This is a genomic window from Croceicoccus gelatinilyticus (genome assembly GCF_018398395.1).
Classification (GTDB): Bacteria; Pseudomonadota; Alphaproteobacteria; order Sphingomonadales; family Sphingomonadaceae; genus Croceicoccus; species Croceicoccus gelatinilyticus.
On record NZ_JAHCBF010000006.1, the window covers coordinates 1 to 54,841 of the forward strand.

A 54,841-nucleotide genomic window follows, 5' to 3' on the forward strand; every position below is an offset into this window, starting at 1 on the left:
CCCAACCGTCTTCTTTTCCGCACTCACTCTGGCCGCAACAGTGCTCTTCTGGCTGTGATCAACGAGTCCTGAGCCTACGACAGTCTCCGCGGGCGTTTCTGCCGGTTCGGAGCAGGCGGCAAGTGCGAGTGTGCCGGCAGCGGCAGTAAGAACAACTGTAAATTTCATTGAATATTCCCCCTTGGTATTCAAACCGCGGGGAAGGTTGCACCACGCTGAAGGGCGGTCAAGCGATCATCGGGGTTAGTCTTTGCCCCTGTCCTTGCTGTTGTCTTCCAGTCGTTGCGCAATGGCGGAGATAAGCTGTTCGAACTGTTCATTGCTGCGCAGGTTTATATCGCGTTGCGGGAACGGGATTTCGATGTCGTTTTCCTGGAACAGGTCCCAAAGTTTCTTCAGGACTTCGGACCGGACATTGCCGACACCTTCTTCCGGATCGCGTATCCAGCAATGAATGACGAAGTTGACCGAACTGTCGCCATATTCAGACAGCCAGATGCTGGGCGGTGGCAGTTCAAGCACGCGCTTGCAGCTTTTCGCAGCCTCCAGCATCAGCTTTTCAGCAAGCTTTATGTCGCAGTTATAAGAAACGCCGACCGCGACCTGCATGCGCACGTTCCTGCTGGAATAAGACCAGTTTTCGACCTGGTTCACCATCAGGTTTTCGTTCGGGATCAGGTATTCACGTTCGTCACGCGTGGTGACCGAAATCGCGCGTATGCCGATCTTGCGGATCTGGCCGAACGTCTCGTTCCCTGCCATGTCCGACACCGCGATCACGTCGCCCGGCTTGATCGAACGGTCCATCAGCAGGATCATGCCGGCGATCAGGTTGCCGAAGGTTTTCTGCAGACCAAAACCGATGGCAAGGCCGAACGCGCCGGAGAAAACGGCAAATGCGGTCAGGTCGATGTCGAGCAGGTCGATGCCGATCAGGATCGCAAAGGCCCAGACGGCCAGTGTCGTCAGCTTTTCGGCCAGCAGGCTTTGCGTAGGCGAAAGGCGCGTCATGCGTTTCAGGGCCGCATGCGCCATCTTGCTGCCAACGCGGGCAAGGATCAGCACGAAAGCGATGACGAGGACGACGACCAGCACGGTCCAGAGCGAGAAACGCGTGTCCCCGACCGTCACGCCGAAACTGTCGAGTTGCTCGATGATCTGGGCGATCGTCATCGACTGTTCGGCGACCGCTTCCTTGATCTGGTCCGCGCCTTTCAGCGGGTCCGTCGCCTCGACCGTGTCGGCCGCCTGCGTCGCCGTCGCCGCGACCTGATCGGTGACAGAGGCTGCGGTCTCTGTCGTTTCAGGTGCCGGTGTTTCGGCGGTTACGGTCATGCGCGGTCCATCCTCTCGAATGCCTGTTCCAGATCCGCGATGAGGTCGGCGGGATCTTCAAGGCCGATGGACAGGCGTACCCCCAAGGTGCAGCCCTGGTCTACCCCCGCGGGCGGCCAGCTTGCGACCGACCGGTCCTTGGCGGGATTGGTGGGGAGGGTAAGGCTTTCGAACCCGCCCCACGAATAGCCGATGCCGAAGAGGTCCAGCGCATCGATGAAACGGGCACGCGCATCGGGATCGGCGGTCTTGAGGACGAAGCCGAACAGCCCGCACCCGCCGACGAAATCGCGCTTCCAGAGCTCGTGCCCCGGCGCGCCTTCGAGCATGGGGCAAAGCACCGCCTCGACCTCGGGCCGATGGGACAGCCACTGCGCGATGGCGAGCGCGCTTTCGCTTTCGCGCTGCAGCCGGACTTCCAGCGTGCGCAGGCCGCGCAAGGCGAGCGCAGCGTCGTCTGGCGAGACGACTTGCCCCAGCTGCTGCGCAGTGCGGCGCAGGCGGCGGTAAAGCCGTTCGGTCCCGGTCGCCGCGCCCATCATCAGGTCGGAATGGCCACCGACATGCTTGGTCAGCGCATTGACCGTCCCGTCGCAGCCAAGCTCGATCGCGTGCAGCCCTGTCGGCCCCGGCCAGGTATTGTCGATCAGCACCCACGCGCCTGCCTCCTTGGCGATGGCGACAAGCGTGGGAATGTCGCAGACCTCGAACGAGAGGCTGCCCGGTGCTTCGAGGAACAACGCTTGCGCGCCGTCGGCGATCAGCGCGCGGAAAGTATCGATATCGAGCGGGTCGAAGAACTTCGTCGTGACGCCGAAGGTCTTGAGCAAGCCCATACCCATGTTGCGCGTCGGGTCATAGGCGTTGTCGGTGACGAGCAGCGTGTCGCCCGGCCTCACGACCGACAGCAGCGCGCCTGCAATCGCGGCAACGCCGGACGGATAAAGCACCGTCCCATGCGCGCCGGGTTCGAGCGCGGTGAGTGCTTCACACAGCGACCACTGCGTCGGCGATCCGCGACGGCCATAGAAGAACTTGCCGTCCTCGTTCGTCTTCGGACCTTCGGCCAGCGCGGCGCTGTCTTCGTAAAGATGCGTGCTGGCGCGCCAGACGGCGGGATTGACCACGCTCGCCGGTTGGCCGGGAATGCCGGTCCACTCCGCGCGCCGACCGGCGGTGACGACCTTCGTGCCGGTCTTCAGGTCCTTGCCATCGCCTTTCGCCATCAGGCCGCGCCCGTGGCCTTGGGGGTGGCGGGGTCGGACGCCCACTCGCTCCAGCTGCCGTCATAAAGTGCGCTGGCTTTGTCGAGCCGCGCAAGCCCCAGCGACAGCACCGCCGCGGTTACGCCAGACCCGCACGAAGTGACGATGGGTTGCGACAGGTCCAGCCCCGCGCCGATAAACTCGCCCTCGATCGCGGCGGCGTCCTTCATCGTGCCGTCCTCTTCGTAGAGCATCCCGATAGGCAGGTTGCGCGCACCGGGAATGTGGCCCGTCGGTTGGCCTGCGCGGATTTCCTCTGCCTCGCCCGTAAAGCGCGCTGCGCCGCGTGCGTCGACGACCTGTTCGGCCCGGCTTTCGACGTTGGCGAGCATGGCCGCCTTGTCGCGCAGCAGGCTGTCATCGGCGCTGGGCGTGAATGTCGCTGGCGCGGGGGAGGGCACGTCCTGCGTCTCGGCGCGCCCTTCCGCCTTCCACTTCGCCAGCCCCCCGTCGAGCACGTGGACATCCTTACCGAACATGCGGAACAGGAACCACAACCGCGCCGCGGAATGCAGCGCACTGTCATCGTAGATTACGACCGTGCTGTTATCGCCAACGCCCAGTTCGCCCATACGCGCGGCGAACGCATCCGCCTTGGGCACCGTGTTGTCGAGCGGGCTGTCGGGATCGGCAATCGTGCCGAAGCCCACGAAGCGCGCACCGGGGATGTGCCCCGCGGCATATTCCGCCTTCGCATCGCGGCCCGTGTCGGACAGGTGATAGCTCGCGTCGAGCAGCACGACTTCGTCGAGGTGATCGGCAAGCCACTGGGTCGAAACGAGCATGTTCATCGCGGGCAATCTCCAGGTCTGCATCGGGGTTAGCCTTCGCCCCCGCCCCTTGCCAAGGCGCTTGAGCGAATTGCCCCCGCGTGCGAAAGGCGCATCCCATGTCAGACGAACAGCTTTCCCCGCTCCATCTGGGGCAGACCAGCGCACTTCCCGCCTCGCCGGATGAGGCCGTGCTGGATTACGTGCCGAACCCGCGTGTCGGCTCGCTCTATCTCACGCGCTTTGCTGCGCCTGAATTCACTTCGCTGTGCCCCGTGACCGGCCAGCCCGATTTCGCGCATATCGTGATCGACTATGCGCCGGGCGAAACGATCGTGGAATCGAAGTCGCTGAAACTGTTCCTCGGCTCGTTCCGCAACCACTGCGGTTTCCACGAGGACGTGACCGTGGGTATCGGCCAGCGGCTGGCTGACGAGATGAAGCCCGTCTGGCTGCGCATCGGCGGATACTGGTATCCGCGCGGCGGCATTCCCATCGACGTCTTCTGGCAGACCGGCACACCGCCCGAAGGGTTGTGGGTGCCCGATCAGGGCGTCGCGTCCTATCGCGGACGGGGCTGATCATTCGGGGGAAGGGCTAGCCGCCTGAGCTTTCCTCGCCGCCCATCATCGAAAACCCTATGCCGAACGCGGCAAGGCTGAGCCCGATTGCGACCAGCATCAGCAGGCCGTCGCGCACCATGAGGGCAAGGCCAAACGCGGCTATGGCCAGCATCGGACCTGCCGCCGCGAATGGCAGTAATTCAAGCGGCGGGGTCAGGACGCACAGCCCGATGATCAGCAGGGCGGCGATCTTCACCGGGATACCCTTGGTCAGCACTTCCAGCCGGCCATGGAACCACTTGTCGAGGAAGCCTGCGATCTTGCGCAATTTCTCGCTCGACTTCTCGACCTTTTCGGCGCTGACGGAACGGCGCTTCACGAAGCCGGGCAACCAGATGTGATCGCGCCCGAACAGGATCTGCACCGCGATCAATGCGATGACGGCTGAAAAGAATGTCGGGACGCCGGGTATTCCGCCGATGGGTGTCACAACGATCAGGGCGGGCACCAGGATGAAGGGGCCGTAGCTACGGCTCCCAATCGCATCGAGCACGTCGCCGATCGAGACCTCGTCGTTCTGTTCCGCCACCTCGTCGAGGCAATCCAGAATCTCGCACACGCTGTGCGGGTTCTTCGCCATCGTAATCCCCTGCCGCCAAGGGCACCGATCGCCCCGTCTTCGCCTGATAACGCGCAACTGGCGATCTGGTGCCGGGCATCGGCGGTCACACCCGCTTTGCATCGCGGCAAACTTGTGTCTAAAGGTTTCGCCCGCGACCAATTACTTCGCGGGAACACTCTCCTTCACATGCCCAGTCAGCTCATCAGCCTTGCCGGCATTGCCGTCATCCTTGGCATTGCCTTTGCCCTTTCCACGGCCCGCCGCCGTATCCGCCTGCGCGTCGTTGGGGCCGCCTTTGCGCTTCAGGCGCTGATGGCGCTGCTCGTCCTGCGCACGCCGTGGGGTGTTGCCACGATCGGCGCGATGAGCCGGGGCGTGTCGAACCTGCTGGGCTATGCCGGAGAGGGCACGAAGTTCATCTTCGGCCCGCTGGCCAGCCCGGAAATCGGCGGCAACAGCTTTGCCATTGCGGCGCTGACGGTCATCATTTTCTTCGCCAGCCTTGTCTCCGTGCTCTATTACCTCGGCATAATGCAGTTCGTGATCCGCTGGGTCGGCGGTGCGATTGCGTGGATTACGGGCATCAGCCGCGTCGAATCGCTGGCAGCGGCGGCCAACATCTTCGTTGGCCAGTCGGAAAGCCCGCTGGTCGTGCGTCCCTATCTCGCAGGGCTCGCTCCCAGCCGCCTGTTCACGATGATGTGCGTGGGCATGGCCGGTGTCGCGGGTACGATTCTTGCCGCCTATGCCTCGCTGCTGGGGGAGGAATACCTGCCGTTTTTGCTGGCCGCTGCCTTCATGAGCGCGCCGGGCGGCATCCTGATGGCCAAGATCATCATGCCCGACACGGACGAACCGGGTGCCGCCGCCGAAGGCGAGCTGGACCTTCCCGAAGGCCGGCGTAGTGGTGAGGGTCCTGCTGCCCTGATGCCCGAAGGCGGGAAGCAGAGCGACGACGTTCCCGACGCGCATGACGACGAGGAAAAACCCGCGAACATCCTGATGGCAGCAGCCCAAGGCGCGCAAACGGGCGTGAAGATCGCCGTTGCCGTCGGCGCGATGGTGCTGTCCTTCGTCGCGCTCGTGGCGCTGGCCAATGGCCTGCTTTCGGGTGCGGGCGAACTCGTCGGTCTCGAAGGGCTGACGTTCCAGGCGATCCTCGGCTGGATATTCTCGCCGGTCATGTTCCTGCTGGGTATTCCGTGGCAGGAGGCGCAGATCGCGGGCGGGCTGTTCGGCACCAAGATCGTGCTCAACGAATTCGTCGCTTTCATCGACCTCGGCGCGCTCGACGCATCGGCGCTCAGCCCGCGGGCGCGCGCCATCGCGACCTTCTCGCTTTGCGGCTTCTCCAACTTTTCCTCGATCGCCATCCAGATCGCGGTGATCGGCGGGCTGGCACCAAACCAGCGCCCGGTCGTTGCAAAGCTGGGCCTTCGCGCGCTTGCCGCCGGTTCGCTCGCCAACCTGATGAGCGCGGCTCTTGCGGGGCTTTTCCTCGCCTGAGGCGCTGGCTAAGGGCGGGCAATAGTTTCAACTGATACGAATCGACAGGTAATACCCATGACCAGCCCGATTGCCGCCGTCTCGCTGACCGACCCGATCGAGGATCTTGCCGACAAGCTAGGCGCAAGCTTCGGCGAATATGGCTTTGCCGTGGTGCAGGATCACGGCATCGATCAGGACCTGATCGCCAAGGCGGAAGAGCTTTCGCGCGCCTTCTTCGCGCTTCCCGAAGACGTGAAGCGGTCCTACTTCATCGCCGGCGGCGGCGGTGCGCGCGGTTATACGCCGTTCAAGACCGAAGTGGCCAAGGGCTACGACAAGAAGGACCTCAAGGAATTCTGGCACATCGGGCGCACCCTGCCCGAAGGCGATCCGCTGGCCGATTACATGGCACCGAACGTCTGGCCCAAGGAAGTCGAGGATTTCCGCGAGACGTTCGAGACGCTCTTCGCCGAGTTCGAGAAGGCCGGCGCCAAGATCCTGTCCGCGCTTGCCGTCCACCTTGGGCTCGATCCCAACTGGTTCGATGCCACGGTAGAGAAGGGCAATTCGGTCATGCGCCTGCTGCACTACCCGCCGATCGAGAATGCGGACGGCGCGGTGCGTGCAGCGCCCCACGGCGACATCAACACGATCACGCTGCTGCTGGGCGCAGAGGAAGCGGGCCTTGAGCTGCTGTCGAAGCAGGGCGAATGGATCCCGGTCCAGCCGCCCAAGGGTGCGCTGGCGGTCAACATCGGCGACATGCTCAGCCGCCTGACGAATGACAAGCTGCGCTCCACCATCCACCAGGTCCGCAACCCCGAGGGCGAGCGTGCGCAGCACTCCCGCTATTCGATGCCGTTCTTCCTGCACTTCCGTCCCGACTTCCTGATCGAGACGCTGCCTTCGTGCATCGATGAAGAGCATCCGGACCAGTATCCGGACTCGCTGACGGCACACGATTTCCTGGCAATCCGCCTCAAGGAAATCGGCTTGATGTGACAGGTGATTCGGCTTGCAGCTTGCCAAGCACGGTCTGTCGCACCTTAGGTTTCTGTTGAAATCAAAATAGCTGGTTTATGTGGCATTGCAGCAACACCGGCTGCAAACCGTAGGAAAACGGCGGTTTTCGGCCTCTAAACAGGCATTTCGTGCTGCGTTGCGGCGACGGGGCGAGGGCCTTTTCGCGTGATGTCACATTGCAGTCGCGAAACGGAAAAAATAACGACGCATCGCGCTTCTAAGCGGCCCTCGTCCGAGGGAAATTACCGTCGGGATCGAATCACAATTCAGGGACTCTCTCCAATGAAGACCATGCTGCTTCGCAGTGCTGCGCTGATCGCTGTTGCGATCCCGGCCACTGCCCATGCCCAGTCGACCGGCTCTGTCGACTTCGAGGACGAAATCATCGTCACCGGCTTCCGCGTCGACAACGTCGGCGGCGTCGAAATTCCGGATACCCCGAAGGCCAAGCAGGTCCTCGAGCAGGAAGTCATCCGTCGCCAGCGCCCCGGCCAGACTGTCAACGACATCGTCAACCTCGTCCCGGGCGTCAGCTTCCAGAACAACGACCCCTGGGGTTCGTCGGGCGGTGGCTTTACCGTTCGCGGCTTCGGCGCCGACCGCGTTTCGCAGACCCTCGACGGCCTGCCGCTGAACGATTCGGGCAACTACGCGCTCTACACCAACCAGCAGGTCGACTCCGAAGTGCTGGAATCGGTCAACGTCAACCTCGGCACGACCGACGTCGACAGCCCGACCGCATCGGCTTCAGGCGGCACGATCAACATCCGTACCCGCGAACCGGGTGACGACATGGCGATCATGGCGACGATGACCTTCGGTGACGTGCTGGCCAAGAACGACTTCTCGGACAGCCTCTACACCCGCGGCTTCTTCATGTTCGACACCGGCGACATCACCGGTTCGGGCCTGAAGGCTTTCGGTTCGGCCAGCTACACCACCTATGGCGTGCCCTACAATCCGTATGGCCGCGTCAACAAGACGCAGCTCAACGGCCGCATCTTCCAGGACCTGGGCGACAACGGCGACTTCGTGTCGGTTGCCGGTCACTGGAACCAGAACCGCAACAACTTCGCCGGTTCGGAAAGCCTGAGCGATCTGCTCGGCTACTACGACGGCACCTTCACCAAGGCTGACCGTTTCAACGTTTACGAAGGTTCGGGTGTCTATCCGTGCTCGGTCGGGACCGACGTTCTTGCCGTCGAAAGCGGCGATGCAACCGGTTCGCCGGGCGACAGCGTCGACTATGACGACCGCAACGGTTGCGGCGCTGCATTCTACCGCCGTTACAACCCGTCGGACACGGGCAACATCCGCGGTTCGTCGCGCTTTACGCTGGCCGACGGCCTCGTGTTCACGTTCGACCCGAGCTACCAGTATGTTAAGGCAAACGGTGGCGGCCCCGACGATCTTCGTGAATCGTTCTTCACCCCCTGGGGCGGCACGACCGGCCTGACCGGTGCGTTCAACGGCGGTTACTACTTCGGCCGTGACCTCAACGGCGACGGCGACATGGACGACGAAATCGCCGGTAACGACCCCAGCCAGACCCGCACGAACCGTTACGGCGTCGTCGCGAACCTGATCTACGACCTGGCGCCCGAACACCGCGTGCGTCTGGCCTACACCTGGGACCGTGCACGTCACCGCCAGACCGGTCAGATCACCTACATGAAGGGCAACGGCGAGATCAGCGACGTGTTCGCGATCGACAACCCGCTGCTCGACGTGAACGGCCTGGAAGTGAACAAGCGTGACCGTCTGTCGTACGCGATCCTTCACCAGGTTTCGGGTGAATATCGTGGCCGCTTCCTCGAAGATCGTCTGACCACGGTCCTCGGTCTGCGTGCGCCGTTCTTCAAGCGCGAGCTGAACCAGAATTGCTACACGACCTCGATCAACGGCTTCGTCGACTGTCCGAACCCGGGTCAGGACCTCAGCGAATACGAAGCGCTGAACCCGGACTACGCCCTCCCGCAGTCGCGTACCTACAAGTACGACAAGCTGCTCCCGAACCTCGGCTTCACGTTCGAGTTCGTCGACAGCGCGTCGGTCTTCGGTAACTACGCCAAGGGCCTCTCGGTCCCCGGCACGGACCCGCTGTACGACTCGCTCTACCTGGCCGACGACGACTTCGCGCGTCCGGTTCCGGAAACGACCGACAGCTTCGATCTCGGCTTCCGCTTCCAGCAGGGCAAGATCACCGCGCAGGTTGCTGGCTGGTACACCCGCTACAACAACCGTCTCGCCACCGCGTTCGACCCGAATGCGAACAACGGCGAAGGTGCGTACGTCTATCGTAACCTCGGCCGTGTCGATAAGTACGGCGTCGACGCCTCGATCGCTTTCCGTCCGACCAGCAACACGCTGCTCTATGTCTTCGGCTCGCTCAACGAATCGGAGATCAAGGACGACATCGTCACTGACGACGGTGTGCTGGCAACCGGTGGCAACACCGAATCGGGCGCTCCGAACTACTCGTTCGGTGCACGCGGCCAGATCGCGTTCGGCGACTTCGAACTGGGTGCCCAGGCGAAGCGTACCGGCAAGCGCTGGGTCAACGACCTCAACGAAGCCCGCACCCCGGCATACACGCTGGTCGACCTCGACGCTCGTTACACGATCGCCGAATTCCCGACCGGTGGTGACGTTGCGGTTCAGCTGAACATCACCAACCTGTTCGATGAATACTACATCGGCTACTTCGGTGGTTCGCTGGATGACTTCGGCTTTGCCCAGATCGGCGCACCGCGCGCCGGCAGCATCTCGCTGATCATCGGCTACTAATCGAAGAGGGGCGGGCCTCGACGCATCGGGGCCCGGTCTGCAAGAAGTAATGGGGCGGCGGCATTCCACCGGGATGTCGCCGCCTTCGTGTTTGCGCACGGCGCGTGCGAAAGTTAGGAGCATCATCCATGCGCAAGCCCATGATTCTCGCCGCAATCGGCCTCGCCCTTTCCCTGCCCACGACCGCCCATGCATGGGGCCAGCTTGGCCACCGCATCGTCGGCCAGATCGCGGCAGACAATATCGACGGGCGGACTGCGGCGCACATCGCGCTCATCCTTGGCCATGGCGAAACGCTGGCCGAAGGCGCGACTTACCCGGACGAGCAGAAGTCCGATCCGTCCGAGTACTGGCAGAAGACGTCCTATCCCTGGCACTGGGTAACGGTGCCTGCTGGCGAGCACTATCACGACGTCGGTGCGCCGGAGGAAGGCGATGCCTACACCGCGCTCCGGAAATTCACCGCGACGCTGCGCGATCCCAAAGCTTCGCGTGAGGACAAGGCGCTGGCCCTGCGCTTTATCGTCCACATCGTCGGCGATCTTCACCAACCGCTGCACAACGGCAACGGCACCGATCGCGGCGGCAACCAGTTCAAGCTGAAGTGGTTTGGGGACGATACCAACCTGCACTCGGTCTGGGATACGGCGCTGCTGGAAGGCAACGGCCTCTCCTTCACCGAATATTCGGACCGGCTGGAAGCGCACATGACCGATCAGGACAGGATCGTGTGGTGGGATGCCCGCCCCGAGACGTGGATGGCCGAAAGCATCGAACTGCGCGACCAGATCTATCCCGAAGGCGAAACGCCCTCGATCGGCTATTTCTACCAGTGGAAGTGGCGTCCGGTTGCCGAACACCGCCTCTCGCAGGGCGGGATCCGCCTTGCCGCCTATCTCGACTGGGTCTTCGCGGGCGAAGCTGCCGAATAACTACCAGCGCATGTATCGGGCGAGGACGAAGCGCCCGACCAGCGCCGCGACGATCACTGGCGCGGCGTGCCATAGGCCCAGGTGGATGACCGAGTTGAACGGGCACGACAGGCCATAGGCCACCGTGCCCAGCGCGCCCGCGCCCGTGCCAAGCATCAGTCCGGCGCGTTCCGGCGATACCGGCGCGCCGCGCTTCAGCCAACGGAACTGCACCGAACCCGCGATCATCGCGGCGATCAGCCCGAACAACACGCAAAGCGGCTCGTCCCAGTGATAGGGCACTGGCCCCGCGTGCCCGGCCACTGCGGCGACGCCTGCCACGGGAATGACGGCGGCCATCACCATCGCCCAGCGCGGCCCGTCATGCTCTGCCCCCACGCGCGGCGAGGCCATCGCGACGACGGCGAGCGTGCAGGCGATGCCGAGCAGCAGGAGCAGCAGGTTCGTGACGACGAAAAAGGCCGAAAACTCGCCCTCCATCAGTCCCGACCGCGCGCCCAGCAGGACAAGCACGACGGCGACGGTAACGACGAAGGCCGCCAGCGCCTGAGCGAGCCCGCGGCCCTTTCGCATCGGTTGGACAGGCGCGCTGTCTTCGGCAAGTTCGTCGATCAGCGATCGCATGTCGGGGGTATTCATCTCAATTTGCCTTCTCGACGAGCGCGGACAGCTTTTTCAGCCCGCGATGTATGTTCACTTTGACCAGCGACTGGCTCTGTCCGGTCCTTTCGGATGCCTCGGCGATCGAGCACCCTTCGATCCGCACCAGTTCGATCACTTCGGCCTGCGCGGGGGCAAGCTGTTCGAACAGGCGGTCGAGGCTGACGCGCGCGATCACCACATCCTCGTCGCTTTCTTCGGCTGCGCTGTCCTCGTGCAGTTCGGACGTGCGGCCGCGATAGTCGGCGCGCAAGTGGTCCAGCCAGCGATAGCGCGCGATCGCCGCCAGCCACGGAAAGAACGCGCGCGCAGGATCATATGTCGCGCGCTTGGTGTGGAGCGAGACGAGCACGTCCTGCACGAGATCGTCGATGCGTTCGGGCGCGATGCGCCTGCGAAAATAGCGGCGCAGCCAGCGCGCGACTTCCTCCAGCAAGGCCGCATAGGCCCGCTTGTCGCCCGTCTGGGCCGCACGCATCAACCGCGCCAGAGTGGCCTCGTCCCCCGTCACGGGCGCGACCATAGCGCGAGCGGCGCGTCGAGGGAAAACAGTCCTGCCCCGCGCGAGACAAGCACCAGCGCGAGCGCGGCCCAGATCACGTGCACCGTCCACCACGCTTCGGGATAGACGAAGATCTGGATCACCAGCGTCATGCCCAAGAGCGCCAGCGCCGACAGCCGCGTGGCAAGGCCCAGAACGATCAGGACCGGCAGGAAGAACTCGGCCAGCGTCGCCATCTGCGCGGCAAAGGCGGGGGGCAGGGGGACGGACGAATATTCGTATTCGAACAAGTAGCGGGTCGCGTCGCTGACTTGCAGCCACGTGCCTTCCACCACCTTGCTTCGCCCCGATCGCCAGAACACGCCGGCGAGCGCGACGCGCGCGAACAGCAGCGCAACGCCTTCCACCCAGCGCGAGCCGAGCAGGCGGGTCGCATCATGCCAGTGGCTTGCAATCATCCGCATCGCCTTTGCCCCCTTCGCCGGTTCAGCGCTTCACGGGCGTCAGCGAGCCCATGCCCTTGGGCGTCTTGATTGCGGTGCAGGTGCCTTTCTCGACCAGCTTCCACGCATTGCCCTGCCAGTCGCGGGTCGACGTTCCGGCACAGCTCGTGCCCGGCCCTGCGGCGCAGTCGTTCTGGCCTGCCTTGGCGACACCATAGCACTTTTCCATTTTCGGTTCGGCGGCAGTGGCGGGGGCGGCAAGGCTGGCGGCGATGGCGCCGGTCAGCGCGGCACCGGCAAGCGCGGCAAGCGGGCGATTGGTCATGGGACGATGTTTCCTTCAGCTAGGGCCATCCGCGACATGCGGGACCTCGTGAGGGCCATTCGTCCCGCCTCCCGCTGCGGTTACAGCGGCCCGAATAGCCTGCGAAATTTCAGGTGCGTGTAACCGGCCCAGCCGGCTCCCCGAATGGACCCATGCCTGCCCGTTGCAGGCCACATCCAATTCGGGAGCTATCCAGATGTCTCTATCCAACAAGACCGCCATCGCCGCAGCCGCAGCCAGCCTCGCCCTGTCGGTAACCGCCGCCTTTGCCGCCACGCCGCCCGAAGGCAGCACCGGCAAGGCACTGGGCAGCGAGGACACCGTGCATTGCTACGGCGTCAATTCGTGCAAGGGCACGGCCGACTGCAAGACCACCGCGCACGAATGCAAGGGCATGAACGCCTGCAAGGGCCACGGCTTCAAGGCGATGAGCGCGGGCCAGTGCCTCACCAAGGGCGGCACGATCGGCGATCTGGGCTGATCCCCAACCGCTGATCAAATGCCCCGAAGCGGCCCGGTCTCCCGTCCCCCATCCGCCGGGCCGCTTCGTTTTTCTTCAGGAGGCGCACCACCCATGACCACCATCGAACCTTTCGGCGGCTATGGCCTCGGCCTGCGCCAACCGCACTACCGCGATTTTCTCGACAACGACGTGCCGGTCGATTTCGTCGAAGTGATCTCGGAAAATTTCATGGTCGACGGTGGCCGCCCGCTCGACGTTCTAGACGCGGTGCGGGAGAGACACGAAGTCGTGATGCACGGCGTCTCGCTCTCGCCCGGTTCGGCCCACGGGCTGGACATGGCCTATCTCGACCGCCTTTCAGCGCTGGTCGACAGGGTCGAGCCGCTGTGGGTTTCCGACCATTTGTGCTGGACCCGGTCGAGCGCGCACAACAGCCACGATCTCCTGCCCCTGCCGATGACGGCGGAGGCGCTGGATGTCGTCTGCGCCAATGTCCAGCGAACGCAGGACAAGTTGCGCCGCCGGATCCTGCTCGAAAACCCGTCGAGCTACATGACTTTCCCCGAGGACGAATTTGCCGAGTGGGATTTCCTGGCCGAAGTCGTGCGCCGCACCGGCTGCTATCTCCTCCTCGACCTGAACAACGTCTTCGTCAGCGCGCACAACCACGGCTTTGCGCCCGCACGATATCTCGATGCCTTGCCGCTGGAGCGGGTGCGGCAGGTCCACCTCGCCGGGCATATGCCGGGCGAGATCCTGATCGACACGCATGACCGGGAAGTTTGCGACGGCGTCTGGTCCCTGCTTTCGGACGTCGCGCCAAGGCTGGGGCCCATTGCGCTAATGATCGAGCGTGACGACGCCATTCCGCCGCTGCCCGAACTGCTCGCGGAACTCGACATCGCGCGCGAGGTGGTGGAGCGCCGCCGCAGGGCGATAGCAGCATGACGCTCGCCGCATTTCAGGACCGTTTCCTCGACGCGCTCCGCTGCGACGAGGCCGCTTTGCCCGTGGCATGGTCCGAACGCGAGGAGCGCGGTTTTGCGATCTATCGCAACGCCTATCGCACGCGGCTGGTCGAAGTGCTCGAAAATGCCTTTCCCCGCACGCGCCGCCTCGTCGGCGAGGATGCGTTCACGACCGCGGCGATCCATCACCTGATAGAGGAGCCGCCATCGAGCTGGACCATCGACGATGCGGGCCGAGGGTTCGACGTCACGCTCGCCGCCCTGTTCTCCGCCGACCCCGACGTTGCCGAATGCGCGTGGATCGAATGGGCGATGGGGCAGGCGCTCGTGGCGGCTGAGGGCACACCTCTCGACGCCGCCGGTTTCGCGCAGGCCACCGCCCGGTTCGCAGACGAGGACTGGCACGCGATGCGCCTGTCCTTCGTGCCCGGTTTCGCCGTGCGCACCGTAACGCGAGAGTGGTCCGCGCTCTGGCCGATGCTGGGCGAGGGCGGTGACCTGGCTGCGGCACGAAGCGCACCCACCGTCGAGCCCGCGATGGGCGCCGTCGTCTGTCGCGAAGACCGCACGCCCGCGTTTCTGACGGTCGGACAACTGGAACTCGCTGCCCTGACGCAGATGACCGATGGCGCGACGTACGGCGCGATGTGCGAGGCACTCGTCCACGTGGCCGGCGAAGAAGCCGCGATCGCAGGGGCTGGCGGCTTGCTGGCCCGCTGGCTCAAAGAGGGCTGGATCGCAGCGGTATCCTAGCCCGCCCCAGCTTCGCCATATTCGGGGCGGATAATGCCCGACAGGGTCGCGTTATCCGAACGTGGGGAGTTCGAGATGCGTAAGGCAATAACAGCGCTGGCAGCAGCAGTCCTCATCATGGCGACACCAGCCATGGCGGGCGAGATCAACGGCAATGGCGGTCCGGCACAAGGGGCAAGCCATGCTTCCTCCGAATGCGCCTATTCAGGCCTCAACGACACGCCGTGGGACCCGATGGGCCTTGTCCAGACCTTCAAGACATTCTGGAACATCTTTGGCTTTATCATGCCGGGCGATGACTTCCATCCCGGACAGGCCTGCCGCGGATAGCAACGCGCCAAAACTTGAAAACCATGACCCGACCGCTGCGCTTTTCGCCAGCGGGCGGGAAGTGGCGCGCCCTGCAGGAGTCGAACCTGCGGCCTCAGGATTAGAAGTCCCGTGCTCTATCCAGCTGAGCTAAGGGCGCGTGGGGGTTGCAAATAGCGTGCTTTTCGCGGGGCGCAAATCGCGATAGGCCCTGATGCGTGGATAGCGAACATACGACAGGGCCCGCGCGGGTCGAGGGCAAGGCGGCCGGGCACCGGCTGTTCCGGTATTTCGATTTCGTGATGGCGGCTTTCGTCACCGTCCTGCTGCTCTCGAATATCATCGGCGCCTCGAAACGCTCGGTCGTCGAATTGCCGGTGCTGGGCGAATGGTATTTCGGCGCGGGCGTGCTGTTCTTTCCGATTTCCTACGTTATCGGCGACGTGCTGACCGAGGTTTACGGCTATGCCCATGCCCGCCGCTGTATCTGGGCAGGATTCGGTGCGCTGATCTTCATGGTGGTGATGGCCGAAGTCGTCGTGGCACTGCCGCCAGCGGACGGCTGGCCGTTCCAGTCGGACTACGAAAACGTGTTCGGACAGGCCTGGCGCATTGCCGGTGCCTCGATCATCGCGTTCTGGGCGGGTGAGTTCGTCAATTCCTACGTCCTTGCCCGGATGAAGATCTGGACCAAGGGCAAGGCGCTGTGGAGCAGGACGATCGGGTCGACCGTCGTGGGCCAGGGCGTCGACAGCGCAATTTTCTATCCGCTGGCGTTCCTTGGCACGATGGGCTGGACCGGAGAGCAGGTCTTCTGGGTCGCGGTGACCCAGTGGGTGCTGAAAGTGAGCTGGGAGGCTTTGCTGACCCCTGTCACTTATGTCGTCGTGGGATGGCTGAAACGGCGGGAAGGGGTCGATGTCTACGATACAGACACAGACTTCTCGCCCTTTGCGAAAGTCGATTGAGGGAGCGTGATCGCGGAGGGTTAGTCCGCGATCAGCCCGATAAGCAGGTAGACGAGGATCAGCGAGCCGAAGCCGGCCAGCGTGCCCACGACCACCAGGATGCGGACGAGCGTGACGTCGATGCCGAAGTATTCGGCGATGCCGGCGCACACGCCCATCAACTTGCCGCGCCTCTTGTCGAGGTGAAACTTGCGCGGCGAACCTCCGTTGGGATTGGTCAGGTTGCTCATGCGCGCATGTCCGAAGCAACAGCGGTGGGAGCGGCGAAATCGACCGGCGAAACCGTTGCGGAAATCGCGAAGAGCGAAACGGCGAGAGCGGCGAGACCGGCGGTCACGTTCGAAGAGATCTGCGAGAAGTTCATCATTTTAATTCCCCTTGTCTGGTTGTTGAAGCGGCGTCGTGCCGTTCATGCCAGATACATTGCAGCAACCGTGCCAGTTTTGAAAATGTATAAAAATCATACATTTAATCGCATTGCAGAAAATGAACGGCTGTTCACAAAACCGCGAATTGGGAAATTCCACCAATGTTTGGTTTCGCTATTTCCCGCTTTTCCTGCAAGCGGCCCGACCCTAAGCGCATAGGCGATGGCGCTGGACCGTATCCGCCTTGCAGACTTCAGGAATCACGCCGCCACCCGGCTTGAGGGGGCGGGGCGTTTCAACCTGCTCATCGGACCGAATGGCGCAGGCAAGACCAACGTGCTCGAGGCGCTGTCGCTGCTGGCGCCGGGGCGGGGCCTCAGGCGCGCGCAGCTTTCCGACATCCCGCGAGAGGGCGCGCATGGCGGCTTTGCGGTCGGGGCCGATCTCGTCAGCGGGGTGACGCCGGTACGCATCGGCACGGCCCTTCGCGCGGACAATCCGGGGCGGCGTATTGTCCAGGCCAGCGGTGCGCCGCTTCCGGCGACGCGGCTGGCCGAATGGCTCTCGGTCGGTTGGCTGACGCCCGCGATGGACCGGCTGTTTACTGATAGCGCCAGCGCGCGGCGGCGGTTCCTCGATCGCATGGTACTGGCGCTTCGCCCCGACCACGCGACCCATTCGAGCCGCTATGACAAGGCGCTGCGCGAACGGAACCGGCTGATGAGCGGTGACGCGCGGCCCGATGCGGGTTGGCTCGACGCGCTGGAAAAGGAAATGGCCGAGGCTGGCGCGATGATCGCGCAAGGCCGCGCCGAAACCGTGGCGCGGCTGGCAGAAGCGATTGCCGCTGTGCCCGATGGCCCCTTCGCGCGGCCCGATCTGAGCGTTGATCCGGCGGCACCCGTTGATGCGGGCGAACTGGCGGAGCTTTGGCGCAATGGTCGCGGCGCGGATCGCGGGGCGGGGCGCACGTTGGCAGGGCCGCACCGCGATGACCTGTCGGTCACGATGGCGGGCACCGGACGTCCTGCGGCGGAATGTTCGACCGGTGAGCAGAAGGCGATGCTGATCGCGATCACGCTGGCCCATGCCGAACTGGCCGCAGGGTCGCGCCCGCTGATCCTGCTGCTGGACGAAGTTGCAGCGCACCTCGATCCGGTGCGCCGCGCAGTGCTTTACGAGCGGCTCGCCGCGACCGGAGCGCAAGTCTGGATGACTGGGACGGAGACCGAACCTTTCGCCAGTCTGCCCGAACGCCCCGCGGCGTGGCGGGTCACGGCGGGCTTTGCCGAACCGCTTTAGTCCAGCGCGTCCTCGATCGTATCGACGGACTCCTCGACCATCGCCTTCACCCCGTCCGCTGTCGGGTGGATCTGGTCGGATTGCACCAGCGATCGGTTGAAGATCAGCGGCTCGATGAAGAAGGGCACGATCTCGGCATCGTATTTGTCGGCAAGGTCGGGGAAGATAGCGTTGAACTCGCCAGCGTAGTCGCCGCCAAGGTTCGGCGCGGCCTTCATGCCCATGACGACGATGTCGATGTCGCGCCGGTCCAGTTCTGCCATGATCGCGTCGAGGTTCTGTCGCGCCTGAGCAGGCGGAAGCCCCCGCAGCATGTCGTTCGCGCCCAGTTCGACAAGCGCCACGTCCGGCTTCACTGTCATGGAATCCAGCACGAAAGACAGCCGCTGCCGACCGGCCGACGTCGTGTCCCCTGAAACACCCGCGTTCTGCACCCGCACGTTCATCCCGCGTTGGCGCAAGGCCTGTTCCAGCTGTGCCGGATAGGCCGCCGAACGGGGGAGGTTGTAGCCGGCGAAAAGGCTGTCCCCGAAGGCAAGGACCATCGTCGGCTGGCCGACCGGCGCATCGACTTCTGCCGTGCCGCCATCGGCCTTGTTACCCTCTGCCTGTCCGCAGGCCGAGAGGGCGAGTGCGGCGATTGCCGCGATCAACTTACGCATTTCGATCAAATTCCTTGCAGCTTGCCCCATCCATGCCAATCTTGGGCGTTCCATGCAAAGCCCCCCTGACGTTGCCGCCCGCCCTGCAATCCACGCCGAAAGCCTGACCCTCGAACTGGGGAACACGGGCAGCCCTGTGCCGATCCTGAAAGGCATCGATTTGATCGTGCCGGAAGGGCAGACCGTGGCGCTGCTCGGCCCGTCGGGTTCGGGCAAGTCCTCGCTGATGGCAGTGCTCTCGGGTCTGGAACGCGCCAGCAGCGGCAGGCTGGACGTGGCGGGAGAGGATTTCTCCGGCCTTTCGGAAGACGCGCTGGCCCGCGCGCGGCGGGGGCGGATTGGCATCGTGCTTCAGGCCTTTCACCTGCTGCCGACAATGACGGCGACCGAGAACGTGGCGACACCGCTGGAACTGGCGGGCGAGGGCGATGCTTTTGCGCGCGCACGGGCAGAGCTTGAGGCGGTCGGCCTTGGGCACCGGCTCGATCACTATCCCATGCAGCTTTCGGGCGGTGAGCAGCAGCGCGTGGCGATTGCCCGTGCGCTGGCTCCGCGCCCGCCGCTGCTGTTTGCCGACGAACCCACCGGCAATCTCGACAGCGCAACCGGCGCACAGGTCATCGACCTGCTGTTCGGCAGACGTGCAGAGACGGGGGCGACGCTGTTCCTCATCACGCACGACCCGTCGCTTGCCGAAAAGTGTGAGCGGGTGCTCGAGCTCGCCGACGGACGCATCGTTTCGGACAGCCTGAACGGATGAGCGGCGAGGGACGCTGGGCGCTCGCCTTCCGGCTGGCGAAGCGCGATTTCTCGTGGCGTTTCCGCGGGCTGCGCCTGCTCGTCATCTGCCTGTTTCTGGGCGCAGGCGCGCTGGCCGCGATCGGCACACTGGAATCGGCGATCCGGGGCGAACTATCCGACCGCGGGCGCGAGATCCTTGGCGGCGACGTCGAGTTCGCGATCTACGCCCGCGAGGCGAGCGAGGATGAACGCGCGGCGTTGGAAGCCATCGGGCCGGTGTCGGGCGGCATCCGCCTGCAGGCTATGGCGAGCGCGGCGAACGGCAACGTCTCACCGATACAGTTGAAGTCTGTCGACGATGCCTGGCCGCTTTACGGCGCGCTGGAGATCGAAGGCAGCGAGGATGCTGCGGCTCCTCCCGATGGCGCGGCCTGGGTCGATGGCGGCGTGCTTGACCGGCTCGACGTCGAGGTTGGCGATACGATCAAGCTGGGTGAGGAGAACGTGCGGATCGCGGGAGTTATCGCGCGCGAACCGGACAGATTGTCCGAAGGCTTCGCGCTCGGCGCGCCGGTGCTGATCTCGCAAGCCACGATGGAGAAGAGCGGGCTGGTCCAGTTCGGCTCGATGATGCGCGCGAAATACCGCGTGGCCTTACCCGCCGGAGCCGACCCGCAGGAAGCGGCTGACGCATTCGAAGCGCAGTTCCCCGACGCGGGCTGGGCGACGCGGACGCGGGACAGGGCTTCGCCGGGGGCCGACCGGCTGATGGCGAACATGGGCCAGTTTCTCGGGCTAGTCGGGCTGGCGGCGCTGGTCATCGCAGGCATCGGGATTGCAGGCGCGGTGTCGTCGTGGCTGGAAACGCGGCGGGGCACTGTCGCAACTTTGAAAGTGCTGGGCGCGACGTCGGATGACGTGCTGCGCATCCATGCCTTGCAGGTCCTTGCCGCCGCGCTGATCGGTATCGGCGCGGGGCTGGTGGTTGGTGTTCTGGCCGTGCCGGCTCTGTCGGCGTTGCTGGAAGGGCTGCTGCCCGTGGAGACCGGTTTCGTGCTGGATCCTCTGGCGCTTTTGCGAGCGGCGCTTTTCGGGTTGCTGGTCGCGTTTGTATTCGCCGCGCCGCCGCTGCTTGCCTCGCGCTCTATTACCGCGATGGCGCTGCTGCGGTCGCGGGTGACGCTGCCTGCGGGGCTTTGGCGCAAGGCTGCAAAGCCGGTCGCGGCAGGGCTGGTTGCCATCGTCGCGCTTGCGCTGCTGACGGCGCATGAGCCGTTCCTGACGGCAGGCTTTCTTGGCGGGGCGGCGGTCGTTCTGGCGCTTCTGGCACTGCTGGGCCTCGTTATTCGCAAGCTTGTCTCGCGCGTGCCGCGCTCTCGCGGGTCGTTGGCTGTCCGCATGGGGCTTGCAGCGCTGGACCGGCCCGGTTCGCCGACCATCGCGCTCGTCACCGCGCTTGGTTTCGGGCTGTCGGCCTTTGCCGCGATTGCCGCGATCCAGACCAGCCTCGATGCCTATATCGCGGGCACCGTACCCGACAAGGCGCCGGACTATTTCGTGCTCGACCTGCCGCGCGATGCCGAAGGTTCGTTCCGCCAGATCGTCGAGAGCGAGGCTCCGGGCTCGCAAGTGCGCACCGTGCCTGCCTTGCGCGGAGCGATCCTCGCTTACGGCCCCGAAGGCGCGATGACGCGTGTGTCCGACCTTGAGGAGATACCCGAAGGGGCGTGGGCGCTACGCGGAGAGCGCGGGCTGACCTATTCGGGTGAACTTCCCGCAGGCAATGTCGTCAGTGAGGGCGAGTGGTGGCCTGCCGACTACGACGGCGAGCCGCTTGTTTCGGTGGATGAGGAATTCGCCAATGCGCTCGACCTTGAGATCGGTGACAAGCTTGCCATCGGGTTGCTGGGTGTGGAGCGCGAGGCGACCATCGCCTCGTTCCGCCGGATCGAGTGGGACGACATGGGCTTCAACTACGTCCTCGTCTTTGCGCCCGGTGCGATCGACGATGCGCCGCACAACCTCTCGGCCTCGGTCATTCTGACCGAAGGCACCGACGGAGGCCCTCTGCTGGGCGCGCTTGTCCGCGCATTCCCGACGACTTCGGTGATCGAGATCGGCGGCGTATTGGCCGAGGCTCGGGAGATCCTGTCCAGCCTTGCCGTTGCCATTCTTGCTGCTGCCAGTGTCGCGGTTTTGGCAGGGCTTGCCGTCCTGTTGGGCGCGATCGCCGCGGCGCGGGCGCGGGAGACTTACGACACGGTTGTCCTGCGCGTACTCGGGGCGAGCCAGGGGCAACTGCTGGGCGCGCTGCTGACGCGATACCTGATCCTTGCCGCCGTGCTTGGTGCGATTGGCCTCGGTATCGGACTTGGGACCGGCTGGCTCGTCATGACCAAGCTGTTCGAGTTCCCTTACGAACCCGATCTGCCGATTGTCCTTGCCGTACTGGGTGGAGGCGTCCTGCTGGTCGTGCTGGCCGCAGTGGCGGCGTCGCTGCCGGTCCTGAGCGCGCGGCCTGCCCGCGCGCTCAGGAGCCTTTAGCGATCAGAACGAGACGCGCGGATCGGGGCCATAGGCATTGGAGCCGAGGTCGCCGGTCTTCAGCATCATGTAGAGCATGAATAGCGCGCCGATCAGCGGGATGAAGTACATCAGCAGCCAGAAGCCGGAATGACCGGCATCGTGCAGGCGCCTGACGGAAACCGTGAATGACGGGATAAACGACCCTATGACGAAGAGCGTGTAGGCCATGTTCACGACATCGACCATCGCGCTGCCGCCGACGAGTGCGCCGTCCTCCAGCCTTCCGCCGAAGGCATAACCCAGCAGGACGGTTATGGCCCAGAGCACGAGTATCAGGGCCATGAAGCCCCAGTACTCGGTACGGCTGGACCGTCCCGCAATCTCGAAATAGCGCCGATATGGCGCAAGGATCAGATTCATCGACAATCCCCCCGGTTGTCGTTTTCGTGATGCGCCTTAGACGCCGCGGGCTTCGCCTTCCTTCGGATCGGGGCCGAAGCGGTTCGGGCCGCGTGTTCCCTCGATCAGGTAGAAGTAGAGCAAGACCAGTCCGCCAATGATGGGCACGAAACCGATCAGGATCCACCATGCCGAGTGATCGGTGTCGTGAAGCCTGCGAAACGTGACGGCGAGAGACGGAATGATCGTGGCGATCGCCCAGACGAACATCGCGATCATCGCGACCGATGCAAGCGGGCCCATTTCAGGTTGCTCGCCGTATTCCATCGTGCCGCCGACCGCCATGATCAGGAACATGAAGGCGAGATAGACGAGGAAGTTGAACAGCGCGAACATCCAGTATTCCTTGCGCCGCGAACGGCCCGAAAACTCGAAGTAGCGCCGATACGGCATCAGCATCCATTCCATGAAAAAACCCCCTGTCTGTAAGTCCCTTGAACGACTTATTGCCTGAACTTTACCGAAAAGCAAAAGGGGCCGCACCTTGCGGTGCAGCCCCTTTCCCTCCCTGAGCTTTCAAGCGGCTCAGAACTTGTAACGTGCCGTCACGCCGTAAGTGCGCGGCTGGTTCGGATAACCCGAAATGCTCAACGGCTGGATCGGCGTGTCGAAGATCGACAGCAGGTAGCGGTCGTTCGTGAGGTTGCGGCCCCAGACCGACAGCTGCAGGCCGTTCTGCATCGCGTAAGTGAGCGAGGCGTTCACTTCGTTCACTTCGCGCTGGAACTGCGCAGCCGCACCAATTGCGGCGTCCTGGCCGAATTCGATGAACCCGGGCAGGCCTTCGACGATCTGCACCGACGATTCGTGGTGGTAATCGCCGCGCGCGATAATCGCATCGCCGTTGCCGAATTCATGCGTGTACTGCGCCGACCACGTCGCCGAGATCGCCGGAACACCGGCCACGGCCGTACCCGAAAGATCGCCCACGCCCGAGAGCGGGAAGTCCTTGTACTCGCTGTCGAGGTAGGTCACCGCCATGCGCAGCAGCAGGGCGTCGACCGGGCGGACCGAGCCGTCGAATTCGAAACCGATGGCTTCCTGCTTGCCTGCGTTGGCAAGGAAGAAGCCGGTGCCGGTGAAGATGTTCGACTGGAAGCCGGTGATCGACTGCTTGAACGCAGCGAACGTGAAGTTCGCCGGACCGAAGTCGCCCTTCAGGCCGAGTTCGAGGACTTTGGAATCCTCTGCATCGGCAAAGCGGCTGCCGTAGGTCTGCGTCGGGAAGTCGAGACCCGCTGCCTCGATCGCGGCCTGGTCGGCAAACGCCGGGCGGCTGTCGCGCGACAGGTTGACCGAAGGTGCCTTGTAGCCCGTCGCGTACGAGATGTAGGCGTTGAGGCTGTCGGTCACGTCATAGGCCAGACGTAGCGTGTACGAGATGTCGTCGTCGCTCAGCTTCCCGCTCTCGACCGAGTTCGGAACGTTGAGGAACGGCGGCAGGTACTGAAGCGCAGCCAGGTTGCCGATCGGCGCGGCCGCAGCAGCGGCGCCCGTGGCGATCTGCTGGTACAGCGCAGGCTGGCTACCTGCGAAGGCCGCGATCTGGTCGGCCGTGGCGAAACCGCCCGGAACGCCCAGGATGCCGCCGATGGTCTGGCTGATGCCGGCCTGCGTCGCGCCCGTCACGAACGCGTCGAGATCGAGCGAGGAGAAGACGTCCGAGCTGACCACGTTGGTCGAGAACTTCTTCTTGTCCTTCGTGTAGTTGATGCCAGCCGTCAGCGTCAGGCGATCGGTGACGTAGAAGTCCATCTGCCCGAACAGGCTCAGCGCCTCGTTGTCGAGCGTGTAGGCTTCGTCGAGGCCGCGGCCGCCGATGAAGAACTGGTTGTCGAACGCGCCCGGTGCACCGGCCAACTGGCCGAAGAACTGTTCCAGGCTCGGAACGTTGAAGGCACCGCCGCTAAGACCGGAAATGCCGATGTTCGCAAACTGGCGCAGGTCGTCGCCGTAGTAGAGCTGGTTCACCTGGTCGATGGATTCATCGAAGTAGAACGCGCCCAGCAGCAGGTCGACCGGACCGATCGAGGCGTTCGCGCGGAATTCCTGCGTGAACGTGCGGATCGAAAGGTCCTGGAAGTTGCGGCTGATCAGGTCTGCGCCGGTGAAGTCGGAGTCCTGGTTGGTGATCGCATCGACACCGCGATAGGCAGTGATCGAGGTCAGCTTGAACGGGCCGAAGCCGAAGTCCATCTGGCCCGAGAAGCCCCAGTTCTCGATGTCGTTCGAGCTCGGGAAGTTCGAGTAGATGACGTCCGCGAACGGATCGTTCGGGTCCGAATTGCCGGCACCAAGGCCGAACGGGGCAGGCGCGGTGATGGCAGCGCCGATCGGACCTTCCTGCAGCAGCACGTTGGCGCAGCAGTTCTCGTCCGTCTTTTCATAGTCGCCGATCAGGCGGACCTTGAAGATGCCGCCCGGTTCGTAAAGCAGCTGGCCGCGGGTGAACCAGCGATCACGCTCGTTCGTCTTGCCGCCGGTGCCGAGGTCGGTGACGTAACCGTCACGCTTGTTGATGCCGCCGCCGATGGAGGCAGCGATCGTGTCGGTCAGCGGGCCGTAGATGTTGGCCTTGGCGACGATCGCGTCGTAATTGCCGTAGCTTACTTCGGCTTCACCGCCGAAAGTAAAGCGCGGCTCTGCCGTCACGACCGAGATGACGCCGGCGCTGGCGTTCTTTCCGAACAGCGTCGACTGCGGACCGCGCAGTACTTCGATGCGCTGCAGGTCGGGCAGGTCGTTGATGCGCGCGGCCGAGCGCGAGCGATACACGCCGTCGACGAAGACGCCGACCGACGGTTCGATACCGGCGTTGTTCGCGCCGTTGCCGAAGCCGCGGATGATGAAGTTGGTGTTCGCGCTCGACTGAAGCTGCGTCACCTTCAGCGAAGGCGCGATGCTGGTAAGGTCCTTGAGATCGCGGATTTCGGCGCGCTCAATATCCTCTTCGGTCGTCACGGTGACGGCGACCGGCACGTCCTGAAGCGTCTGTTCGCGCTTCGTGGCGGTCACGATAATGGTGTTGCTGTCGCTCGTCGGTTCCGCATAGTCGGTGGCCGGCTCGGCGTACTCGACCTCGTCCGTGGCATCTTGTGCCAGGGCGGGGGCGGCGACGAATGCGACCAGGGCGGAAGTGGACGACAAAGCGGTACGAACGGCGAAACGGCCGTTCCGAATCGGTTTCATCGGCAATTATCCTCTTCTCTCAACCAGCCGGATTCATTTGGTTTTGAATAACAAGACCGGCGGCTCCTGATCATGCCTTAAGCGACAATTTGCGCATGGGCAACGCTTGCCTTACGTATTCGTTAGCGAAATCGGGGAATGCGTTGCTTCGCTGCCACGCCCTTATTTGCTTGCTGCATCGCATCATTTTCGGTAGGGCGCGCGGCGCCTCGCCGGTGGATATTCGGCCCGCGTTGCACATACCCGATAAAACACACGAATTTTCGAGGCTTTCGACCATGTCCGCCGAGCTGCGCAATATTGCTATCATCGCCCACGTCGACCACGGCAAGACCACGCTGGTTGACCAGCTGTTCCGCCAGTCCGGCACTTTCCGCGACAACCAGCGTGTCGAGGAACGCGCGATGGATTCCAACGATCTGGAAAAGGAACGCGGGATTACCATCCTTGCGAAGCCTACCTCGATCGAGTGGGAAGGCCTGCGTATCAACATCGTCGACACCCCGGGCCACGCCGACTTCGGTGCAGAGGTGGAACGCATCCTCTCGATGGTCGACGGCGTTATCCTGCTGGTCGACAGCGCAGAAGGCGCGATGCCGCAGACCAAGTTCGTGACGGGCAAGGCGCTGGCGCTGGGCCTCAAGCCCATCGTCGTCGTCAACAAGATCGACCGTCCCGACGGCCGCCCCGAAGAAGTGCTCGACGAAGTGTTCGACCTCTTCGTGAACCTTGGCGCCAATGACGAACAGCTCGACTTCCCCACGCTCTACGCATCGGGCCGTAATGGCTATGCGAGCGAGGACATCGAGGCGCGCGAGGGTAACCTGACGCCGATGTTCGAACTGATCCGCGATCACGTCCCGGCCCCGGGCCTCGACGTCGACGCGCCTTTCTCGTTCCTTGCCACGCTGCTCGACCGCGACAACTTCATGGGCCGCGTTCTGACGGGCCGTGTCCAGTCGGGCACGATCAAGGTCAACGACCCGATCCGCGCCATCGACATGGACGGCAAGGTTATCGAAACGGGCCGTGCATCGAAGCTCCTCTCGTTCCGAGGCCTCGACCGCGTGCCGGTGGAAGAAGCACGCGCCGGCGACATCATCGCGCTGGCCGGTCTTGAAAAGGCCACCGTTGCCAACACTATCGCCGACCCGTCGGTCAGCGAGCCGATCGCCGCACAGCCGATCGATCCGCCGACTCTGGCCATGCGCTTTGCCGTCAACGACAGCCCCTTCGCAGGCCGTGAAGGCGACAAGGTGACCAGCCGCCTGATCCGCGATCGCCTGCTGCGCGAGGCGGAAACCAACGTCGCCATCCGCGTCACCGAATCGGCCGACAAGGACAGCTTCGAGGTTGCCGGTCGCGGCGAACTTCAGCTGGGCGTCGTGATCGAAACGATGCGCCGCGAAGGTTTCGAGCTTGGCATCTCGCGTCCGCGCGTGCTGCTGCGCGAAGAGAACGGCCAGCGCACCGAACCTTACGAAGCCGTCGTGATCGACGTTGATGATGAATTCTCCGGCACGGTCGTCGAGAAGATGCAGCGCCGCAAGGCAGAGCTGACCGAGATGCGCCCCTCGGGCCCGGGCAAGACCCGCCTCGGCTTCCTCGCCCCGTCGCGCGGCCTCATCGGCTACCACGGCGAATTCCTGTCCGACACGCGCGGCACGGGCATCATGAACCGCCTGTTCGACAGCTACGGCCCCTACAAGGGCCCGATCGAAGGTCGCCAGAACGGCGTCCTGATCTCGAACTGCACGGGCGAGGCCGTCGGCTATGCGCTCAACGCACTCGAAGATCGCGGCATCCTTTTCGTGAGCCCGCAGGAAAAGGTCTACGAAGGCATGGTGATCGGCGAGAACGCGAAGCCCGACGACCTTGAAGTGAACCCGCTCAAGTCGAAGCAGCTCACCAACTTCCGTTCGACCGGCAAGGATGACGCAATCCGCCTGACGCCGCCGAAGAAGATGACGCTGGAACAGGCCATCGCCTATATCGACGACGACGAAATGGTCGAAGTCACGCCGGCGACGATCCGCCTGCGCAAGGCCCTGCTCGACCCGCACGAGCGCAAGAAGGCCAAGCGCAAGGCCGACGCGGCATAATTCAGCCCGACAGGGGCCCGTCCAGCCATTCGGCGTGATGGGCCTCGTCGAAGATGTTCCAGTCCCCGGCGGCGAAAGCTTCGTCGCCGGTGGACTTCAGCACCCAGTAGAGAAACTGCGCCACCCGTTCGGGGCGGATCAGCAGTCCCTCGTCGCGAAAGCCGCGGAACACGCTGGCCGAGGGATGATCGCCCTCGCGCGCGGAATCCTGCATGGGGCCGATGACGACACCCGGCATCGCAGAGCCCACGGTAACGCCGCTGCCCGCAAGGTCCGCGTTCCACGCGTCCTTGGCCATCAACAGCGCGGCCTTCGAAATACAGTAGAGCCCGTTCCCGGCCAGGGTCCGGTGCGCCGATCCCGATGACAGGTGCAAGACGCGCCCGCCCTGCGCCATGCGCGGCAGCAGGTCGCGGGTCAGGAACAGCGGCGCCTCCAGATTGATCGCCATCATCGCGTGATACGATGCGCCCGTCATGTCGCGCATGTCCTCGAGCGAGGCGATGGCGGCACTGTGCGTGAGCGTGCCGACCTCGTCGTCCCTGCCAAGCGCCGCTGCCGCCGCGACCCGGCCGTCGGGGCTGGCGAGATCGCAGGCGACGACCTCGATCAGGTCTGGGTATTCGGCTTTGACATCGGCCAGTTCACCGGCGCGGCGGGCCAGGCCAAGCACGCGCTCACCTTGCCCCGCAAAGTGCAGGCAAAGCGCACGCCCGACCCCGCTGCTCGCGCCCGTGACTACGTTGACCATTGCCATTGTTCTGCCTCTCCCTGTCTCAGCCTATGGTTCGCTCGCCCAGCATGATCAGCGAATAGATCAGCGCACCGCCCAGGAAAGGCCAGAACCGGCTCGACCGGTCTTCGGGCAATTCCTCTTTCAGGGTGTTGAGGATGATGCCGCCGGCAAGGAAAGCGAAGAGAAATCCGATCCCGACTGGCGGCAGGTCGACCACTAGACCAAGCACCCAGCCGATGAGGACACTGGCCGCCAGCACCCATCGTCCGCGTTTCTCGTAGGCTTCGGGGTGGTCGATCCGCATGCCGTAGTCGCTGGTCAGGAAATGCAGCGCCATCGCCACGAAATAGAGCCCGAGCGACCACGGCCCGGTCTCCTCCCGGTGCAGCAGGAGGTAGCCCACCAGGAGGTTCAACACCGCGTAGGACCCGGCATGGACCCATTCGAGATGATCCTCGATCCGGTCGCCATGCCCCTTGGCGCGCGAACGGCTGCGAGAGATCTTCACCATCCGCTCCAGCCCGTAAAAACAGACCAGCCCGATCAGCGTCAGGGAATAGACAAGGCTCTCGGCCAAGGTGCTGGAGAGCTTCAGTTCAGCGGCAAAGGTCTTCTGGTGCGCGCCAAGGTCCGGAAGGACGTGAAGGAAGATATAAGCCACCGCCACACCGCCGGAAAACGACAGCCATGCACTGCGCGGCTTCACATCGAGAAAGCGAAGCCGGTGAACATTGAGGTGCACCGCCGCGAAGACCGATACGAAGAGGGCGGTAATGATAACGGTCGGACTGGCCATCGCGTTGAAGTGGGGCCTCCATTTGTCTGGGGCAAGCTTCATGCCCTTGCCCTGCGACTTGCGCGCTCATAGCGTGGTCACGATTGAAACCAACTGGGCGCATTTCCCTCATGATCAGAACCCTTATTCCCGCCGCTCTTGGCCTTGTGATCGCGGCGACGCCTGCTGCGGCGCAGGAGAAGCCCGCCACTGACGAGATCGGCGCCGGCGGGCGGCCTGTCGGAGAGGCGTGGTCGCGCAGTCCGGTCATGGCGATGAACGGCATGGCGGCAACGGCCCAGCCGCTGGCAACGCAAGTGGCGCTCGACATTCTGAAGCAGGGCGGCAGCGCGGTGGATGCGGCGATCGCGGCCAATGCGACGCTGGGCCTGATGGAGCCGACCGGAAACGGCATCGGCGGCGACTTGTTTGCCATCGTTCTCGACCCCGCGACTGGCGAGATGCACGGCATCAACGGTTCGGGCCGCACGCCCAAGGGGCAGACGCTGAAGCAGTTGAAGGCGAAGCTCGGCGATGCGACTTCGTTGCCGCCCTTGGGTCCGCTTCCAGTCACGATCCCCGGCACGGTCGATGCCTGGTTCGAAATGCACGCCAAATACGGCAAGTTGCCGATGAGCGAGGTTCTGGCCCCCGCCGTACGCTATGCCCGCGAAGGTCATCCTATTGCGCCGGTCATCGGCTATTATCTCGACGGCAGCCTCAAGGGATTCGAACGGCGGATGGCGATGATCCCCGAATTCGACAACGCTCGATCCGTCTGGTTCGCGAACGGCGCGCCCAAGGCAGGGGAGGTATTCAGGAATCCGAAACTGGCCGACACGCTCGAAACGCTGGGCGAAAAGGGCCGCGACGAATTCTACAAGGGCGCGATGGCGCATACGATGGCGGACTATCTCGAACGGACCGGCTCGGCTCTGCGCTACGAGGATTTCGCCGCGCACCACAGCGACTGGGTCGAGCCTGCGTGCGTCTCCTACAAGGACGGCTACGAGCTGTGCGAACTGCCGCCCAACGGGCAGGGCTTTGCCGCGCTGCAGATGGTGAACATCCTGAAGAACGTCGACCTGTCGCAATACCCGCGCGGGTCCGCCGAAGTGCTGCACTACATCACCGAGGCGAAGCGGCTGGCCTTTGCCGACGTGGCGCGTTTCTACGCCGATCCCGACTTCTCGGAGTTTCCGCAGGACCTGCTGTCGGACGAATACGGGCGCAAGCGTTTCGCGATGATCGATCCGGCCAAGGCCAGCGCCGACTTCGCGCCGGGCGAGCCCAAGCTGGAGGGTGAGGGCGACACGACCTACATGACCGTCGCCGACAAGGACGGCATGATGGTGAGCCTGATCCAGTCGAACTATCGCGGCATGGGTTCGGGCCTGTCGCCCGATGGGCTTGGCTTCATGTTCCAGGATCGCGGCGAGTTGTTCAGCCTCGATCCGAAGCACCCCAATGCCTATGCGCCGGGCAAGCGGCCCTTCCACACGATCATTCCCGCCTTCATCAAGAAGGACGGCAAGCCGTGGATGAGCTTTGGCCTGATGGGCGGCGGGATGCAGCCGCAGGGGCATGTCCAGATCCTGATCAACATCGTCGATTACGGGATGAACCTGCAGGAAGCCGGCGATGCGGCGCGCCTGATGCACGACGGCGGGCGTCAGCCGACCGAGGCTTTGGACGGGCCGACTGCCGACCCGCTGGGCACGCTGTTCATCGAGGCGGGTATCCCTGAGGAAACGGCGGAAAAGCTGCGCGCGATGGGGCACAAGGTCGAGTACGACTACTCCGGCGTTCCCTTCGGAGGATATCAGGCGATCGCCCGCGATCCGGAAACCGGCGTTTACACCGGCGCGACCGAGATGCGTAAGGACGGCATCGCGGCCGGATATTGAGGGAGCCTCGTGCGTTCCAGTTGCACGACCCCTTTGGAGAATACCCCAGTGCTGACCGAAATCGCATTCCACCACGGCGCCAGCGACGCCGAGATCGCCGACTGGCTGGCCAAGCGCCTTGCCCATGAACTGGACCGCCGCGACGGGACGGTCGCGATCACCGTGCCGGGTGGATCGACCCCGTTTCCGATCCTTGCCGAACTGGCGAAGAAGGATATCGACTGGTCGCGGCTGGAAATCTGGCCGGGCGACGATCGCTGCGTGCCCGCCGATCACGAGGCGAGCAACTTCGGCCGTCTTGCCGCGACGCTGGAAGGCACGGGTGCCTGCCTCACGCCGCTCGACGAAGGCAGCCAGCCGCCGCATTTCGCGCTGGCGTGGCTGGGCATGGGCGGCGACGGGCACATTGCCTCGCTGTTCCCGAATACCGACCCGCAAGTGGATGACGACAAACAGGTCCGCCGCCTGACCCCCGATCCGCTTCCGCCCGAGGCGCCTTTCGACCGCGTGACGATGACGCTGCCCAAGCTGCTTTCGGCAGAGGCGCTGATGTTCGTGATCCGCGGCGCAGAAAAGCTGGCCGTCTTCGAGGAAGCGGCCAAGGGCGACAACGACCTGCCCGTTGCGCGGCTGCTGGGCCATGCGCGGGGCGAAGTCACCTGCTTTGCCTGACGTTCCTTTTGCGAACCTTCTGCCCGCAGGCTTGCACCGCAGGCTGCTGCGCGTGGCTGAACTGGTGCGCAGGCGCTGGTGGGGATGGCGCAAGCCACGCTTGAGAGGCTGTGCCATCGTTGCCCGAAACGATGCGGGCGAAGTGCTGATGGTGCGCCATTCCTATCGCAAGCGGGACGAGTGGCACGTGCCGACAGGCGGCGTGCGCGCGGGCGAGGACCCCGAGCTTACGGCCCGCCGCGAACTTGGCGAGGAAGTGGGCGTGGTCGTCACCGCGATCACGCTCGTCCATGTCGAGGAAATCGACCTGCATGGTGCGACCAACACCGTCAGCGTCTTTGCCGCCAGCTATTCGGGCACACCCGTCGCCGACGATCGCGAGATCGCGGAAGTGGGGTTTTTCGCGCCCGACGACTTGCCCGCGACAACGCCCGACTGGGCGCGCCATTACATTGCCAAGGCGGTCGCGTAACTCAGACCGCGTTGCTGAACTTGCGCGTGCTCTTTTCGCGGTAGGGATCGAAACAGGCCGCGATCCCGCGCGCATAGGGCAGGGCATCGCTTGTCAGGATAAGCTGCCCGTCGACCACATGGCACAGCCGCGCGTCGAGGAACGGCTGCAGGCGCGGCATCGCGCTTTGCAGGACTTCGACTTCCATCGATGCGCGGCCGTGGCACAGGATCTGTTCGATCACACGCCCGCGGCGCCGGTCATCCTGACAGCGGGCGATGCCGTGCATCGTCGGGTGCACGCCTTCGCCGATCATCGTGCGATAGCGCCCGGCTGCCTTTTCGTTCTGGTATATCCCTTGCGGGAACTGGCTGATCGCGCTGGCGCCCATGCCGATCACGACCGGGGCCGCATCGTCGGTAAAGCCCTGGAAGTTGCGGTGCAGCTTGCCGCTCAACGCCGCGCGCGACAGCGGATCGCCAGGCAGCGCGAAGTGATCGAAGCCGACCTGATCGTAACCGTGACTGACCAGCCGGTCGTAGCCCGACTGCATCATCTGGAACCGTTCGCGCGGGCCGGGCAGGGCAGAGCCGTCGATCTTCTTCTGGCGCGGGAACATCGACGGGATGTGCGCCAGCCCGAACAATGCGATCCGGTCCGCCCCCAGCCGCGCTGCCATGTCGACCGATGACAGCAGGCGTTCCAAATCCTGCCCGGGCAGCCCGTACATCAGGTCGAAGTTTAGCGAAGTGACGCCCGCGCGCCGCAGCATGTCTGTTGCGCGTTCGATCAGCTCAACCGGCTGGACGCGGCCGATGGCCTGCTGGATCGCGGGGTCGAAAGTCTGGACGCCAAGGCTGGCGCGTTCGACGCCGACATGGCCTAGTACGTCGCGCCACGGTTCGGTCAGCGTGCGCGGGTCAAGCTCGACCGAGATGACCGGATCGACCAGCGGGAAGGCTAGCGTCAGCGCATCGACCAGCCGCACGAATTCGATGGGTGCAATGGCATTGGGGCTTCCCCCGCCAAACGCGATGTAGCGCACGCGCGCCCCTGCGGGCAGTCGATTGCCGACCATCACGATCTCTGCCTGCAAGGCCTCCAGGTAGGAGGCCAGCCGCTGCTGTCGGTTCGCAGCGCCGGTGTTGCAGCCGCAGTACCAGCAGATTTCATGGCAATAAGGGATGTGGATGTAGAGCGAGACGTCGCCGTTGGCGCTGTCCAGCGCGGCGAGGAAATCATCCTCTCCCGCAGGGCCGAATTCGGCTGCGGTGGGGTAGCTGGTGTAGCGCGGCACAGGCACGGCCAGCAGGTCGGGAAGATAAGGCCACATGATGAAGGCGGTTCTATCGCGCCTTGCCGCGCACCTTCATTGCTCTCGATCAATCAGGGCTTTGCGATGCCTTCGATTTGCGGCGCGAACGGCACCCCTTGGCGCAGCAGGGGGCGACTCCCTTGGCCGGGGCCTGCCCGTCGATCGGGATCGACATCGTGCCGCCGGTGCAAAGCGTTACCGTGATCGTGCGGCCAGCCTGTTCGGGCGGAACGCCGGTCATTGCCGGAACAAGAGCGACGGCGGCAAGGCTGGTCAGAAGGCCGTTCACGCTGCGTCCTCGTCATCCAGAAGGATACGCTGGGCCGCACCGTCGAGATCCTCGTACTGGCCGCTGCGCATCGACCAGAAGAACGCGGCAAGGCCAAGCCCGCCCATGCCGAGCGCGACAGGGATGAGGAAGATCAGCCCGTTCATTTCGGGTCCTTTGCAGAGCGCGCCAGGAGCAGCGAATTGCCCACGACGATCAGCGAGGACAGCGACATCGCGATCGCGGCGATCAATGGTGTAACATAGCCCGCGATGGCGATCGGCACGGCCAGCACGTTGTAGCCTGCTGCCATGACGAAGTTCTGCCGCACGGTTCTCATCGTGCGGCGGGCAACGCGGATCGAAAGGGCAACGGGCATCAGCGCCTCGCCCACGAAGACCGCGTCGGCGGCCTGCTGGCTGACGTCGCTGGCACCGCCCGGCGCGATGGAGACATGCGCTGCGGCAAGGGCGGGGCCATCATTGAGGCCGTCGCCCACCATCAGCACGTTCTGCCCTTCGGCGCGGCGGCGCTCCAGTTCGGCCAGCTTGTCGGCAGGGGACATCCCACCGGTGGCCGGGATGCCGAACTCGCATGCCGCCTTGGACACCGCGTCGCTGGTGTCGCCAGAGGCAATGGCGCTGGGCACGCCCAGTGAGGCGAGGGCGTCGATGGCCTCTGCCGTATCGGCGCGCCAGGGATCGGTGAAGAATAGGATAAACTCCCGCTCCTCGTTCCGCAGCGAGACCGCAAGACCTTCGCCCGCATGGTCGGGCCGCAGAAGCGAAACGGGTCGGCCCGCGAACCGGCCGCGCAGGCCTTCGCCCGGCGTTTCGACGATGTCGGTGACGTCGGCAGCGCTCACCCCTGCCTGCCGCAGCGTGGAAGCAAGGGCCTTGCTGAGCGGATGGCGGCTGGCCTGTGCCAGCGCGAGCGCGATGGCGCGGTCTTCTTCGCCCAGTGCGGCGATCGAGGAGGGGCGCGGTTCGCCAAGCGTCAGCGTGCCCGTCTTGTCGAGCAGGGCGTGGTCGACTTCGGCCAGCCGTTCGAGCGCGCTGCCGTCCTTGATCAGCAGGCCCCGCTTCATCAGCGCGCCTGCCGCCACGACTTGGGCCGCCGGAACCGCGAGGCCCAAGGCGCAAGGGCACGTGATGATCAGGACCGCGATCGCGATCAGCAGCGACTGGTGCACGCCAGCCCCCGCGATCATCCAGCCGATGAAAGTCAGCGCGGCGAGGGAGTGGACGGCAGGGGCATAGAGCCGCGCAGCTCGGTCCGCGACGCGCACGTATTTGCTGCGCGACTGGCCTGCCTCATCCATCAGGCGCGCGATGTCGGCAATGGCGGTGTCTTCCGCCGCTGCGGTTACGCGTACGGTGACGGGGGCGTAGAGGTTGATCGTACCGGCATGGACGATGTCGCCCGGGCCCGCCGGTTCGGGCACGCTTTCGCCTGTCAGCATCGACCGGTCGAAGCGGCTTTCTCCGCGCACGATCTCGCCATCGGCGGCCAGCGCTTCGCCTGCGGCAACCTGCATTTCCATGCCGGGGGCAAGGTCTTCGGCATCGACCCATTTCGTCTCGCCGCCCGGATAGGCGACTTGCGCGCCGCGACCCATGCGCGACAGCAGCGAGGCGATGCCCGAACGCGCCTTGTCGCGCATCACGGCATCGAGCACGCGGCCCGCCAGAAGGAAGAACAGCAGCATGACCGCGCCGTCGAAATAGGCATGGTCGCCGCCGGTCAGGACTTCATAAACGCTCATCCCCGTGGCCAGCAGGACGCCGATGGAAATCGGCACGTCCATGTTGGTCCGGCGATAGCGCAGCGCCATCGCGGCAGAGGCGAAGAAGGGCCGCCCGGCATAGGCAACTGCGGGTAGCGCGATGGCTGCTGACAGCCAATGGAACAGTTCCTTGGTGATGCCGTCCGCACCCGACCAGACCGCGACCGAAAGCAGCATGATGTTCATCATCGCAAAGCCCGCAACGGCCAAGGCGCGCAGCAGGCGCTTTGTTTCTACGTCGTCGCGCGCCAGCGGGTTTTCCGCCACGGGCTGCGCCTCGAAACCCAAGTGGTTCAGCGCATCGACGATCTGCGCGTCGCTAAGGTCGGGCGCATGGCTGACCGCGACGCGCTTTGCCGAAAAGTTGACGCGCGCGGCGGCGACACCCGGCACTTCGGCAAGGCCGCGCTCGATCTTACCGATGCATCCGGCGCAGCGCATGCCGGGTACGGTAAAGCGGCTGTCGATACAGGCGGCAGCATCGGTCGTGGAGAGGGCGACCGCGTTCACGGCAGGGGCCTTTCCCCGCGCCATGCAGTGCCATTTGCCGTGATGTCGAGGCGTAGCATCCAGCGGCCCGCGGGAAGCGGGCTGGTGCTGGCCCAGGTGCCATCCGACGTCAGCACGAAAACCAGTGCCTTGTCAGGCATGTGGCCCAGCGGGTGGCGGGCAATTGCGGTCACTTGCGATCCGACCGGAACGCCATCGGTCGCAAGGGTCACCAGCCCGTCGGCACGGTGCGTCGGCGTGACGGTATAGCCCAGCGCGTCCGATGCCTCCGCCTTGTCCAGCCATTCATTGAAGTTCTGGCTGGCGACATAGGAATTCTCGACAACAACGCCGCCGAAGCTGGAACTGGCGAGCGTCGCCATCAGCATATTGACCGAAACGACTACGCCGAACCCTGCGACGAGGATCGCGGTCATGTGCTTGCCGGTGAAGCGCGGTTTTGCAGAAGAGGGGGTCTTGCTCATGATCAGGGTGCCTCGGGCGCGTTGAAAGCGGTTTCAGTGCTGTCGGTCTCACCCTCTGCGTCGAGAGCGGTGACCTTGAAGCTGAAGTCCTGCTCTTCGCTGCCGCGCGGGGCCATGACGTAGACGCGAAGCGGCAAGGCGACGTCGGCGGCGACTTCGCGGACTATAGCACGGGCCGCCGAGTCGCGGTTCATGTCATCGGTCCACATCGTCGCGCCGGGCAGGCCCACGATGGACAGCTCCATCTCGCGCGGGCGGCTCTGCATGTTGCGCAGCTTCACCGTGTAACTGTTGCGCACCGAACCGTCGCTCAACAGCATATAGGGCGGGTTGCGATCGGGCTGGACGGTGATGCCGGTACGCTCACGCGAACCCAGTGCGAAAAGCAGCGCGACGCCGATCGCCGACCACACGCCGAAATAGATCAGCGTGCGCGGATGCATCAGCGTCTTGATGACGGGGCGGGGCGGATGGCCCGCGGCCTCGCGCTCGCAATCTTCGAGCGTTGCATAATCAATCAGTCCGCGCGGACGGCCGACTTCCTTCATCACCTTGTCGCAGGCATCAATGCACAGCGCACAAGTGATGCAGCCGATCTGCGCGCCTTCGCGAATGTCGATGCCGGTCGGGCAGACGGCCACGCACTGGTTGCAATCGACGCAGTCGCCGAACTTGTCGGGGTTCTTCTGCGATTTCTTCAGGCTGCCGCGCGGTTCGCCGCGCCAGTGCTTGTACGTGACGATCAGCGACTTTTCGTCGAGCATCGCGGTCTGGATACGCGGCCAGGGGCACATGTAGACGCAGACCTGTTCGCGCATGAACCCGCCCAGCCAGAACGTCGTCGCGGTCAGCACGGCAACAGTGGCATAAGCGACGAAAGCGGCGTCACCGGCCCAGAATTCGCGGGTCAGCGTCGGGGCGTCGGCGAAGTACATGATCCACGCGCCGCCGGTCCAGAACGAGATGACGAGGTAGATCGTCCACTTCCAGAACCTGCGCGCGGCCTTGCCCGCGCCCCACGGCGCCTTGTCGAGCCGCATCCGCGCGTTGCGATCGCCGTCGACGAAGCGGTCGACGTGCTGGAACAGGTCGGTCCACACCGTCTGCGGGCAGGCGTATCCGCACCACGCGCGGCCCACCGCGCTGGTGACGAGGAAGAGGCCGATACCCGCCATGATGAGCAGGCCCGCGACAAAGTAGAATTCGTGCGGCCAGATCTCGATATCGAACATGTAGAAGCGGCGGTTCGCAAGGTCGATCAGGACCGCCTGGTCGGGGGCATAGGGGCCGCGATCCCAGCGGATCCAAGGCGTGCCGTAATAGATCGCCAGCGTGACGACCATGACCAGCCACTTGAAGCGGCGGAAAGGGCCGTCGATGCGCTTGGGATGGACGGTCGTGTGCTTCTCGTAGAGCGAGAGGGGCACGTCCGCCGGGGGAGGGGTGGAAGGCTTGCGCGCCGTTGCCGGATTGGCATCCTTGGCAACGAGCGCGCGATCTATGAGATCACCTTCAGGTAGGGGGTCCGGCGTGGATTGGGGGTCAGGGGGCTTCATCGACCTCAACCTCGGGGTCTTCGGCGACTTCGATGAAATCTTCACCGCCGCCGAGAGAGTGGACGTAGGCGGCCAGCATCTTCACTGTCACCGGATCGAGCCGTTCGCCCCATGCGGGCATCATGCCGTAACGCGAGTTGGTGATCGTCGCCGCCACTTCCTCGCGGCTGCCGCCATAGAGCCAGATTGCATCGGCAAGGTTCGGCGCACCGAATTCGCGCAGGCCCGTACCATCGGATGCATGGCACACCGCGCAGTTGGCTTCGAACAGGGCAGCCCCGCGCGTCACGGCGGCGCTGGCCGGTTCAAGATCGGACAGGCTGCGCACGAAGCTGGTGACGTCGGAAATTTCCGCACTGCTCAGGATACCGTCGCGGCCAAACGCGGGCATCTGCGAGAAGCGGGTTTCGTCCGCATCGGGCTGGCGGATGCCGTGGATCAGCGTGTATTCGATGGCCTTGATGTCACCGCCCCACAGCCAGTCGTCGTCGTTGAGGTTGGGATACCCCTTCGACCCTGCGGCACCGGCACCGTGGCACTGCACGCAGTTGACGCGGAAAGCGGCGGCACCGCCCGAGATCGCGGCACGCATAAGCGGCGATTCCGGATTGAGGCGTTCGATCGGCGTGTTGGCAAGGGCTGCCACGACTTCGGAACGCTGCTGGCTGGCGGCGTCCATTTCCTTGGCGAGCTGGCCGCGGCTGGACCAGCCGATCATGCCTTCGGTCGCCTTGTTCACCATCGGGATCGCCGGATAGGCGACGACATAGCCCACCGCGAAGACGATCGTTGCATAGAAGGTCCACAGCCACCAGCGCGGCAGCGGGGTGTTGAGTTCCTCGATCCCGTCCCATTCGTGGCCGACGGTTTCGGTGTTCGTGGCTTCGTCCAGACGCTTTTCAGCCATCGTTCTCGTCCTTGAAGATCATCGTTGCGGCATCCTCGTTGCGCTGGCGTGCGCCGGGCCGGAAAGGCCATGCGACCAGCACGAGGAAGGCGAGCATCATGATGAGGAGGCCCCAGCTGTCGGCGAGATGCCGCAGCGTTTCGTAGAAGGAGTGGTCGTTCACCGGCCCTTCTCCGAGGCGAGCTCTTCCTGCGCGGCGGCGGCATTCACGTCGACCATGGTGCCCAGCACCTGAAGGTAGGCGACGAGCGCGTCCATTTCGGTCAGCTTCTGCGGCTTGCCGTCGAAGTCGCGCAAGTTGACCGTCTCGCCATAGCGTTCGGACAGCCCTGCGGTGTCGGCCATCGGGTTCGCCTGCGCCTTCATGTCGGCATTGGCGTTCTCGATCATGTCGTCGGTATAGGGCACGCCCACCCGCGACAGGGCCGTCAGGTTCGCGCTCATGTCGTGAACGGTCAGCGGCGTTTCGGCGAGGAAGCCGTATTGCGGCATCACGCTTTCAGGCACCACCGACTGCGGATTTTCGAGATGCTGGACGTGCCATTCGTCGGAATAGCGGCCGCCGACACGCGCCAGGTCGGGGCCTGTACGCTTCGAGCCCCACTGGAACGGGTGGTCGTACATCGATTCGGCCGCAAGGCTGTAGTGGCCATAGCGTTCGACCTCGTCCCGGAAGGGGCGGATCATCTGGCTGTGGCAGACATAGCAACCTTCGCGCACGTAGATGTCGCGCCCGGCCTGTTCGAGCGGGGTGTAGGGGCGCATGCCCTCCACTTCCTCAATCGTGTTGTCGATCCAGAACAGCGGAGCGATCTCCACGATGCCGCCGATGGTGACGGTGGCGAATGCGGCCACGCTCAGCAGCGTGACGTTCTTTTCAAGCTTCTTGTGCTTTTCGGTCATGCTCATGGCAGGAACCCTCAGTTTGCCATTGCCGGGACGTAGGGGCGGTCGGCCTCTGCGTCGTAAGCGGCATCGTTCATCGGCTTTTCCTGGCGCAGCTTGCCCAGGATCGTGGCCCAGACGTTGACGACCAGCAGGACGGCACCGGCAAGGTACAGCACGCCGCCAAAGGCACGCAGGATGTACATCGGGTGCAGGGCCGACACGGTCTCTGCGAAGGAGTTCACGAGGTAGCCGTCAGCGCCATATTCGCGCCACATCAGGCCCTGCGTGATACCGGCGACCCACATGGACGCGGCGTAGAAGACGATGCCTGCCGTCGCGAGCCAGAAGTGCCAGTTCACCATCCGCAGGCTGTAAAGCCGTTCACGGTTCCACAGGCGCGGGACGAGGAAGTAGATCGCCGAGAAGGTGATCATCCCGTTCCAGCCCAGCGCGCCGGAGTGGACGTGGCCGATGGTCCAGTCGGTGTAGTGCGAGAGCGAGTTGACGCTCTTCACGCTCATCATCGGGCCTTCGAACGTGCTCATGCCGTAGAAGGCGAGGGAGATGACCATCATGCGGATGATCGGGTCGGTGCGGACCTTGTCCCATGCGCCGTTGAGCGTCATCAGACCGTTGATCATGCCGCCCCAGCTGGGCATCCACAGCATGACCGAGAACACCATGCCCAGCGTCTGCGCCCAGTCGGGCAGCGCGGTATAGTGGAGGTGGTGCGGGCCTGCCCAGATGTAGAGGAAGATCAGCGACCAGAAGTGGATGATCGACAGGCGGTAGGAATAGACCGGACGTTCGGCCTGCTTCGGCACGAAGTAGTACATCATGGCGAGGAAGCCTGCGGTGAGGAAGAAGCCCACCGCATTGTGGCCGTACCACCACTGCACCAGCGCGCCCTGGACACCGCCGAAGACGGGGTAGGAGCGGCTGCCGAAGATCGAGACCGGCATGTCGAGGTTGTTGACGACGTGCAGCATGGCAACGGTCAGGATGAAGGCGAGGAAGAACCAGTTGGCCACGTAGATGTGGGGTTCCTTACGCTTCAGGATCGTGCCGACGAAGACGGCGAGATAGGCGACCCAGACGATCGTCAGCCACCAGTCGACGTACCATTCCGGCTCTGCATATTCCTTGCCCTGCGTCGCGCCCAGCAGGTAGCCGGTGGCGGCAAGGACGATGAACAGCTGGTAGCCCCAGAACACGAAGCGGGCGACGCCGGGAAGGGCAAGTCGCGCGCGGCAGGTGCGCTGGACGATGTAGAAGCTCGTCGCGATCAGCGCATTGCCGCCGAACGCGAAGATCACCGCACTGGTGTGCAGCGGGCGCAGGCGTCCGAAGTTGAGGTAAGGCTCAAGGTTCAGGATCGGCCAGGCCAGCTGCGCCGCGATGAAAAGCCCGGCAGCGAAACCCGCCATGCCCCAGAACACCGTCGCGATGACGCCCCAGCGAACCGGATCGTCATCATAGCGCGACGGATCGGCCGGCGCGCGCAGGATGGAATTGGCCGCGGCCGTGTAATCGGCCCGGGTGACCGTCGCGGTCAGCGCGATGAGCGCGGCGACGGCAACGATTCCCATGTGAATCGCGTAGGCACCGTCCGCCGCAAGGGCGATCGCTGCAATTGCGAGAATGAATACTACGAGCCAGATACCCGCGCGAGTGAGAACCGTTTCCACGGTCGTCCCCCCTTTCCATTTGTCCAAAGGGCATTTTTGATCCCGTCGCCCTCTGGTCCTGCGCGGCCCTGTCCGCATTGATGCATGTCAATACACTCGCGTCCACCCACTTTTTCTTCGCGGTTGCAGGAATTTGCGCTCGATCAATGCGGGGGGCGATCGGCAAGAGCAAACGGCAAGTCGTCAAGGCGGTTCGCCAAATCGCCTGATCGAAGTTTCTGATGTAACGACCGTTAAAACTTGCCTTGATTATTGGTTGATAGAGCAAGTCATTGCGGAAACGAACGGAAGTGTTTCGCGAAGCCTGATCGGCGACTTTAAGAGTTTCTTGTTAACTCTATGCGTAAAGTCATTCCTGTCATGTTTCGAGTTAATGCCAAGTACCGGGGAAAGCCCCGACAGGGAGGTAATCGAGATGAAGAAGTTCGCACTTGCCGCAAGCGCCGTCATGGCCGCGGCCATGCTTCCGGCGGCCGCACACGCGGGCAGTCCGGACGGAAAGATCCAGGTCAAGCTGATGGGTACTGCCGTCCTTCCCGACGGTGAACTGACCAGCGTGCCCTATGCCGATCCCGCGATCGCCGCGGCGCTTCCGGCCAATTCGAACACCAAGGCCGACAACAATGTCGTGCCGACGCTTGTGTTCGAATATTTCCTGACGCCCAACGTCAGCCTGGAAACCTACTGCTGCGTCACCAAGCACAACGTGACCGGCACCGAAGGTCTCGCCGGCGCGGAAATCGTGGACGACATCTACCTCGTTCCGGCAACGGTCACGGCGAAGTATCACTTCACCGAAGGTCCGTTCAAACCGTACATCGGTGCGGGCCCTGCCTACTTCCTTTACCTGAAAGACAAGGCCGGACCGACCGCTCAGGCACTGGGCGCCTCGGACGTCGACATCGACGATGAATTCGGCTTCGTCCTGCAGGCCGGCGTCGACTTCAAGCTGAACGATGCGGGCCTCGGCCTCAGCATCGATGGCAAGCGCTACTTCATCGACGCCGTCGCACACTACTACGACGACACCGGTGCCGAAGTTCTGACGACCAAGCACGATCTCGACCCGTGGGTCGTGAGCGCCGGTCTCACCTATCGCATGTAAGAATTGGAAACGGGGCGGGCGGTCAGCCGCCTGCCCTGGCTTCCAGTTCGAAACGGTCGAGGATCTCGACCGAGCGGCGGGACGGCAGGTCGATGACCCCGTCCCGCTTCAATTTCGTGAACTGGCGGCTGACGGTTTCGATCGTCAGTCCCAGCACATCGCCGACCTGCTGTCGCGAAAACGGTATGTCGAAGACCTTGTGCGCGTCAGGCTCCGGGTCAGAACAGGTCTCCGGGTCCAGCCGCTGGGATATTTCCAGCAGGAACGTCGCCAGACGCTCTTCCGCCGACTTGCGGCCCAGCAACAGCATCCATTTGCGCGTACGGTCCAGCTCGGTCAGCGTGCGTTCCAGCAGCTTGTGCTCAAGCTTGGGGTGTTCCTGGGCGAACTTGTCGAAGTCCTTGCGCGCAAAGACGCAGACGCGGGAATCGGTCAGCGCCTCGACGCCATAAGGTGTGGTCGCACCGAACGGGCGGCCGATGAAGTCGGACGGATAGACAAGGCCCACGATCTGCTCGCGCCCGTCTTCCATCGAGTTCGAAAGCTTCAGGACGCCTTCGATGACGTTGGCGACCAGTACCGCGTCCTCGCCTTCCCAAAGCAGCTGTTCGCCCGCTTCGAGGTTACGGCGACGACCGATGGTGTTGAGCAGCCCCAGCTCGTCACTATCCATGTCCGCGCAGATTGCCCGGTTGCGGACAACGCAAGTTTCACAAGATCCCATGGTCGGCGCTTCTACCAGTGACCCCCGACATCGACAATTGGCGAAATTGATTAGGCGGTTGCAGTTTCGCGTATCGGATGGCTCAACCTTCGCGCGGTGCGGGAATACGCAGGCGATAGGTCAGGTTCACGCGCCGCGACAGCAGCAGGTAGGGCAGCCAGATCACCGATCCGATAAGCACCTTGGTCACATTCCCGTCCAGCAAGTCGCGGATCGGCTGGTGAAGCATTTCCGGCAATCCGCCGACGATAGTGAGGCGCCGGGCCAAGAACAGCTGCATGTAGATGTCGATCGCCCATGCCAGGAACAGCATGCGCGGAAACAGCGGGTTGAGCCGTAGCGCAAAGGCAAGGCTGGTCATGTAGAAGAAGCTGGTCACGACAAGATCGACCGCCATGACCCCGAACATCGTCTGCGCCCACAACGGGGCATTCGCGCTCATCGCCGGGACCGCGGTGAAGAACTCGAACGTGCGGATCGCGACGTTGAGAAGCAGGCCGAACACCAGCGAGGCGAGAAAACCATAAGGGCCAAATTCGGGGCGAAGACGCGCATGTTCGGGATCGACCCGGTGCCAGTTTCCAACAATCGCGAAACGGTGCCTCACGCGAAATCCGCGGCCAAGCGCCTTCGCTGCGCCCACGCCGACAAGGTAGCCCAGCACCGGCGCGACCGCGATGATGGCATATCCGATGATCATGGCCCAGGCATCGCCCAGCACGTTGATCGCCGCGGCAGGATCGGAAAGGCGAAGCACGGTGAGGACGCCGACGATGGCCAGCCAGCCAACCGTCACCCGGAAAAGGTTCGCCTCCAGCATGTCGACGAACTTGCGACTCTGCCGCATAAGCCGCCGCCGCTGACGCGCGACAAAGCGCAGGAGGTGCTTTCGGTACGGAAACATGGCCTTTGGCTTACTGTGCCGCTTGGCCTGCCTGCACGCCTTCGGGAAGATCTGGCGTTTCGGGCCTTGCGGCACGAGGCGCAGGCTGCGCCGATTGAGAGGGTGCGGCTTTCGGCTTCAGCCACAGTCCCGTCGCTTTCCAGAACAGGGCCGTGGCGGCGATGGATACTGCCCCGTCGAGCCAGTAATGCCATGCAAGATGGACCGACCCGACCCAGATCGCTGCGACGTAGATCGCCACGATGGCTGATACCGGATTTTTCCAACCGAGGCGCGACTGGACGAGTAGCCACGTTACGAACGTCATCCCCACATGGACAGAGGGCATCGCTGAGATGCCCTTACCGAGTTTTCCGGCGTCTTCGTCAGATATCAGCCAGTCACTAAGGACTATCGCCCTGACATTGACCTGTTCGTGATAAGCTCGAAGTGTCTCAATCAAGGGCGCGAACCTGTCGTCGCCATAGAAGTGCTCGTAATAGACGGGCCCGGCTGACGAAAAAGCCAATGCGACGAAGTTACCGAGCACGAACCAGACAAAGAACATCGCCGCGACGGCTCGTGCCTGAAAAACGCGATCACGGGTCATCGTTGCCCATGTCACGAGAAAGGCGGATACCGGAAACCATATTACGTAAATACGGTCGAGCACGACGGTACCTTGAACGCCAAAAACAGCATGGGTCAGACGCCAAGGGTCTTGGCCGAACAAGGTGGCTTCAATGTTGGCGATGATCGGATCGGCGTAGAAGGGTTGGATTTGGGGGATCTGTAATTTGAAGGCTGTATAAGCGCGTGCGGTCCCTGAAATGATTAATAGCAGCGCTGCGGCACGAACGAGCCAAAAGGGGTCGCGGCGCAATAATCGCAGTACAATGCGCAAGGGGCGTTCGTATCCTCGCCGCATCATTAAGGCGACGATAGATGCCAGCCATAGGGAAAAGGGCAGCGTCATTAGCAACACTTGCTCACGCTCAAGAGTTGGCAGTTGCAAGATTTGTCTGCCATCGAGGTAGTAAGCCAGAGACGAGCAAAACAGAGCAAACGCGGAAACAAGCAGGAGTGCTGCGTCCGTTTTGCGGAAGTGAGTAGACAGCCGTCGCGTAAATGAAAGCATTCTTTCCCCCATGGGGGGCACCTTCGCCAAAACCGTTTTAAAGGCAAGTTACAGTTTCGGATCTTTGTTACCGAAAGCGAAAGTCCATTTTGCCGCTGCGCTTGTGAATTCACGGCCCCCGCATGATAATCTGTTCCGTATCGGTACGACTTTGCCCTCTAAATGGGCAAAAAGGTGACGAAATGGCTGTTTTCGGAGCGTTTTCTATCGGGATTCCCGCGATTCGCGGGGTCTGTGACAGAAATTAACTGCACCCGTTAGGATTGCTCCAGGATAAATATATGAAGTGAAAGCGATTTTTTTACGACTTGGTAATCAATTGACGGATCGGGTGGCGATCCGCAGATTCAAGCCATGCCGAGTGGGGGGCATCGGAAACTTCCGGGTGGGGCCTGGAATGTCTCAGATCTTCGACTTCGGTCATTTGGGTAGCCGGAAATAGAGGCCGGACCCTATGATTTGGACACGCATGACGATCATGCGAAACTGGGGAATATTACTATGAAGACCTTCATCAAGAATTTCGTCGCTGACGAAGCCGGCGCATCGGCTGCTGAATATGCCCTGATCATCGCCGTTGTTGGCGTTGGCATCGGTGCCGCGGCTCTCGTTCTGGGTGCGAACGTTAAGCAAGCCGTCGACGGCGCTTCGACCGACGTATTCAATTGCAACACCACGGCTGCTAGCTCTGTCACTGCAACGCCGACGAGCACCGGTAGTGAGTGCGTCGGTGGCGCGGCCGCCGCTTCGTAATTGAGCTACTGATAGTTTAAAGAAAGCCCCGCCCGAAACGGCGGGGCTTTTTTTCCGGGTGGGGCCGGAAAGTCTGTCGATATCAACATGTCCCGATTTGGGTGATTCCCTTACGAATCAAATGGTGTATGTTGGCGACGGAGCGCGATGCTGTTAGGTTTCGCGGCCAAGGGGGGAAATATGGGTAGTCGAAACCTGATCTATATCCTGATCGCTGTCGGGCTTGGCCTCGTCGCGGTCGTACTTGCCAACTCTTACTTCTCTGGGATCGAAGAGCGGCAGGAACGTTCGGCGCAAGAGCAGCAGCTCGCGCGGATCGTCGTCGCCACCCAGCCTCTCGACTTCGGTAGTCCGCTGACGACCGAGAATATCCGACTTCAGAATTATCCGTCGAACTCCGTGCCTGTGGGTGCCTTCTTTTCGATTGAAGAGCTGCTCCAGGGCGGGCAGGTCGCGCTGCGCCCGATCGTTCCGGGTGAACCGATCCTTGCTGACAAGCTCAGTGGCCGGGCTGTCCTTTCTGCCAAGCTGCCCGACGGTATGCGCGCCATGTCCATTCCGATCAGCGCGACGAACGCCGTGTCGGGCTTCATCCGTCCCGCCGACATCGTCGATGTGCTTCTTACCCGCAATCTGGGTGATGACGAGCAGGTTACCGAAGTGGTGATGGAGGCTGTACAGGTCCTCGCCATCGGCACGACGCAAAGTGAAAACGCAACCGAACCCGGCCTTGCCGGCACCGCGACGGTGCTTGTCGACCTGTTCGGCGCGCAGAAACTGACGCTAGCCCGCAAGATGGGCGACATGAGCCTAGTGCTGCGCAACGTCGAAAATGCCGAAGAAGGTCCTGGCGTTGCCGTAATGACACGCGACGTCAGCCCGTTCCGCAAGCGTTCGGGCGGCGGCGTAAGTCAGCAGGCTGCCGCCGCTCCCGCACCGGCCGGTCCGGCGCCGTCTGGCGGAAGAGTAGCTGCGCCGCGGCCCAGCGGGCCCAGCATGACTGTCGTCCGCGGGACGGCGGCGCAAGATTACAGCGTCGATCGTTTGGGGGGAAATTGATCCAATGCTGAAGCAAACCATCATGGCTTGTTCGTTGGCGGCAGCGGCGCTTACCGCGCCGACCGCCCATGCGCAGGCAGACAGCGGATACGGTCTCCATGCCGGAACGCTTGAAGTCGCCATCAACAAGAGCGAGGTCGTCACTGCGCAACGCGCAATCGCCCGCGCCATGGTTGGCAATCCCGCTATTGCCGACGTGCTGCCCGTTTCCGATCGCTCGATCTACGTGCTCGGCAAGGCGATGGGCACGACCAGCCTCACGCTTTACGATCGGGCCAACAAGGTCCTTGCCGTCATGGACGTGACTGTTGGTCCTGATGTCGACGGCATCCGTTCGGAAATCGCCTCGCTCGTGCCGGGTGAGGGCATCGATGCTCGCATTTCCGGCGGCAAGATCGTTCTTTCGGGCAGTGTTACCGATTCGGGCGTTGCCAGTCGTGCGGCTCGCATTGCGGAAGCCTTCGCGGGCGAAAACGTCGTCAACTTGCTGACCGTTCGCGGTAGCCAGCAGGTCATGCTGGAAGTGCGCTTTGCCGAAGTGAACCGCACGGTCGGTGAGCAACTGGGCGTGCGCGGTTTCGGTATCGGCTCCGATGTCGAATTCGCCACTGGCCCGGGTGCTTCGGCCAGTTCGGATCAGGGCGGTCTCGCGGTTGACGCGGTCAGCGGTGCGTTCGGCGTGATCCACACACTGTTCTCGATCGGCGATCTGGACATCGATGCCTACCTCGATACGCTCGAGCGAAAAGGTATGTCGAAGACGTTGGCGGAACCGACATTGGTTGCCCTCTCGGGCCAGCCTGCCTCGTTCCTGGCTGGCGGCGAGTTCCCGATTCCTGTTTCGCAGGGTAACGGCGATGGTATCACGGTTGAATTCAAGGACTTTGGTGTCGGCCTTGCCTTCACTCCCACGGTCCTTGGTAACGGGGTCATCAATCTCGTGGTCGAGCCGGAAGTGAGCTCGCTCGATCCTTCGGCCTCGGTCACGGTCAACGGCATCGCGGTGCCTGGCCTTCAGACCCGACGCGCCAGCACGACGCTGGAATTGCGTGACGGCGAAAGCTTCGCGATCGCAGGTCTGTTGCGGCAGGATTACCAGACGACGGTGAACCAGATTCCGCTTCTGGGCTCTATTCCGATCATCGGCTCGCTGTTCCGGTCGACGAGCTTCCAGAAGGGCGAGACCGAACTTCTGATCGTCGTGACGCCGCGCCTTGTGCGGCCGATCCGACCTGACCAGGTTCGCCTGCCGACTGATCGAGTCGAGGATCCGGACGTGCTGGACACGCTGCTCGTCGGCGATGATTATCAGCCGGTCGATTTGGCTCCGAACATGCCTGTAGGGGAGACGGGATATGAATATTAAGATCGCAGGCGCATGCGCAGCTTTACTCGCCCTTGGGGCTTGCGCGACCTATAGCAGCCCGGAAGCCGGGAAGTTCGACCCAGAGGATTTTGGCGAGGCGAACCGCATGACCTACGCGGCCATGGTAGTCGATCCTGATCCGGAGTATGATGGTCCGATGGAAGGCGACGCAGAAGTCGCCGCCGATGCCGTGACAGCCTATCGTGAAGGTGCAGTTGAAGAGCCTGAGCAGCAGACCGGCAACGGACTGAATTTTGGCGGTAATAATTAATATGAGATCAGGAGGAAGCTGACAAAGCTTGTTTGCCAATGGTGGGGAAGGCAATTCGCAAGTTCGGGGGTGACGAAAACGGGGCAATCGCTCCGCTCTACGCCCTGTCGCTGTTCGGTCTGGTTGCCATGGCCGGCGTGGGTTTCGACTACGCCCGCGTCATGGCACTCGATTCAGAGCTGCAGAACGCTGCTGACCAAGCGGCGCTGGCGGCGGCCAGCCAGCTCGATGGGAAGACCGATTCCATCATTCGCGCGATCCAGGCAACGAACTCGACTTTCGCTTCGTCGACCAGCGATTACGTCAACATCACGCGTCTTTCGAACATCGACGACGATTCCGATGGCTCTACGCGCCCCATTACCCAGATCACATATACCTTCTGGGAAGATTACGTGGATGACGCGCCCGTCCGGGTGGTGAGCGAGCAGAGCACGGCAAGCAATGCAGCGACAAAGGCGAAGATCGTGCAGGTCGTGATCGGCAACCGCCAAGTTCGCTATGCCCTTACACCGATCGTAGGTGCTATCGCGGGCAATGCAGGGGCCAGTGCGATGGCAACTCTCAATTCCGCGTATTGCAAGGTTCCGCCGCTGATGTTCTGCGCGCCCAACGCGAATTTCGGCGCCAAGAATTCGTCAGGTGAAACGCCAGACCGCGGCACGGGCATGATTTTCCACATGCTGCCGAACAACAAGTCGGGGCCCGATTCGGGTGATGCGGAAGACGTCGATCTGGTCCCAGGGATTTTTGGCTTTCTGGACTTTCCCTATCCGTCACCTGTGAGTGGAAGTCCCAACACCAGTCTGGGCTGGGAAGTTACCAATCCTTCCTGCACGGGTGAAAATGTCGATTCCGAACCTGGCGTCAGAGCGCCGGAGGCTGGCGCGCTTGCGACCCGTTTCGATATCGGCAGCGATTGCACTGCGGGTGGAACGTTCTGTCCGTCCGCAAACACAACGAAGAACAGGGTCTATCGGATCAGCAACAATGTTGCTCCTGGTAGCTTCACTTGCCCTGCGAATCCGATCAGCGGGAACAAGTCCGCAACCGAGGCCAACGGTAACGGCGAAGGCTGGGTCGAAATGAGCGATCCTGATCTGGCGGGTGCTTCCAACCCTGGTTATCCGCGAGACACCAGCCATAACGGGAATATCGGCAACAAGAACTGGAACATTGCCGGATATTTCCAGGCAAATTACGGGCCCTCGGCCACGGTCGGTTCGGTGACCGGTGGTGCACTGGACGCCACCGCCACCCGGTATGACGTCTACAAATGGCAGCGGGACAACCCGTCAAGCCTGCAACCTCGTCTGATCAAGAGTGTCGGCACCAGCAATCCCTATAAGCATTATTGCGCCTACCCGAAGCCGATCGGCAATCTTGCCGGAACAACCTTGCCGACAACGGCACGAGATCGTCGGGTTCTGAGTATGGCGGTAGTCGACTGCACTGGTCTGAAAGGACGGTCGCCCGTTGATATTGAGCGATACGTCGATGTCTTCTTGATGGAGCCGCCCCTGACGTCGGGGGCGGACAAGGCCTTCTATGTCGAACTTGTCGGAGAGGCGACGCCGCCGGGATCGAACAATTCATTCCAAGGCTTTTCCAAGCGCAAGGCGGTGCTGATCCGATGACTTTGCGCGACTTCATCAATGACGAGAGCGGTTCTCCCGCAGCCGAATTTGTACTCTCGCTACCCATGATCCTGCCGCTGATCTTCGTGGCGATGGAGGCTGGCAATTTCTTTTGGAGTCAGCAGAAACTAGTCGAATCCGTGCGCAACGGGGCCCGTTATGCGGCGCGCCTGAGTTATACCGAGGTCTGCAACCCCAGTGGTTCGGGCTATGCCCCCATCGCTGCAGCGCTCGAAACCAAAATCAAGAATCTGACGCGGACCGGCAACACGGCGGGGACCGGGCCTGCAGAACTTCCCGGATGGACCAACGCGCAGGTCACTGTCTCTGTTGATTGCGGTGGCTTCGTTTCGACTGGCATCTTCGATACGCTCGGAAGTGACTCCGGCGGTAATGCTCGGACCGGTGCGGTTGTCACAGTGGCCGCGCCTAGTGTGCCCTATTTCTCGATTCTCGGCGCGTTAGGGGTGATTAACAGTTCTTATCGCCTTGCGGCCGAAAGCCATGCTCCGGTGATCGGCGTATGATGCGGTTCATCAAGGATATTCGCGGTGCAGGTGCTGCCGAATTCGCACTAGTCCTGCCAGCGGCTCTTCTGCTGCTGTTTGGCGTGATCGACGTGGGCCGCTATGCTTGGCAACTCAACCAGTACGAAAAGGCCGTTCAGCTTGGTGCGCGTTATGCAGTAGCTACCGATATTGTTCCTGGCGCTCTCAACAGCGGCAGCTTTGCCGGTCAGACCTGTAATGGCGTCAACATAACAGCCGGCGACACGATCTGCGCGGAAGCGATGCAGACGATAAGTTGCAACGACACCAGTTGCTCGTGCTCCGGCGGGTCGGGGCTGTGCTATAACGGCGACTACAACTCGGCCGCCTTCGATGCGATCGTTACCCGTATGCGGGTTGCCACCCCACGACTGACTGATGACGACGTAATCGTCAGCTACGCGGGCAGTGGGCTTGGTTATGTCGCCGATCCGGCATTAGATGACGCCGGTCAACCGCTGGCAGACGTCGCTCCCATCGTTACCGTGACTTTAACCAACATGCGTTATCAGCCCATCACGCTGACCTTGGTCGGTGTGAATGTTCCTTATCCCAACTTCTCGTACTCGCTTACGCTCGAGGACGGGGACGGGACAGTAGCGAGTTAGGATGATGGGCAAAATGGAAGTTCCTTCGGAAACTGGAATCAGGATGGATCGCAACTTGCCTTCGGGCATCTACATCGTCGCGCAGGAACGTCATGCGTCCGCGCTGGAGACGCAGTTCGGTAGCGAGGTGCATGTCGTCACGCTCGACGCCGGGGCGGCGCTTCCCGACGAGGTCATGTCCCGTCCGATCGTACTGGTGCTGGAAGTCGATCCGACTTCACAGGCATCGCTGGCCCGTGTTGCTGCCGTTCGTGAAAAGCGTCCGGGCCTGCCGCTTATCGTGGCGCTGGAACAGGCTGATCTTGCTCTTACCCGTACCCTGATCCGTCAGGGCGTGACAGATGTGGCGACCCTGCCTTTCGATGCAGAGGAACTGACCGCGCAGCTTCTCGATGCTTCGGCCAGCGTTGCGCCGACCGGCAAGACCTCGCTCGCGCCGATGGTGTCGATGGTCCGTGCAGCGGGCGGTGTCGGGGCGACCACGCTCATCACGCACCTTGCGGCATCGCTTACCGATTGCCGGGGCGAGCACATGGACGTGTGCGTTATCGATCTCGACCTGCAGTTCGGGCAAGTTTCCAACTATCTCGGCCTGACGCCGATCACGACCGTGCTCGACCTGCTCGAAGCGTCGGAGCGTCTCGATACCGATCTGGTCCGCGATGCCGCTCTCGCCGCGCCGCAGGGTTTCTGGGTTATTGGCGCGCCTTCGGTGATCGCGCCGCTTGAGGATGTCGACGTCGATCGCCTGCTCAAGATGCTGACGATCGCGCGGCAGACGTTTGATTTCGTTCTGCTGGACCTTCCGGCGAACTGGACGAACTGGACGCTGTCGGCCGCGCTTGCGTGCAACGAGAACCTGCTGGTCACCGACCAGTCGATCACCGGCCTTCGCCAGACGAAGCGCGTTGTCGAACTGTTCGACGTCATGAACGTCAGCCGCGAGAACGTGCGTATTGTCGTCAACCGCGTCGGCAAGAAGCTTTTCCAGTCCATCAGCGTTGCCGAGGTCGCAGAGACGCTGAACCGCCAGGTATTCGCAACCGTCTCGCGCGATCGAGGGGATCTGCAGATGGCGCAGGACCAGGGTGTCCTCCTGTCGGACAACAATCGCAAGGCCGCGTTCGTCAAGGACGTCGACCGGCTTGCGGATGAAATCTGCGACCGGACCATTGGGGGGTAATCTATGAAGTGGTCGGTCAAGCGCGCCGAAGAAAAGGTCGACCCGCCGGTCGCCGATGGTCCGATGCAGCTGGAAACGCTGGACGGTGAGCAGGACGAGCAGCAGAAACGTGCGCTCGACCTGAAAGTCTCGATCCACCGTGCGCTGCTTGACAGGATTAACCTCTCGGCGCTCGAAAAGATGCCGCGCGAACAGATCCGCTCGGAACTGAGCGAGATCATCAACGAGATCCTCTCGCAGCGTCATGAGGCGCTGAACCGGACCGAACGCACCGCGCTCGTCGACGACGTGCTCGACGAATTGCTGGGCCTCGGCCCCTTGGAGCCGCTGCTTCAGGACGATTCGATCACCGATATTCTGGTGAATGGTCCGAAGACGGTTTTCGTGGAACGATCTGGTCTTCTGGAACGTGCGCGTACCGAGTTTCAGGATGACAAGCATCTGATGCGCATCATCCAGAAGATCGTCAGCGCGGTTGGCCGCCGTGTCGACGAATCCTCGCCTTTCGTCGACGCCCGCCTTGCCGACGGTTCGCGTGTCAACGCAATCGTCTCGCCGCTGGCTGTTGACGGTTCGCTGCTCTCCATTCGTAAGTTCGCGAAGAAGCGCATCGGCATTGACCGCCTCATCGAACTGGGCTCCGTTCCCGAACCGATGGCGCATGTCATGCGCGCCGTCGTCGCATCGCGCCGCAACGTGCTGATCTCGGGCGGTACCGGTTCGGGCAAGACGACCCTACTCAACGCCATGTCGTCCTTCATCGACTCGCGCGAACGCATCGTCACGATCGAGGACAGCGCCGAGCTTCAGCTTCAGCAGGAACACGTCGCTCGCCTCGAAACGCGCCCCGCCAATATCGAAGGCAAGGGCGAAGTTACGCAGCGCGACCTGGTGAAGAATGCCCTGCGTATGCGTCCTGACCGCATCATCGTCGGCGAAGTCCGCGCCGGGGAGGCGTTCGACATGCTTCAGGCGATGAACACCGGCCACGATGGTTCGATGACCACGGTTCACGCAAACACCGCTCGCGACGCGCTTTCGCGTATCGAACAGATGATCGGCATGAGCGGGATCGAGATCGGGGCCCGTTCGGCCCGCGCGCAGATCGCGTCGGCCATCAACGTCGTCGTTCAGGTTGGCCGTCTGGCTGACGGTCGCCGCCGCGTGCTCAGTCTGTCGGAACTGACCGGCATGGAAGGCGACACGATCACGATGCAGGAAATCTACCGCTTCAAGATCTCCGGCCGCGACGAACACAACAACGTCATCGGCCGCTTTGAGGCGACCGGCATCCGGCCCAAGTTCCATGCCGAGGCGGTTTCCGCCGGCATCGACCTGCCGTCCGAACTGTTCCGTCCAGACTTCGATATGAACCGATGATAGATACACTCCTCAAGATCATCACGCTCATCGCCGTTTTCGGAACGGTGTTCCTGATCGCGCAGGTCTTCCTCGACTTCACTTTCAGCCGAACGGCGCATACCCGCGCCGTGAACAAGCGTCTGAAGATGATCCGCGAAGGCAGCTCGCGCGAGGAAATCCTGGCGCGCCTGCGCAAGGCGACGCCCAAGACAATGACCAACCTGCCGCCTGCGCTGGCCGGGATGGTGCTGAAACTTGAGCGGACCTTGATGACGGCGGCGCTGCCGATTTCGGCCAGCCAGATGCTGTTCGTGATGATCGGCGCATTCGTGCTGATCATGGCGCTGATCCTGCTTGCCATTGGCGGCACGGGCATCGAATTTTCAGCAGGCGTGCTGGTCTTGGCGATCGCCATCGCTGCTTGTGCGGCGATCTTCCTGCCGTTGATGGTCATTTCCTCGATCGCGCAAAAGCGCCGTAAGAAGGTTGAAGAACAGTTCCCCGTGGCGCTCGACGTGTTCGTGCGCGCACTGCGCGCGGGCCACCCGATTGCTTCGGCGATCGAACTGCTGACGACCGAGATGGAAGATCCCATCGGTAGCGAATTCGGCATCGTGTCCGACGAAGTCGCTTATGGCGCAGAGCTTACCGATGCCCTGACATCCATGGCCGAGCGCTGGGACCTTGAAGACATCCGTATGTTCGTGGTCTCGCTCTCCGTGCAGAACGAAACCGGCGGTAACCTGGCCGAAATTC

The 54,841-nt window shown here is 63.1% G+C and carries 57 protein-coding genes and 1 tRNA gene (1 of these 58 cut by a window edge); 29 read left to right on the plus strand and 29 right to left on the minus strand.

Annotation, left to right across the window (positions count from 1 at the left end; all coding sequences use genetic code 11):
• Window positions 1-243: 243 nt before the first annotated feature.
• The 3 genes from KIH45_RS13120 to KIH45_RS13130 are packed head-to-tail and all read right to left on the minus strand — an operon-like array spanning window position 244 to window position 3,391.
• On the minus strand, window positions 244-1,335 hold the full coding sequence (locus tag KIH45_RS13120) for a mechanosensitive ion channel family protein (RefSeq protein WP_213176496.1): 1,092 nt from the start codon (window positions 1,333-1,335) through the stop codon (window positions 244-246).
• A complete protein-coding gene (metC, locus tag KIH45_RS13125) occupies window positions 1,332-2,561 on the minus strand; it encodes a cystathionine beta-lyase (RefSeq protein WP_213176497.1) in 1,230 nt (409 codons plus the stop codon). The genes KIH45_RS13120 and metC overlap by 4 nt, the downstream gene beginning before the upstream one ends.
• The gene (locus KIH45_RS13130; RefSeq protein WP_213176498.1) at window positions 2,561-3,391 is read right to left on the minus strand and encodes a sulfurtransferase; all 831 of its coding nucleotides are present in this window, start codon (window positions 3,389-3,391) and stop codon (window positions 2,561-2,563) included. Before KIH45_RS13130 ends, metC begins: the two co-directional genes overlap by 1 nt.
• A 98-nt stretch (window positions 3,392-3,489) precedes the next feature.
• Between KIH45_RS13130 and queF the strand changes: the two genes are divergently transcribed.
• The gene (queF, locus tag KIH45_RS13135; protein WP_213176499.1) at window positions 3,490-3,951 is read left to right on the plus strand and encodes a preQ(1) synthase; all 462 of its coding nucleotides are present in this window, start codon (window positions 3,490-3,492) and stop codon (window positions 3,949-3,951) included.
• A 16-nt stretch (window positions 3,952-3,967) separates the two neighbouring features.
• Here queF and KIH45_RS13140 read toward each other — a convergent pair whose 3' ends face one another.
• Window positions 3,968-4,573 carry an exopolysaccharide biosynthesis protein gene (locus KIH45_RS13140; RefSeq protein ID WP_213176500.1) on the minus strand — a complete coding sequence of 202 codons (606 nt, stop codon included), beginning with the start codon at window positions 4,571-4,573 and terminating at the stop codon, window positions 3,968-3,970.
• Window positions 4,574-4,741: 168 nt separating this feature from the next.
• On the opposite strand from KIH45_RS13140, the gene KIH45_RS13145 reads away from it, so the two are divergent.
• From KIH45_RS13145 to KIH45_RS13160, 4 genes are all read left to right on the plus strand, one after another.
• Window positions 4,742-6,061 (plus strand): NupC/NupG family nucleoside CNT transporter, encoded by a 1,320-nt coding sequence (locus KIH45_RS13145; RefSeq protein WP_213176501.1) that lies wholly within the window; start codon window positions 4,742-4,744, stop codon window positions 6,059-6,061.
• 57 nt (window positions 6,062-6,118) lie between these two features.
• Window positions 6,119-7,045, plus strand: a complete 927-nt coding sequence (locus tag KIH45_RS13150; RefSeq protein ID WP_213176502.1) for an isopenicillin N synthase family dioxygenase — start codon at window positions 6,119-6,121, stop codon at window positions 7,043-7,045.
• A 303-nt stretch (window positions 7,046-7,348) separates the two neighbouring features.
• Window positions 7,349-9,853 (plus strand): TonB-dependent receptor, encoded by a 2,505-nt coding sequence (locus tag KIH45_RS13155; protein WP_213176503.1) that lies wholly within the window; start codon window positions 7,349-7,351, stop codon window positions 9,851-9,853.
• Window positions 9,854-9,981: 128 nt separating this feature from the next.
• Entirely contained in the window at window positions 9,982-10,785 is an 804-nt protein-coding gene (locus KIH45_RS13160; protein ID WP_213176504.1) for a S1/P1 nuclease, read from the plus strand.
• On the opposite strand, the gene KIH45_RS13165 is transcribed toward KIH45_RS13160, so the two are convergent.
• Genes KIH45_RS13165 through KIH45_RS13180 form a run of 4 tightly spaced genes read right to left on the minus strand, consistent with a single transcriptional unit; the run spans window position 10,786 to window position 12,715 of the window.
• The gene (locus tag KIH45_RS13165; protein ID WP_213176505.1) at window positions 10,786-11,424 is read right to left on the minus strand and encodes an NrsF family protein; all 639 of its coding nucleotides are present in this window, start codon (window positions 11,422-11,424) and stop codon (window positions 10,786-10,788) included. It abuts the gene before it with no gap.
• A 1-nt stretch (window position 11,425) separates the two neighbouring features.
• Window positions 11,426-11,956, minus strand: coding sequence for a sigma-70 family RNA polymerase sigma factor (locus KIH45_RS13170; protein ID WP_213176506.1), 531 nt, complete (start codon window positions 11,954-11,956; stop codon window positions 11,426-11,428).
• Window positions 11,953-12,411, minus strand: coding sequence for a DoxX family protein (locus tag KIH45_RS13175; RefSeq protein ID WP_213176507.1), 459 nt, complete (start codon window positions 12,409-12,411; stop codon window positions 11,953-11,955). Before KIH45_RS13175 ends, KIH45_RS13170 begins: the two co-directional genes overlap by 4 nt.
• Before the next feature lie 22 nt (window positions 12,412-12,433).
• Entirely contained in the window at window positions 12,434-12,715 is a 282-nt protein-coding gene (locus KIH45_RS13180; RefSeq protein ID WP_213176508.1) for a BufA1 family periplasmic bufferin-type metallophore, read from the minus strand.
• Between the two features lie 196 nt (window positions 12,716-12,911).
• On the opposite strand from KIH45_RS13180, the gene bufA2 reads away from it, so the two are divergent.
• From bufA2 to KIH45_RS13200, 4 genes are all read left to right on the plus strand, one after another.
• Window positions 12,912-13,196: a BufA2 family periplasmic bufferin-type metallophore gene (bufA2, locus tag KIH45_RS13185; RefSeq protein ID WP_213176509.1), complete on the plus strand. Its 285-nt coding sequence runs from the start codon at window positions 12,912-12,914 to the stop codon at window positions 13,194-13,196.
• 93 nt (window positions 13,197-13,289) lie between these two features.
• On the plus strand, window positions 13,290-14,126 hold the full coding sequence (gene bufB / locus KIH45_RS13190; RefSeq protein ID WP_213176510.1) for an MNIO family bufferin maturase: 837 nt from the start codon (window positions 13,290-13,292) through the stop codon (window positions 14,124-14,126).
• On the plus strand, window positions 14,123-14,899 hold the full coding sequence (locus KIH45_RS13195) for an HvfC/BufC N-terminal domain-containing protein (protein ID WP_213176511.1): 777 nt from the start codon (window positions 14,123-14,125) through the stop codon (window positions 14,897-14,899). Before bufB ends, KIH45_RS13195 begins: the two co-directional genes overlap by 4 nt.
• Before the next feature lie 75 nt (window positions 14,900-14,974).
• Complete coding sequence (locus KIH45_RS13200) at window positions 14,975-15,229, plus strand: hypothetical protein (RefSeq protein WP_213176512.1); 255 nt, start codon at window positions 14,975-14,977, stop codon at window positions 15,227-15,229.
• A gap of 62 nt (window positions 15,230-15,291) precedes the next feature.
• Here the strand turns inward: KIH45_RS13200 and KIH45_RS13205 are convergent.
• Window positions 15,292-15,368, minus strand: a tRNA-Arg gene (locus KIH45_RS13205).
• Between the two features lie 58 nt (window positions 15,369-15,426).
• Between KIH45_RS13205 and KIH45_RS13210 the strand changes: the two genes are divergently transcribed.
• Window positions 15,427-16,176, plus strand: coding sequence for a queuosine precursor transporter (locus KIH45_RS13210; protein WP_337925489.1), 750 nt, complete (start codon window positions 15,427-15,429; stop codon window positions 16,174-16,176).
• Window positions 16,177-16,196: 20 nt separating this feature from the next.
• On the opposite strand, the gene KIH45_RS13215 is transcribed toward KIH45_RS13210, so the two are convergent.
• Entirely contained in the window at window positions 16,197-16,406 is a 210-nt protein-coding gene (locus tag KIH45_RS13215) for a PspC domain-containing protein (RefSeq protein ID WP_213176513.1), read from the minus strand.
• 6 nt (window positions 16,407-16,412) lie between these two features.
• Here KIH45_RS13215 and KIH45_RS13220 point away from each other — a divergent pair, with 6 nt between their 5' ends.
• Both KIH45_RS13220 and recF read left to right on the plus strand, forming a co-directional pair.
• Window positions 16,413-16,763 (plus strand): hypothetical protein, encoded by a 351-nt coding sequence (locus tag KIH45_RS13220; protein WP_213176514.1) that lies wholly within the window; start codon window positions 16,413-16,415, stop codon window positions 16,761-16,763.
• Between the two features lie 3 nt (window positions 16,764-16,766).
• Complete coding sequence (gene recF / locus KIH45_RS13225) at window positions 16,767-17,846, plus strand: DNA replication/repair protein RecF (RefSeq protein WP_213176515.1); 1,080 nt, start codon at window positions 16,767-16,769, stop codon at window positions 17,844-17,846.
• Here recF and KIH45_RS13230 read toward each other — a convergent pair.
• The gene (locus KIH45_RS13230) at window positions 17,843-18,508 is read right to left on the minus strand and encodes an arylesterase (protein WP_213176516.1); all 666 of its coding nucleotides are present in this window, start codon (window positions 18,506-18,508) and stop codon (window positions 17,843-17,845) included. The genes recF and KIH45_RS13230 overlap by 4 nt on opposite strands.
• 52 nt (window positions 18,509-18,560) lie before the next feature.
• On the opposite strand from KIH45_RS13230, the gene KIH45_RS13235 reads away from it, so the two are divergent.
• Window positions 18,561-19,268: an ABC transporter ATP-binding protein gene (locus tag KIH45_RS13235; protein ID WP_213176517.1), complete on the plus strand. Its 708-nt coding sequence runs from the start codon at window positions 18,561-18,563 to the stop codon at window positions 19,266-19,268.
• Window positions 19,265-21,793, plus strand: a complete 2,529-nt coding sequence (locus KIH45_RS13240; protein ID WP_213176518.1) for an ABC transporter permease — start codon at window positions 19,265-19,267, stop codon at window positions 21,791-21,793. The genes KIH45_RS13235 and KIH45_RS13240 overlap by 4 nt, the downstream gene beginning before the upstream one ends.
• 3 nt (window positions 21,794-21,796) lie before the next feature.
• On the opposite strand, the gene KIH45_RS13245 is transcribed toward KIH45_RS13240, so the two are convergent.
• From KIH45_RS13245 to KIH45_RS13255, 3 genes are all read right to left on the minus strand, one after another.
• Window positions 21,797-22,195, minus strand: coding sequence for a DUF805 domain-containing protein (locus KIH45_RS13245; RefSeq protein WP_213176519.1), 399 nt, complete (start codon window positions 22,193-22,195; stop codon window positions 21,797-21,799).
• Window positions 22,196-22,231: 36 nt separating this feature from the next.
• On the minus strand, window positions 22,232-22,642 hold the full coding sequence (locus KIH45_RS13250; protein WP_213176520.1) for a DUF805 domain-containing protein: 411 nt from the start codon (window positions 22,640-22,642) through the stop codon (window positions 22,232-22,234).
• Window positions 22,643-22,759: 117 nt separating this feature from the next.
• Window positions 22,760-25,423, minus strand: coding sequence for a TonB-dependent receptor (locus KIH45_RS13255; protein ID WP_213176521.1), 2,664 nt, complete (start codon window positions 25,421-25,423; stop codon window positions 22,760-22,762).
• 278 nt (window positions 25,424-25,701) lie between these two features.
• On the opposite strand from KIH45_RS13255, the gene typA reads away from it, so the two are divergent.
• Window positions 25,702-27,525 carry a translational GTPase TypA gene (typA, locus tag KIH45_RS13260; RefSeq protein WP_213176522.1) on the plus strand — a complete coding sequence of 608 codons (1,824 nt, stop codon included), beginning with the start codon at window positions 25,702-25,704 and terminating at the stop codon, window positions 27,523-27,525.
• Between the two features lies 1 nt (window position 27,526).
• Here typA and KIH45_RS13265 read toward each other — a convergent pair whose 3' ends face one another.
• Entirely contained in the window at window positions 27,527-28,282 is a 756-nt protein-coding gene (locus tag KIH45_RS13265; protein WP_213176523.1) for an SDR family oxidoreductase, read from the minus strand.
• 19 nt (window positions 28,283-28,301) lie between these two features.
• Window positions 28,302-29,057 (minus strand): hypothetical protein, encoded by a 756-nt coding sequence (locus KIH45_RS13270; RefSeq protein ID WP_213176524.1) that lies wholly within the window; start codon window positions 29,055-29,057, stop codon window positions 28,302-28,304.
• 110 nt (window positions 29,058-29,167) lie between these two features.
• On the opposite strand from KIH45_RS13270, the gene ggt reads away from it, so the two are divergent.
• The 3 genes from ggt to KIH45_RS13285 are packed head-to-tail and all read left to right on the plus strand — an operon-like array spanning window position 29,168 to window position 32,087.
• Entirely contained in the window at window positions 29,168-30,943 is a 1,776-nt protein-coding gene (gene ggt / locus KIH45_RS13275; RefSeq protein WP_213176525.1) for a gamma-glutamyltransferase, read from the plus strand.
• Window positions 30,944-30,976: 33 nt separating this feature from the next.
• Entirely contained in the window at window positions 30,977-31,615 is a 639-nt protein-coding gene (locus tag KIH45_RS13280; RefSeq protein ID WP_225899912.1) for a 6-phosphogluconolactonase, read from the plus strand.
• A gap of 31 nt (window positions 31,616-31,646) precedes the next feature.
• On the plus strand, window positions 31,647-32,087 hold the full coding sequence (locus KIH45_RS13285; RefSeq protein ID WP_213176526.1) for an NUDIX domain-containing protein: 441 nt from the start codon (window positions 31,647-31,649) through the stop codon (window positions 32,085-32,087).
• 1 nt (window position 32,088) lies between these two features.
• Here KIH45_RS13285 and hemN read toward each other — a convergent pair whose 3' ends face one another.
• The 10 genes from hemN to ccoN are packed head-to-tail and all read right to left on the minus strand — an operon-like array spanning window position 32,089 to window position 41,448.
• Entirely contained in the window at window positions 32,089-33,399 is a 1,311-nt protein-coding gene (hemN, locus tag KIH45_RS13290; protein ID WP_213176527.1) for an oxygen-independent coproporphyrinogen III oxidase, read from the minus strand.
• Between the two features lie 49 nt (window positions 33,400-33,448).
• Window positions 33,449-33,670 (minus strand): hypothetical protein, encoded by a 222-nt coding sequence (locus KIH45_RS13295; protein WP_213176528.1) that lies wholly within the window; start codon window positions 33,668-33,670, stop codon window positions 33,449-33,451.
• Window positions 33,667-33,816, minus strand: a complete 150-nt coding sequence (gene ccoS / locus KIH45_RS13300; RefSeq protein WP_213176529.1) for a cbb3-type cytochrome oxidase assembly protein CcoS — start codon at window positions 33,814-33,816, stop codon at window positions 33,667-33,669. The genes KIH45_RS13295 and ccoS overlap by 4 nt, the downstream gene beginning before the upstream one ends.
• Window positions 33,813-35,969 carry a heavy metal translocating P-type ATPase gene (locus KIH45_RS13305; RefSeq protein WP_213176530.1) on the minus strand — a complete coding sequence of 719 codons (2,157 nt, stop codon included), beginning with the start codon at window positions 35,967-35,969 and terminating at the stop codon, window positions 33,813-33,815. The genes ccoS and KIH45_RS13305 overlap by 4 nt, the downstream gene beginning before the upstream one ends.
• Complete coding sequence (locus KIH45_RS13310; protein WP_213176531.1) at window positions 35,942-36,409, minus strand: FixH family protein; 468 nt, start codon at window positions 36,407-36,409, stop codon at window positions 35,942-35,944. Before KIH45_RS13310 ends, KIH45_RS13305 begins: the two co-directional genes overlap by 28 nt.
• Window positions 36,410-36,411: 2 nt before the next feature.
• Window positions 36,412-37,965 (minus strand): cytochrome c oxidase accessory protein CcoG, encoded by a 1,554-nt coding sequence (gene ccoG / locus KIH45_RS13315; protein WP_213176532.1) that lies wholly within the window; start codon window positions 37,963-37,965, stop codon window positions 36,412-36,414.
• Window positions 37,952-38,872 (minus strand): cytochrome-c oxidase, cbb3-type subunit III, encoded by a 921-nt coding sequence (gene ccoP, locus KIH45_RS13320; RefSeq protein WP_213176533.1) that lies wholly within the window; start codon window positions 38,870-38,872, stop codon window positions 37,952-37,954. The genes ccoG and ccoP overlap by 14 nt, the downstream gene beginning before the upstream one ends.
• Window positions 38,865-39,035: a cbb3-type cytochrome c oxidase subunit 3 gene (locus tag KIH45_RS13325; protein ID WP_213176534.1), complete on the minus strand. Its 171-nt coding sequence runs from the start codon at window positions 39,033-39,035 to the stop codon at window positions 38,865-38,867. The genes ccoP and KIH45_RS13325 overlap by 8 nt, the downstream gene beginning before the upstream one ends.
• A complete protein-coding gene (gene ccoO / locus KIH45_RS13330) occupies window positions 39,032-39,781 on the minus strand; it encodes a cytochrome-c oxidase, cbb3-type subunit II (RefSeq protein WP_213176535.1) in 750 nt (249 codons plus the stop codon). The genes KIH45_RS13325 and ccoO overlap by 4 nt, the downstream gene beginning before the upstream one ends.
• An 11-nt stretch (window positions 39,782-39,792) precedes the next feature.
• Window positions 39,793-41,448 (minus strand): cytochrome-c oxidase, cbb3-type subunit I, encoded by a 1,656-nt coding sequence (gene ccoN / locus KIH45_RS13335; RefSeq protein WP_213176536.1) that lies wholly within the window; start codon window positions 41,446-41,448, stop codon window positions 39,793-39,795.
• 415 nt (window positions 41,449-41,863) lie between these two features.
• Between ccoN and KIH45_RS13340 the strand changes: the two genes are divergently transcribed.
• Window positions 41,864-42,553: an OmpW/AlkL family protein gene (locus KIH45_RS13340; protein ID WP_213176537.1), complete on the plus strand. Its 690-nt coding sequence runs from the start codon at window positions 41,864-41,866 to the stop codon at window positions 42,551-42,553.
• 22 nt (window positions 42,554-42,575) lie between these two features.
• Here KIH45_RS13340 and KIH45_RS13345 read toward each other — a convergent pair whose 3' ends face one another.
• From KIH45_RS13345 to KIH45_RS13355, 3 genes are all read right to left on the minus strand, one after another.
• Window positions 42,576-43,277 (minus strand): Crp/Fnr family transcriptional regulator, encoded by a 702-nt coding sequence (locus tag KIH45_RS13345; protein ID WP_213176538.1) that lies wholly within the window; start codon window positions 43,275-43,277, stop codon window positions 42,576-42,578.
• A gap of 82 nt (window positions 43,278-43,359) precedes the next feature.
• The gene (locus tag KIH45_RS13350; protein WP_213176539.1) at window positions 43,360-44,124 is read right to left on the minus strand and encodes a hypothetical protein; all 765 of its coding nucleotides are present in this window, start codon (window positions 44,122-44,124) and stop codon (window positions 43,360-43,362) included.
• Window positions 44,125-44,191: 67 nt separating this feature from the next.
• Window positions 44,192-45,310, minus strand: a complete 1,119-nt coding sequence (locus KIH45_RS13355; protein WP_213176540.1) for a phosphatase PAP2 family protein — start codon at window positions 45,308-45,310, stop codon at window positions 44,192-44,194.
• A 489-nt stretch (window positions 45,311-45,799) separates the two neighbouring features.
• Here KIH45_RS13355 and KIH45_RS19160 point away from each other — a divergent pair, with 489 nt between their 5' ends.
• The 10 genes from KIH45_RS19160 to KIH45_RS13405 form a co-directional block, all read left to right on the plus strand.
• Window positions 45,800-46,051, plus strand: coding sequence for a Flp family type IVb pilin (locus tag KIH45_RS19160; protein ID WP_225899913.1), 252 nt, complete (start codon window positions 45,800-45,802; stop codon window positions 46,049-46,051).
• A gap of 180 nt (window positions 46,052-46,231) precedes the next feature.
• Window positions 46,232-47,110, plus strand: a complete 879-nt coding sequence (cpaB, locus tag KIH45_RS13365; protein WP_213176541.1) for a Flp pilus assembly protein CpaB — start codon at window positions 46,232-46,234, stop codon at window positions 47,108-47,110.
• A 4-nt stretch (window positions 47,111-47,114) separates the two neighbouring features.
• A complete protein-coding gene (locus KIH45_RS13370; protein WP_213176542.1) occupies window positions 47,115-48,476 on the plus strand; it encodes a type II and III secretion system protein family protein in 1,362 nt (453 codons plus the stop codon).
• Window positions 48,466-48,747, plus strand: coding sequence for a hypothetical protein (locus tag KIH45_RS13375; protein WP_213176543.1), 282 nt, complete (start codon window positions 48,466-48,468; stop codon window positions 48,745-48,747). Before KIH45_RS13370 ends, KIH45_RS13375 begins: the two co-directional genes overlap by 11 nt.
• A gap of 38 nt (window positions 48,748-48,785) precedes the next feature.
• Window positions 48,786-50,384, plus strand: a complete 1,599-nt coding sequence (locus KIH45_RS13380; RefSeq protein WP_213176544.1) for a TadE/TadG family type IV pilus assembly protein — start codon at window positions 48,786-48,788, stop codon at window positions 50,382-50,384.
• A complete protein-coding gene (locus tag KIH45_RS13385; protein ID WP_213176545.1) occupies window positions 50,381-50,911 on the plus strand; it encodes a TadE/TadG family type IV pilus assembly protein in 531 nt (176 codons plus the stop codon). Before KIH45_RS13380 ends, KIH45_RS13385 begins: the two co-directional genes overlap by 4 nt.
• Window positions 50,908-51,540 (plus strand): TadE/TadG family type IV pilus assembly protein, encoded by a 633-nt coding sequence (locus KIH45_RS13390; RefSeq protein ID WP_213176546.1) that lies wholly within the window; start codon window positions 50,908-50,910, stop codon window positions 51,538-51,540. Before KIH45_RS13385 ends, KIH45_RS13390 begins: the two co-directional genes overlap by 4 nt.
• Before the next feature lie 43 nt (window positions 51,541-51,583).
• Window positions 51,584-52,723, plus strand: coding sequence for a CpaE/TadZ family protein (locus tag KIH45_RS13395; protein WP_213176547.1), 1,140 nt, complete (start codon window positions 51,584-51,586; stop codon window positions 52,721-52,723).
• 3 nt (window positions 52,724-52,726) lie between these two features.
• Window positions 52,727-54,103, plus strand: coding sequence for a TadA family conjugal transfer-associated ATPase (locus KIH45_RS13400; protein WP_225899914.1), 1,377 nt, complete (start codon window positions 52,727-52,729; stop codon window positions 54,101-54,103).
• On the plus strand, window positions 54,100-54,841 hold the 5' portion of the coding sequence (locus KIH45_RS13405; protein ID WP_213176548.1) for a type II secretion system F family protein. The gene runs 260 nt beyond the window's last position; the window shows 742 of its 1,002 coding nt (coding positions 1-742); its start codon is at window positions 54,100-54,102; its stop codon lies beyond the right edge, outside the window. The genes KIH45_RS13400 and KIH45_RS13405 overlap by 4 nt, the downstream gene beginning before the upstream one ends.

Coding starts and splice junctions, on each gene's coding strand:
- KIH45_RS13120 (WP_213176496.1), bottom strand. CDS start 1,335: ATGACCGTAACCGCCGAAACACCGGCACCTGAAACGACAGAGACCGCA.
- metC (WP_213176497.1), bottom strand. CDS start 2,561: ATGGCGAAAGGCGATGGCAAGGACCTGAAGACCGGCACGAAGGTCGTC.
- KIH45_RS13130 (WP_213176498.1), bottom strand. CDS start 3,391: ATGAACATGCTCGTTTCGACCCAGTGGCTTGCCGATCACCTCGACGAA.
- queF (WP_213176499.1), top strand. CDS start 3,490: ATGTCAGACGAACAGCTTTCCCCGCTCCATCTGGGGCAGACCAGCGCA.
- KIH45_RS13140 (WP_213176500.1), bottom strand. CDS start 4,573: ATGGCGAAGAACCCGCACAGCGTGTGCGAGATTCTGGATTGCCTCGAC.
- KIH45_RS13145 (WP_213176501.1), top strand. CDS start 4,742: ATGCCCAGTCAGCTCATCAGCCTTGCCGGCATTGCCGTCATCCTTGGC.
- KIH45_RS13150 (WP_213176502.1), top strand. CDS start 6,119: ATGACCAGCCCGATTGCCGCCGTCTCGCTGACCGACCCGATCGAGGAT.
- KIH45_RS13155 (WP_213176503.1), top strand. CDS start 7,349: ATGAAGACCATGCTGCTTCGCAGTGCTGCGCTGATCGCTGTTGCGATC.
- KIH45_RS13160 (WP_213176504.1), top strand. CDS start 9,982: ATGCGCAAGCCCATGATTCTCGCCGCAATCGGCCTCGCCCTTTCCCTG.
- KIH45_RS13165 (WP_213176505.1), bottom strand. CDS start 11,424: ATGAATACCCCCGACATGCGATCGCTGATCGACGAACTTGCCGAAGAC.
- KIH45_RS13175 (WP_213176507.1), bottom strand. CDS start 12,411: ATGCGGATGATTGCAAGCCACTGGCATGATGCGACCCGCCTGCTCGGC.
- KIH45_RS13180 (WP_213176508.1), bottom strand. CDS start 12,715: ATGACCAATCGCCCGCTTGCCGCGCTTGCCGGTGCCGCGCTGACCGGC.
- bufA2 (WP_213176509.1), top strand. CDS start 12,912: ATGTCTCTATCCAACAAGACCGCCATCGCCGCAGCCGCAGCCAGCCTC.
- bufB (WP_213176510.1), top strand. CDS start 13,290: ATGACCACCATCGAACCTTTCGGCGGCTATGGCCTCGGCCTGCGCCAA.
- KIH45_RS13195 (WP_213176511.1), top strand. CDS start 14,123: ATGACGCTCGCCGCATTTCAGGACCGTTTCCTCGACGCGCTCCGCTGC.
- KIH45_RS13200 (WP_213176512.1), top strand. CDS start 14,975: ATGCGTAAGGCAATAACAGCGCTGGCAGCAGCAGTCCTCATCATGGCG.
- KIH45_RS13215 (WP_213176513.1), bottom strand. CDS start 16,406: ATGAGCAACCTGACCAATCCCAACGGAGGTTCGCCGCGCAAGTTTCAC.
- KIH45_RS13220 (WP_213176514.1), top strand. CDS start 16,413: ATGTCCGAAGCAACAGCGGTGGGAGCGGCGAAATCGACCGGCGAAACC.
- recF (WP_213176515.1), top strand. CDS start 16,767: ATGGCGCTGGACCGTATCCGCCTTGCAGACTTCAGGAATCACGCCGCC.
- KIH45_RS13230 (WP_213176516.1), bottom strand. CDS start 18,508: ATGCGTAAGTTGATCGCGGCAATCGCCGCACTCGCCCTCTCGGCCTGC.
- KIH45_RS13235 (WP_213176517.1), top strand. CDS start 18,561: ATGCAAAGCCCCCCTGACGTTGCCGCCCGCCCTGCAATCCACGCCGAA.
- KIH45_RS13240 (WP_213176518.1), top strand. CDS start 19,265: ATGAGCGGCGAGGGACGCTGGGCGCTCGCCTTCCGGCTGGCGAAGCGC.
- KIH45_RS13245 (WP_213176519.1), bottom strand. CDS start 22,195: ATGAATCTGATCCTTGCGCCATATCGGCGCTATTTCGAGATTGCGGGA.
- KIH45_RS13250 (WP_213176520.1), bottom strand. CDS start 22,642: ATGGAATGGATGCTGATGCCGTATCGGCGCTACTTCGAGTTTTCGGGC.
- KIH45_RS13255 (WP_213176521.1), bottom strand. CDS start 25,423: ATGAAACCGATTCGGAACGGCCGTTTCGCCGTTCGTACCGCTTTGTCG.
- typA (WP_213176522.1), top strand. CDS start 25,702: ATGTCCGCCGAGCTGCGCAATATTGCTATCATCGCCCACGTCGACCAC.
- KIH45_RS13265 (WP_213176523.1), bottom strand. CDS start 28,282: ATGGCAATGGTCAACGTAGTCACGGGCGCGAGCAGCGGGGTCGGGCGT.
- KIH45_RS13270 (WP_213176524.1), bottom strand. CDS start 29,057: ATGGCCAGTCCGACCGTTATCATTACCGCCCTCTTCGTATCGGTCTTC.
- ggt (WP_213176525.1), top strand. CDS start 29,168: ATGATCAGAACCCTTATTCCCGCCGCTCTTGGCCTTGTGATCGCGGCG.
- hemN (WP_213176527.1), bottom strand. CDS start 33,399: ATGTGGCCTTATCTTCCCGACCTGCTGGCCGTGCCTGTGCCGCGCTAC.
- ccoS (WP_213176529.1), bottom strand. CDS start 33,816: ATGAACGGGCTGATCTTCCTCATCCCTGTCGCGCTCGGCATGGGCGGG.
- KIH45_RS13305 (WP_213176530.1), bottom strand. CDS start 35,969: ATGGCGCGGGGAAAGGCCCCTGCCGTGAACGCGGTCGCCCTCTCCACG.
- KIH45_RS13310 (WP_213176531.1), bottom strand. CDS start 36,409: ATGAGCAAGACCCCCTCTTCTGCAAAACCGCGCTTCACCGGCAAGCAC.
- ccoG (WP_213176532.1), bottom strand. CDS start 37,965: ATGAAGCCCCCTGACCCCCAATCCACGCCGGACCCCCTACCTGAAGGT.
- ccoP (WP_213176533.1), bottom strand. CDS start 38,872: ATGGCTGAAAAGCGTCTGGACGAAGCCACGAACACCGAAACCGTCGGC.
- ccoO (WP_213176535.1), bottom strand. CDS start 39,781: ATGAGCATGACCGAAAAGCACAAGAAGCTTGAAAAGAACGTCACGCTG.
- KIH45_RS13340 (WP_213176537.1), top strand. CDS start 41,864: ATGAAGAAGTTCGCACTTGCCGCAAGCGCCGTCATGGCCGCGGCCATG.
- KIH45_RS13345 (WP_213176538.1), bottom strand. CDS start 43,277: ATGGGATCTTGTGAAACTTGCGTTGTCCGCAACCGGGCAATCTGCGCG.
- KIH45_RS13350 (WP_213176539.1), bottom strand. CDS start 44,124: ATGCGGCAGAGTCGCAAGTTCGTCGACATGCTGGAGGCGAACCTTTTC.
- KIH45_RS13355 (WP_213176540.1), bottom strand. CDS start 45,310: ATGGGGGAAAGAATGCTTTCATTTACGCGACGGCTGTCTACTCACTTC.
- KIH45_RS19160 (WP_225899913.1), top strand. CDS start 45,800: ATGAAGACCTTCATCAAGAATTTCGTCGCTGACGAAGCCGGCGCATCG.
- cpaB (WP_213176541.1), top strand. CDS start 46,232: ATGGGTAGTCGAAACCTGATCTATATCCTGATCGCTGTCGGGCTTGGC.
- KIH45_RS13370 (WP_213176542.1), top strand. CDS start 47,115: ATGCTGAAGCAAACCATCATGGCTTGTTCGTTGGCGGCAGCGGCGCTT.
- KIH45_RS13375 (WP_213176543.1), top strand. CDS start 48,466: ATGAATATTAAGATCGCAGGCGCATGCGCAGCTTTACTCGCCCTTGGG.
- KIH45_RS13380 (WP_213176544.1), top strand. CDS start 48,786: ATGGTGGGGAAGGCAATTCGCAAGTTCGGGGGTGACGAAAACGGGGCA.
- KIH45_RS13385 (WP_213176545.1), top strand. CDS start 50,381: ATGACTTTGCGCGACTTCATCAATGACGAGAGCGGTTCTCCCGCAGCC.
- KIH45_RS13390 (WP_213176546.1), top strand. CDS start 50,908: ATGATGCGGTTCATCAAGGATATTCGCGGTGCAGGTGCTGCCGAATTC.
- KIH45_RS13395 (WP_213176547.1), top strand. CDS start 51,584: ATGGATCGCAACTTGCCTTCGGGCATCTACATCGTCGCGCAGGAACGT.
- KIH45_RS13400 (WP_225899914.1), top strand. CDS start 52,727: ATGAAGTGGTCGGTCAAGCGCGCCGAAGAAAAGGTCGACCCGCCGGTC.